Below are 57,671 nucleotides of genomic sequence, written 5' to 3'. Positions count from 1 at the left end.
AGTTCTTTGACCGGATGCCACAGGCTAAGATACTCGGGATGACAGCCACGCCTTATAGATTATCAACAGGAGCGGAAGGCGCAGAATTGAAATTCCTTACAAGGACTTATCCAAGGGTGTTTACCAATGTCAGCTATTATGTACAGACAGAAACGCTGTTCAATGAAGGGCACCTGGCCAAGCTTGAATATTTCTCTATAAAGGCCTATGACAGGAATTTGCTTACCCTGAATAGTTCGGGAACTGATTTTACGGAAGCATCCATTCGTGAAATGCAAAAGAAAGTCAACATGTCCGGCCTGACTGTTAAATATGCCAATTGGCTGTTGAGTAAAAGAAAGAACCTGCTTGTATTCTGTACGCTTATAAGTGAGGCAAACAAAGTGGCAAAAGGCATACCCGGTTCTGTAGTTATTACCGGTGAAACAGAAGGAGGAGAGAGGTCCCGCATATTAAAAGACTTCAAGTCAGGTAAGATAAGGTGTGTTATAAACGTCGGAGTGCTTACTACAGGATTTGATTATCCGGAATTGGAAGCGGTGCTTATGGCAAGGTCTACAATGTCACTGGCATTATACTATCAGATTATCGGCAGGATAATGAGGCCACATAAAGATAAGAATTCAGGCTGGTTCGTGGATTTGGGAGGCAACATAGAACTATTTGGAAAAATTGAAACAATGTTGATTAAGGAGGATAGAAAAGGACAATTATACATTGCCAATCAGGGCAAACAACTAACAGACGTACCGTTTAAAAAAGCAGCATAGATGACACCGACAATACCATATGACCAATTCCTGAAAAACAAGGTAAGACTTGCCGCTTCCAATGGCTTTTCAATTGGAGTAGACGAAATAAACCCAAGGTTAAAGCCACATAACAAGCTAATGGTAAAATGGCTGGTAGAGAATGGGAGGGCTGCGTGTTTTGCAAATTTCGGATTGCATAAGACGGTTACACAGCTTGAAACAGTTCTTTGTACGCTTCGCGAATTAGGAAAGGCCGGCAGGCTTACAAGTGGGAAGGGATTGATTGTTTGCCCATTGGGTGTCAGGGCTGAATTTATAAATGACGCCAGAGACATCCTTGGATGGAACAAACTTCCAAAATTCATCAGGTGCTTATCAGAAATTGAAGATGATAACGATATCTACCTGACTAACTATGAGACGATACGTGATGGCAAGATAGACCCAAGATATTTTGATGTGGTATCTCTTGATGAAGCGTCCATTCTTCGGGGATTTGGAGGATCGAAAACTTTCCGTGAATTCATGAGATTGTTTACAGGTGATGCAGGGCCTAATGGTAATAGGCGTGGTGTACAATGCGTGATGTATAGATTTGTTGCTACCGCTACACCGTCACCAAACGATTATATAGAGCTATTGGCATACGCAGATTTCCTTGGGGTAATGGATGTTAGCCAGGCAAAAACAAGGTTCTTCAAAAGGGATAGCACAAAAGCAGATAACCTGACATTATTGGAGAGCAAAGAGGAGGAATTCTGGCTGTGGGTTGCATCATGGGCTTTATTTGTCACGAAGCCATCAGACCTTACCGGTAATCCCGCAGATGATGAAGGATATATATTACCTGAACTTGATTTAAGGTGGCATGAGCTTACAAGTAACCATGAAGATACCGGTACCGAAAAGAGTGGCCAAGGCCTTTTATTCCGTAGTCTGGCACTTGGTCTACAGGGAGCATCAAAAGAAAAAAGGGAAAGCCTGCCTGCAAGAATCAAAAAAGTACTTGAATTACGCCTGGAGGATTTATCCGCACATCGTGTTATCTGGCATGACCTTGAATCTGAGCGGGAGTCATTGGAAAAATCAATCCCTTCCATCAAAACAGTTTTTGGTAACCAACCACTTGAATTGAGAGAACAAATTGTTTCTGATTTCTCAAACGGTTTAATTCCTGAAATCGGGGGGAAACCTTCCATGCTTGGTTCCGGTACCAACCTTCAAAAATATTGTTCATGGGCAATCTACATGGGTATTGGTTTTAAGTTCAATGAATTCATTCAAAGCATACACAGGTTACTACGTTTCCTGCAAAAAAATCAGGTAAGGGTAGATCTTATTTATACAGAGGCAGAAAGAGAGGTCCGCAGGACTCTTGAGCGCAAATGGAAACAACACAATAAACTGGTTCAAAAGATGATAGATATCGTAAAGAAATTTGGGCTTTCACAAGCGGCAATGGCCCAGCAGCTCACGCGTAAAATGGGCATAGAGCGCAAAGAAATACGTACCGACAAATTTGCCATATTCCAAAATGATAATGTTCCGGAAACGAAGAATATAGAAACTAACAGCGTCGGTTTAATACTTACCTCATGGCCATTTTCCAATCAATATGAGTATTCCCCTAACTACGCGGATTTTGGCCATTCGGAAAGCAATGCAGAATTCTTTAGGCAAATGGACTATCTGACTCCTGATACATTTAGGGTGCTGAAACCAGGTCGTATATATGCCCTGCATGTCAAAGACAGGATAATACCGGCTGGCATTACAGGCTTAGGGTTCCAGACAACTTATCCTTTTCACATTGATTGCATTCAGCATATGGTTAAACATGGCTTCGCCTATATGGGCATGAAAACTATTGTTACCGACGTAGTAAGGGAAAATAATCAAACATACCGTTTAGGATGGTCAGAGCAATGTAAGGATGGCAGCAAGATGGGAGTCGGTATGCCCGAATACCTTCTGCTTTTCCGTAAGCCGCCGACAGATACTAGTAATGCATACGCCGATGAACCGGTACTGAAAAGGAAGCCCGTAATGGTTACTCCTGAAGGAAACCTGATACCTTATGACAGGGATCTTAAATTTCCAATCAAACTTGAAAGTGGTTACAGTATTGCGAAATGGCAGGTGGATGCCCATGGCTTCACGCGAAGTTCAGGCGACAGGCTCATTGATCCTGAAGATTTATGGTCCCTAAAAGCGGATGAGGTTTTCAAGCTTTATAAAAAACACAGCCTTGAAGAAGTTTACAATTTTGAACATCATGTAAGGGTTGGTGAACTGTTGGAGCAAAAAGGGAAATTACCCCCTTCTTTTATGCTCCTCCAACCCCAGAGCTGGAGCGACGAAGTATGGACAGATATAACGCGGATGCTTACCCTTAACGGTAAGCAATGGAGCAAAGGAAAGGAAATGCACTTGTGCCCGATGCAATTTGATATTGTAAAAAGGGTAATTACCCAGATGAGCAATGAAGGTGATATCGTGTATGACCCTTTCGGTGGGCTGATGACTGTTCCATACTGGTCCATTCTTTTGAAACGATTTGGAATGGCCTGCGAACTTAACCCTTCTTACTTTTTAGATGGTGCCTCTCATTGTCAGGCAGCAACGCAACAAGTGGGTATTCCCTCATTATTTGATTTATTAGAAAATAGAGCATGACACCAACATTTTTAGTAGTCGATTTGTTTTGTGGCGCAGGCGGGACGACTCAAGGTTTTTCTATGACTGATGGAAAGGCGAAGGTAATCGCATGTGTTAACCATGATCCTATTGCAATAAAAAGCCATTGGGCAAACCACCCGGAAGTTGCACACTTTGAGGAAGATATAAGGACATTACATCTTGCCGGATTAAAACATATTGTCAGGCATTACCGGCGGAAATACCCAAAAGCAAAACTTATCCTTTGGGCATCCCTTGAGTGTACCAATTTCAGCAAGGCTAAAGGTGGTCAACCGCGTGATGCAGATAGTAGGACGCTCGCTGATTTCCTGGACCGTTACATCCTTGCTATAAAGCCTGATTACGTTCAGATTGAGAATGTGGTCGAGTTTATGAGTTGGGGGCCATTAGATGCCAAAGGGAAACCAGTCAGCAGAAAGAACGGTACCGATTGGAACAGGTGGCGTAACCGATTATGTTCTTATGGATATCGTGACGAGTGGAAACAAATGAATAGTGCTGATTTTGGGGCTTACACCAGCCGAAACAGGCTATTTGGATGCTTTGCTAAAGAAGGATTACCGATTGTTTGGCCTGAACCAACCCATTCAAAGAAAGTTTCAGAATCAACTGAGTTGTTTGACACTCCTTTAAAAAAGTGGATGCCGGTGAAAGACGTTCTGGATTTTTCAGATGAGGGTAAAAGCATTTTCAGAAGAAAAAAGGAACTTTCTCCAAAAACATTCGATCGCATTTATGCCGGACTGATTAAACATATTGCAGGGGGTAAAGAAAACTTTATTTTAAAATACAATTCGACTACCTCTGCCGGAGTACACCATCCACCATCAACAGACGCTCCTTGTCCGACAATAGCCTGTCAAAACAGATTAGGTGTAGCATTCATTTCCAAGTATTTTTCTGGTGATCCTGATGGTAAAAACATTTCAGTTGAGGGCCCTGCCGGAACAATTAAATGTATTGACAGCCAGGCATTGGTACAGGCCTCCTTTATATCCCAAAGAAATAGCGGTGATCCTGAAAGCAAGATTGTGGATATTGAAGGACCCGCAAGAACGCTAACATCTACCGGTGGAAATCAGGATTTAATTCAGGCTGCTTTCTTACACGCTTATTATGGAAATGGAGATAACAATTCAAGCGTCAATGAACCGGCGCCGACCATACCTACAAAAGACAGATGTGCATTGGTCCACCCAAATTATCTGGTGAATTATCATCACAGCTCCAGTACCAATGATATAAACGACCCTTGTCCAACGCTTACCTGTAAGGACAAACTGAGTATCATTCATCCTCAGTTTCTGGATAAGCAATATGGAGGGGCAGACAATCATCAGTCCCTGGAGCAGCCTGCAGGCAGTATTCTTGCAAACGATAAGCATTGTCTTGTCAGCACACAGCATTTTATTGACCGTAACTTTTCAGGAGGCGGGCAGCATCAAAGCGTAGAACAACCTGCAGGGGCATTAATGACTGTCCCGAAGATGAACATTGTAACCGCATTTGTAATGAACACCAATTACGCTAATACTCCTACTTCTATTGAACAGCCTGCACCAACAATTACGGCTAACAGAAAGTGGGCATATTTAGTGAACCCTTCATGGGGCGGTGCTAATGGCAGCATTGATAAGCCCTGTCCAGTTATTGTCGCAAGACAGGATAAGGCGCCACTTTATCTTATAAATGCTGAAACCGGCCAGATAGCAATTCAGGTTTATGATGATGATTTGCCGATTGTGGTAAAAATTAAAGAATTCATGGCTTTGTACGGCATTGTTGATATTAAAATGCGCATGCTCAAAGTTGTTGAGCTTCTTAAAATTCAGGGTTTCCCTGCCGACTATAAATTGCATGGCAACCAAACAGACCAGAAGAAATTTATTGGTAATAGTGTCGTGCCGCATGTTGTAATGGCATGGACAAACAGGATGACACTGGCCATTAATGAATTGTCATTACAAAGAAGTAATATTAAAAAAGTTGCCTGATGACACCGGCACAATTCATATTACTTGTTTTCGAAGTCAGGCAGCTTCAGAAGAAGTATGAATTGACCCGTGATGGTAATGTTAGAAAGCGGATGAAAAAATATGAAGCAATCCTGGACAACGTAATAAAACAGGAAATGAAACCAAGGAACCCGCAACAAGAATTATTTGAAGCAAGTTAAAAATATGAAATGGCAAAGGACAAATTTTACTTTTCTCACGATAGTAATGCGCGGGGAGATGATAAGACGGTGGCTTTAAGGATGAAGTTAGGGTGGGAGGGCTATGGGCTTTTTTGGGCAATTATTGAAAAATTAAGAGAGTGCGAGAACTATACGAGTGTCTGTGATTATAATGTTATAGCCTATGACCTTCGTTCCGATTCCGCCAAAATAAAATCCATTATTAATGATTTCGGGTTATTCTCCTTTACCGAATGTGGTAAGTGTTTCTACTCCGAAAGTCTTAAAAGAAGGATGGATATTAAAGAAGAAATATCTCAAAAAAGAAGCCAGGCAGCCCACGAGAGATGGAATAAATCAAAAGAAGAAAGCAATTCCAATGCAAATGCATTACAAAAGCAAACCAAAAGCAATGCAATAAATGGAAAGAAAAGTAAAGTAAAGGAAAGTAAAGAAAAAGAAGAGATTGTTTCTGACGAAACTCAGACACAGCCAATTCTTTCCGATGATTCTTTTATAAAATTTCAGGCATGGCTATTGGATAAGGCGCCGGCTGTTACCAAAATGAAAGAGCCATTTACGCAGGAGCAATTTCTAAAACTGAAAGAAAAATGTACATCGGAGGAAATAATGTCGCTTTGTTTAAAAATGCACAATTGGAAATTACTGAATCAAAAGAATAATTCGGCCTATTACACTTTTACAAACTGGTATAACCGTGGAAACAATTAAATTAAATAAATTGATCAATAGCCAAAAGAAACCTGTTATTCAGCCAATGTACGGCAAAATTCCCCCTCAAAACAAAGAGGCGGAATCTGCAGTACTGAGTCAGCTGATTAACGGTTCCGGAAGATTGATAGAGGTAATGGAAATCCTTAAATCCGGTGAATGCTTTTATCTCGATGCTCATCAGAGGATTTATGATGCAATCCTCACCATGAACGGTAAGGGCCAGAAAGTTGATCTTGTTGGTGTAACTACGGAGCTTTCAAATTCAGGTAACCTTGAATTGATTGGCGGTGGTTATTTCCTTACAAAATTATCAGACAAGACAGTATTTGATCACACAATCCTCTCCCATGCTGAAGATATTCTGGAATGTTATAAGAGACGTGAATCGATAAAGGTTGCCGGCGAATTAATGGCATTGTCTTATGAAAATGGTGAATCATTAAACGATATAGTGCATGCCGCAGATCAAGAACTAATCAGGATTATTTCGGAAGGTGATATATCGGAAGCTAAACCCATCAGGGATTTGATTATTCCCTTCATGGAAAATCTTCAGGCTGCAAAAGAAAACAAGAAAGACATTACCGGAGTAAATACAGGTTATTCATGGCTCAATGATAAAACCGGTGGCTGGCAAAATACGGATTTAATTATTCTTGCTGCAAGGCCTTCCGTTGGAAAGACTGCTTTTGCTTTAAACCTTGCCTTGAATGCTACCGTCGGTGAAGACCCTGTACCGGTAGCAATATTCAGCCTTGAGATGGGAGCTGATCAACTTATGAAAAGAGTTGTTTCCGCTTTGTCTCTGATAGAGCTGGAAAAAATAACAAAAGGGCAGCTCTCTGATATCGAAACATCACATATTGACCAGACTTTAAACATCATAGCAAGCAAGAATATTCACATAGATGAAACATTTGGGGTTTCGATTACCCAACTCCGCGCCCGCGCCAAGAGGTTAAAAAGGAAACACAATATCGGATTGCTGATTATCGACTATCTGCAGCTGATGGCCGGCGAAACAAAGGGAGGCAACCGTGAACAGGAAATAAGCAAGATATCGCGTGGGCTGAAAGGTATTGCCAAAGAATTGGATATACCGGTAATAGCGCTTTCACAGATGAGCCGTGATGTTGAAAAAAGAAGTGATAAGGAGCCTATGCTTTCCGATTTAAGAGAATCCGGTGCCATAGAACAGGATGCTGATATAGTAATGTTTATCCACCATCCCAAAGATGCCGAAAGCGGCCAGATAAAAAATGTCATAAAAATAGCAAAACATAGGAATGGCAGTTTAGGGGATATGGAGGAATGCAAGTTTTTTGGAAATATACAGAAGTGGATGAACCCCTCGGAAGCAAATGCCTACATGGGGCGCAATACAACTTTTAAGCCATTTGCCGGTATGCCAACCTCCTCACCAGATGAAAGGATAGAGGGTAAGAAGATGCAGGCGTTTGACGATGCACCATTTTAAATGAGAATCGAAATACACCATCCCAACGGCCATGTTACCAATGTCCCTATTTCCCTTTCCGACAATCCAAATGTGATAGAACGTTTGGAAGAGGATGAGTTGGTGTTATTGAAAATAATGGACGGTATTGGCCCACATTTGATGGAAGGGACGAAAGTTTATTTAATAATTAAATCAAAATCAGACAATGAATACTAAATCAATAGAAAACTATAATCGTTTACGTGACTTGCTTACCGCACAGTTTGGTTTCACGCTTCCGGAGCATACAAAGTCACGTTCGGGGAGGGTTATGAGATATCTGGAGCAGGTGGCTGAAAGTGAAACGGCAAATTCTAAGAAACAATTTGAAAGGGCAGTAATTGAATCTGCAAACAAAAGTGAATCAGGTCCCATCATTAAGGCGATATCGGAGGTTATTAAGGATTACCATAGTAAACCTATCGCACATGTTGTACGGCAATTGAAAACCATTCATGATATGGCAAAGGTCAGCTAATGGATATGAAAACCTTGATAATAGGAATTGATCCTGATGTTGATGCTTCAGGTGTAGCAACAATAAATCAGGTCACCAACGAACTTGAATTAACCTGCCTTAAATTCTTTGAATTGTATAAATACTTAACAGAACACAAGGATAACATAAAACTCGTCGTAATAGAGGCCGGATGGCTTAATAAAGGCAACTGGCATAAGATTCGGGGAACTGCAAATATCAATGCCAAAATAGGGGAGAGGACAGGAGCAAACTTTGAAGTGGCTAAAAAAATATCTGAAATGTGTGATCATCTGAAAGTTCCGTTCAAGGAAATAAAACCGTTGTTGAAGGTCTGGAAGGGACCAGACAGGAAAATAACAGCTCAAGAATTTGAAAAGCAAACAGGATTGAAAGGTCGGACGAATCAGGAAATGAGAGATGCAGGATTGATTGCTTTAGCTTATCGTAAAATGAAATAGAATTATTACTGCCCTAAAATCCAAAGTGGCTCCCGAAGGAGCCAAATTATTGCGGAGGCGACAGGATTCGAACCTGCGGACCTTTTACAGCCACTCGTTTCTAAGGCGAGCACGATAAACCACTCTGACACACCGAAGGAACCTTGGTCACTTCGGAGAGTAGAGTAACTCAAAGGTACAAAATTAAATTATATAAACTATTATATAGGATGGGGACAACAAGAGAAGGCCGGATTAAGCAATTCTGTAAAAAGGAAGGTATGAACTTAGACTTTTATAACCAGCAAGTAAGCAATGGGTTAAAGTGGTGCTTTAAATGTAGAAAATGGATATCAAAAGCACTATTCAATATTGACAATTCAAGGTGGGATAGATTAGTATCTAAGTGCAGATTCTGTCAAAGAGTAAAAGTGAAGGTCGTTACAAAAGGACGTGTATCAACTTTTAAAGGCAAACTACATACTGAAGATTCTAAACAAAAAATGAGAATTATAAATAAAGGACCTGGAAATCCAAACTGGAAAGGCGGCATTAGTTCACTCATTCTACAAATAAGGAATACCGAAAGATATAAAAAATGGAGAAGAGATGTTTATAGAAAGGATCAGTTTACATGTACACATTGCAATGTGAAAAAAGCTGGAAATAATATAACGATTGATGCAGATCATATTATTCCATTAGCAAAGATTGTGTTTGAAGATAATATCAAAACAATAGAAGAAGCATTGTTAAATGAAAGAATTTTTGAAGTTGAAAACGGTAGATGCCTATGCCGTAAATGTCATAAAAATACACCCACTTGGGGAGTTAATATCAATAAAAAAATAAGAAATGGGAAAAGAAAGTAGTATAGCCTGGACAGATCACACTTGGAATATAGCCCGTGGCTGCAGCAAGGTTGATGCTGATTGTAAGTTCTGTTACATGTACCGGCAGAGCCTTAATAATACCAGATATGACCCAGCCCAGGTTATCAGGACAAAGACAGTATTTAATCTGCCATTGACAATAAAGGAACCAAGCAGAATATTTACATGTTCCCTTACAGACTTCTTTCACCCTGACATTGATAGTTACCGACATGAAGCCTGGGATATTATCCGCAGATGCCCGCAGCATACTTTCCAGATACTTACCAAAAGGCCGGAACGCATACCAGAATGTCTGCCAGCTGATTGGGGTGAAGGTTGGGATAATGTGTGGCTGGGAACCAGCATAGGAAGTCAGGGGGCAATAGAAAGAATGGTATCGCTGGTTACCGAGATAGATGCTAAAGTGAAGTTTTTAAGCCTAGAACCCCTGCATGGTGAAATCGACTTATCAAAAGCGATGAAGTATTATGAGCAATTAAAAGAATCGTTTCATGTATTGCCTGGAATTGATTGGGTTATTGTCGGAGGTGAATCAGGAAATGAAAACGGTAAATACCGGTACCGGCCATGCGAATTGGAATGGATTAGAAAGATTATTAATGACTGCAAACGAGAACACATTTCCGTATTCGTGAAGCAACTTGGAACGCATCTATCAAAGCAATTAAAATTAAAAGACCGGCATGGTGGTGATATGGATGAATGGCCGGAAGATTTAAGGATAAGGGATTTTCCAAAATACAATTTCTAACAATAATTATTAATAATTATGCCAATACTAAACTACACAACCTCCATTGATGCTTACAAAACCATCACAGAAATTCAGCAAATCCTTGCAAAGAGAGGCGCAAGGAAAGTTGTGATGGATAATGATAAGGATGGCAATCCGATTGCACTTACATTTTCTGTTAACTGGAACAATCGTGATATGGCTTTTTCAATGCCCTGCAATTTCGAAGGTGTGATGAAGGCCATGCAGAAAAACAAAAAGGTACCACGCAATAAATGTAATAAGGAACAGGCGCTACGTGTTGGCTGGCGAATTATTAAAGATTGGGTTGAGGCTCAGATGGCAATCATAGAAGCTGAATTGGCCGATATGGCACAGGTATTCCTGCCCTACGCTGTTACTAAGAATGGAAATACCCTGTACCAGGAGTTACAAACTAATAATCAAATTCTTTTATAATGGAATCACTTTTGAGGATCATAGAAAATGTAGGCCCTATTAAGTTTTTGGGGGCATGCGCACTCTTGCTGTTTTTCATCTGTTGGGTGATCAGGACCTGCTATGAAATATTACGTGGAAAATTCTAAATACAATTTTCTTCAAAATTTATTACAACAATCACTTCAAATTATATAATAAATGGAACAACCGGTTAAAGTATCAGTTTGCCCAAAGTGTAACAATTGGGTTCGGGCCGCTCACTCAGACTTGCTCAACAAAAATGTGAAGGCAAGAAACGAATTTAAAAATGAGGTATTCAAATACAACTTAAGTGTTCAGGAAATGCCCTTGCAGGAATTCAATGACAAAAAATGGACCATTTGTAATTGTAAATAACAACAATATTCTTTTACTCAACTAAACACCGGCTCCGGATGGGCATTGCATTATGAAAACAGGGATTGAACTTATTGCCCAAGAAAGGCAAGAACAAATCGAAAAACATGGCAGAACAGTAAAGTCTGATTTTGAAGAAAACTCAAAAGGCCAATTAATAAGGGCAGCTATTACACTTTTAACCGGAAGTGGAACCTTGCCTGCCAACTGGAATTTTAATTACTGTACACGTCTTATGCAAAAAAGCGAGAGATCACGGAAAATTGTTGCCGGAGCTTTAATTGCTGCCGACTTGGATAGAGAGCAATACGAAGAGCATCCAGAAGGATTTATTCCGAAGAACATGCCGAATACACATCAAATGCGTGAAAAACATCCCGAGATGGTAAGGGGATGGGAGAACCTTTCCAAAGAAGATTTACTGGAAGCAATGTGTGGAGAAGTACTTGATCTTTTTTCAATGATGGAGCGAGTGTCCATTTTCATGGAAGAATGTACCAATATGTCTAAAGTAACCTATACCCCAGAGGTTATTAAAGAAATGATTAAAAAGAAAAAAGAAGAAGATATAAATGACTTCTGTTTTCTTGAATGTGAAGAATCAGAAGATGAGGATATATTGTCAGAAATAAAGGAAAGGGCGAAAAAATCGACATTAAACTAAAACCGGTCCGAATGGGCAATTATAAAAATGAAACAAAAATCTATCAAAGCGCATGAAATGCGAAACTTAAATGGTGCTGAAGTACTATCGATCAAGAGATTGATAGTAAAAGGCGATTCTGATAGCGAAATTGCAGAAAGGCACTCCATTGATCAACAAAGAGTACATTATTTCCGAAAGCTTCATCAGGAAGGGAAATTTGAAGTAAACGAAAAGGAGGTTTCCAATGATTAAGGAAATACCAATCCTATTCAGCACAATAATGGTGCAAGCCTTAATAGAAGGTAGGAAAACACAGACAAGGCGTATAATTAAGAATCACGCTGCTCAAAATTGGGACAAAGTAGAAATGGATGGTATCCATCACGCTTACAAAGAATGGTTTAATGAAGATGATGGCAAAATGGAACCGGCTGAATGGTTATTGCTAAATGAAGATGGAGATGTTGAGGATATCTTAGGTCAATGTCCCTACGGGAAGCCTGGTGATTTCCTTTGGGTGAGGGAAAGCTGGCAAATTAACTCATGGGATTTCGAAGATGGCACATGCGATATCAAGTACGCTACTGGCGAAGTATTGGAATGGAATTTGAAAGACGCATTTGATAATAGTGCTTTTACGGCAGAATGGCTGCAGTTCCAATTAGATGCCATGGCGGAGAAAGGAATTTTTAAAATAGTGGATAAAAATGATAATGAAACCTCGGAAGATGATGAAATATTTTACAAGCGAACCGGAAAGGCTCAGCCATTCAAACCATCTATCCACATGCCTAAAGAAGCAGCGAGGATTTGGCTTAAGGTTAAAAATATCAGAGTAGAGAGGCTAATGGACATTTCGGAAGATGATGCTGTTGCGGAAGGAATTCAAAGATATCTAAGTGATATTGATGGTCGAATGAGGTACAAGGACTATCTGGCTGATACGAAAGGATATGGCCATCCGAATGATGACTATCCAACCGTAGGGTTAGCTGTAACATCGTTCTGCACTCTTTGGGATAAAATAAATGGTTCTGATTCCCGTTACGCGAATCCTTGGCTTTTCGTAGTAGAGTTTGAAGTATTGTCAACTACCGGTAAGCCGGAATTCTTAAATTAAAGCACGATAAATTACATTATCTATGAAGGCATACTTCCAAAAAAACTATGCAATCATTAATGAAATCAAAGATTTAGACCCACTTGAAGTAAATCTATTGATCATTCAGTTGCTTGAAGCCAAAGTCATAGATTTTACTACAATAGTTCAATCGTATGTTTCTGTGTTATCAAAAGAAAACGAGACTAAAGATAAACTCTTAAATACACTTGCGTTGAACTTGTCCTCTTATTGTATTTATGACAAAACAGAACGAGGGAAGAATTTACGAAAATACATTTACGAATCTGGTGTTTTCCTTGGATTTGAAGGAAGCCCATTCTGGGACAAACTAAGTATAGAATTTGGAAATGAAAAATAATATCCCCTAACTAATCAGGGTCCAGCCTATTTGCATTCTGAACAAAACATCAATATAAATGAGCTTATATACAACAGTCATTCGGGCAATAAGCCCGATTGATGGTGAATTAAAAACATTTTTAGGGCCTAATGTTCCTGGGATATCCATTTCTGATGCACAAAATTATTGTGAGAAAAATGAACTTGGTTATTGCAAGGTTGACGGAAAACTAATTGCGGAGATACCCTGCAGGCCTGGCACCCACGAAGCGGATTGGAAAAAAATGGTAGACTATGAAGACCCAGAGTTAAATTAAACAGCATGATAAAAACAACTCAGGTATATGTTGCTGTCTGTGACAACTGCAAGGAAGTATTCGAAAGTCGTGAAGGTTATGGAACATTTCCTGAAATGAATGACTTGGAAGACAGGCTGATTGATCACGGTTGGCACGAAATAGAAGGAAATAATTATTGTAAAAAATGTATTCTTGAAAACAACAAAACAGATGCTTCAAGGTTTAACTCACAAAAGGACCCTTTTTATGAGAACAGTAAGCTTTTTATTGAACAAAATCTTTAATTAAAACCCTTCCGGAGAACGGTCAACCGGTATAAAATGGAAAACAATTTAAAATACAGAGACGAAGTAATTTTTGCAAATGAAACGCTCCCTTATCAAGTAATGGCAATCTCTAAAAGATACGCCATTGTAACACGAAAAATTGACAAAAAGGAAGATGAAGGACTTATCAGGCGAGAAGTAAATAATGGTGATTATGACACTTTCGAAGAAGCTTTCGAGGCAAATAAAAACAACACTGTCTATTACTTAATTGATTTTGTGGCTGAAACACGGGCTCCAAATGACCGCGTTTTCAATCCTTACAATTATGATAGCCTGGAAAGCATCAATCAATGTGTTACTGATTTGGAAGCGGAAACAGTTCGCCTTTCGGAAAGGAACAGCTGCAAACTGGAAATTAAGACCATCGTTCCAAGTGGAGTACTGGAAAAGTCTTCTTTGAATAGTAGTAACGTAAAAAAGTTGTTTTATTTCCCGCTAAAGAGAATTCTTGAGGTTGCGTTTAAAATAGGATTTTACCAATATACCAATGTACCGAATGAAATCTGGGAACAGCTCTGTAATGCCGAATCAATTGGTTCTTTTATTGCCAAAAACCTAAAAGGGAAATTTGACACCATAAAGCTTAAATAAAACTCAAGCTAACTACTTGTAAAAAGGTAAAGATTGAAAAGATTGACATCTTATAATTATGAAGTTACTTTAAAAGGTATATATTATCTATTTAAGTAACTTTGCTTCATTATAAATCGGCGTAGAAGTAAAATGAAGAATAAGAATACAATAAAGTCAAGGATAATTAGAACGGAAAACATTAACTGGAAACAATTGAAATTTATACAACAGGATGGTTTCAAGGAGCATACAGCAGTCAATAAATCCAAATTGAAAGAATCGTTGGTTGCGAATGGATTCGCCGATGCATTCAATGTGTGGCAGGATGAAAATAATGACATTTGGTGCTTGGATGGATATCATCGTAAGCATGACCTGGAAGAATTAGAGTGTGAAGGAATAAGTGTTCCTGAAAAGTTGCCCGCTTTATTCATTGACTGTAATGACAAAGCTGAAGCAGCTGCACTTGTTCTTGTTTTCTCGTCACGATATGCCAAAATCACATTGGAAGGCATGCAGGCGTTCATGAATATTTATGACCTGCAGATAAACAGCGAAATTTTTAATTCAATTAATCTTTCCGAGATTGAACAATTTGAAATGCTTCAGACGCTACCTATTCCGGAAGAACTTACAGCTGTAGGAAAGGAGAAGCCAGCAACAATTAAAATAACTTTCAGCAACCCCAGGCAATTAGAAGCAGCGATGCCTATGATATCCAGTTTGTTAGAAGAATTCCCAGAATCTTTTTATTCTGTTTCTTGCGGAGAAATATGAAACTTGAAATAGCATCATATCAAGCTGTTAAATATTCATGCTTTAACTTTCATTACGCTAAAGCTATGCCTATGACACTATGTTCCTTTTCTGTTTTTAATGATAAGGGTGAGTGGTGCGGTTGTATTGTTTATTCCTCCGGTGCTAACCAGCACCAAGGCAAAAAATATGGATTGGTACAAGGTCAAGTCTGTGAACTAGTGAGGGTAGCTCTAAATGGAAAACAGGAGAATACATCTAAGGCTCTTTCAATCTCACTAAAGTTGCTGCAGAAAATGAATCCGTTATTGAGGCTTGTTGTTTCATACGCTGATTGTGACCAGGAACATGCAGGAACAATTTATCAAGCGACGAACTGGATATATGAAGGCCTTACTGAACTAAACGGCGGTACACCGAAGTTTAAGATTCGAGGAAAAGTAATACATGGCAGGTCAATTGCTAAAAAAGGGTGGAAACAAAGTATTGAATGAATTAGGACGTATATTGATCCGGATGCAGAACTGGTTTATACGAAAGGCAAGCACAGGTATATATTCCCTTTGGTGAAACAACTAAAAGATAAATGCCGGAAATCGGCAAAACCATACCCAAAGAAACATGCGGCAATAGCTTAACTGGTATAGCGCCTGATTAACCAATCAGGAGATGGCGTTCGAATCGACCTTGCCGCTCTAATAAGCGACACCCATTGGCGTAGTGATATTGCAATTTTGCAACCCGAAAATCGAAACCAATGAGTGAAACAGAAAAAATATTACTTATGGCAGCCACAATAAAGCCAATAATCGAACTCCTGCAGAAAAGGATGAATAACCGTATCGATGCATTAACGGCAATATCATCTTCTTCTTTAGAAAATATACCCGAATCGGTTCAGCAAAAGAGGGAAGATGAGGCTTCTAAAATCCGCGCAATAATACAGGAGCAAAAAGACCTTATTGAAATCATAAACATGTTATACCCTTCGTCTTGATGAAAGCGCCACCAAGGTCTACTAAGGTTGAATTTGAAAGAAGGCTCTTGGCTGTCCAGGCATGGCTGATAGAGGGTAATACCCATGCTATGGTTTTGAAAAATATTATTGACCAAAAATGGAGTAATTCAAAACGCCATGCTGAAAAAATGATCCAGTTGGCAAGGGAAAGATGGATTGATTTTGAAGATGAATCGCTGGATAAAAAAAGGAAATTCAAGATTCAGGAATTAAAGCACATGAAGCGTTCACTTGCGCAGGAATACAGGACAACACCTGAAGGTATTAAGGCATTGCTTTCTATTGAAAAGGAAATTATAAAACTTGAGGGACTTTCAATAAAGAAAATAGAGATTTCAGGCGATGAAGAGAAACCGCTGCAGGTAAAACATATTCCTTCAGATGTAGATTATACAAAATTATCAAATGAAGTTCTCGAGAAAATAGTTTTAGCCCGCAAACCAAGGGAGGACGAATAACATGAAAGCTGCAAGACCTCGCACAGCCTTAAGGGAACAAGCCAGAGAAATTCAAAAGGAAGAAAGACAATTATTACTTAGCCCAGATCTTGCCGCCGCGGAACTCAGCCGTAGGCGGTTGTCTTTTTTCGTTAAAGAGATGTGGTCTATTATTGTCGAGGATGAATTGGTATGGAATTGGCACCTTGATGTGTTGTGTGATGAAATTCAACAGGCTTATGAACGTGTTATAGGAATAATGGTGCCTGATCCTAATAATCCAAAGCGTAAAATCAGGAAGCGCCTCCCAAAAGACAAAGATGTAATTATAAACATTCCTCCAGGTACATCAAAATCTACTATTGCTACCATCATGGCGCCGGCATGGAGTTGGACGCGTGATCCTTCTCTAAGGCATATTACAGCAAGCTATTCAATGTCATTGTCTACAGAGCATGCAATGGCATCAAGGAACATCATCAGGAGTGACAAATACCGAACGTACTTTCCAGAAGTTGAGATTAGATCAGATCAGGATAATAAAACAAACTATCGTACAACCAAAAACGGCCAGCGATATGTAACTTCTATCGGTGGTACTGTCACCGGTGTGCATGCTCATATAATTACCATTGATGACCCGCTAAACCCGAAACAGGCCGCTTCTATTGATCAGGTAAATAATGCTAATGCCTGGTTTGATTCGACAATACCAATGCGTAAGGTAGATAAGGCAGTTACTGTAACGATCCTTATAATGCAACGTTTGGCAACAAACGATCCAACTGGCCATTTGCTTGAAAAGAAAAAGAATTCAATACATCATGTGCGATTACCTGCAACAGATTCTATAAATGTTTCGCCTTTACAATATCGTCAATATTATACCAAAGGCTATTTAGATCTTGTTAGATTAGGCCCCAAAGCAGTGAGTGAGGCAAGATTAGATTTGGGTTCAGCAGGCTTCGCAGGCCAAATGGATCAAATGCCGGCACCAGCTGGTGGGTTGATATGGAAAAAGTGGTTTAAAGAAATTCCTGATCATCTTTTCCCGGCTAAACACCTAATGAGCAAATATGGTAAGGATTGGGATTTGGCTTATACTGATAAGGATGAAAATGCGGCCAGTGCATTTATTGCTGCAGGAAAGATTGGACACAATATTTATATTGATGATGTTCAATGGGAATGGTATGAGTTTCCAAAGCTCATAGGATGGATGAAAAAGATTGGAGGTCCTCACTATATTGAAGCAAAGGCTTCCGGTAAGAGCGCCAAGCAATCACTTACTAAAATGGGAATTGTGGCAATTGAAGTGGAAGTTGCGGGTGGTGATAAAGTAGCCAGGGCAAACATGGCAACACCTCCAGCTGAAGCCGGTATGGTATTTATAAGAAAGAGTATTGCCGATAAATTGTATAATGACAGCAAACAAGGCATTCTCCTCTTCCCTAAAAGTCCTTGGAAAGATGTGGCCGATGTATTAGCTCAAGCTATTCAACGCCTCCATGGAAATGGAAAAATTGTTGTCAGCAACGATGACACCTCAACTTTAGATAATGAAGATTTGGAATGGATTGAATCAGATCTGTAGTCATTCTCTATGTATGTGCAAATAATGTGAGTCATTAAATACTAATAAAGTTAAATAATACCTTTTTTAGTAACTTTGGCAAAACATTAATACGATGAATCCACATAACAAAGTAATCCAAGAATCAGCAGCTATTTTAAATGCTGCAAAACATTCCATCAAAGAGACATTAGAGACAGAACCGGACCTAAAGAACCTTTCTGAAACAATCTTTAATCAGATTGGAATCATCGAGAAGCGGTTTTACTCTTTGTCTGGACTTCCTGAAAAAGAGTTAGAAAATACAGGAAACGAATTCAAACCTATTACCAAGATAATGGGGATTCAGGTTGATCAGCGCAAACCCATTACTGAAGAAACTACTACGCCCACACAAACAGAGAAAGAAAAACTTATTGACAGGATAAAAGAATTCTATGAAAGAATCCCGAAGATGTCAAATGAAAAAATTTTGGAAGTAACCAGAGAGCCGAAAGGCGTTTCAATATTACGAGGTGCAGCCAAACTTGCAAATGTAGAAAACTGGCGTGATGCTGAATTGGATATCCTATTTATAGAAGATATAAAAGCTGGGATTAAAGGATCAGAAACATTAAATACAGCAATAGATGCTGCACATTCCCAATCAGATTCAGGACAACAAACTTCTGACGAGGTTAAAAGCCCATGGCAAAAAGATCTTCCTGAGTCTCAAACTACAGTTCATGCCAGCTCGGAAATTAATTCCCTTCAACAATCTGAACAATCTCCAAAATTGAACGAACTGAAAGACATCGTTAAGTCTGATTATCAGAAGAATGAGGAATCGAAAGGCTCTAATGATGATTCAATCAAGAAAGAAGCTGGAACGAGTGATGGTTCAGGCCAATCAGATGAAACAAATACCAGCAATGAAGGCGCAGATACTGAATTGACTAAAGCTCAGGCAGTAATTGAAGCTAAACGTTTGAAAGAAGAAGGTTTAACAGTTAAAGAGATTGCTGAAAAATTAGGTAAAAGCACCGGCACCATCAGTAATTACCTAAATGACAAATGATCAATCTTCCTGAATTCATTACTCTTGGCCAGGCAATTGATTTCCATAATCAATATGGAGAACTAATTGAACTGCGATTAAAGGAAATAGAAGAAATGGACAATGATATTGCTAAGGATTTCGAATTGATCGATTTTGAAATTAGCAATGCGTTTTGGTTAATTTCTTACTTAACAGGAAAAGTTGTTGATGAGCTCCAATCTGAAATCACAATTAACGAGGCACTGGATCTATACCGGCATAAGATATCACCATTATTTAATCCGGAAAGAGAATATTCTAAAACCGTAGCCTGGAATGAAAATATATGGTATCTGCCAGCACAAGGTTTGAGGCCAGATAGCATGATGACTTTCGGAGAATTTATAGACTCAAAGGTAATGGCTCAAAATGTCATAGAAGAAAAAGGTAGCAAGTGGGAAATAATTTATTACATAGCAGCTATATTCCTTCGTCAAGAGGAAGAGTTCTATTCACCTGGATTTCTTTATGAAAATAGTATAAGACTTGAATTGTTTAGATCCTTACCGCTTGAAATTGCAGTTTTAGTTGCACAATGGTATGAATCATTCACTGAATATCTGCAGGAGTATTTTCCTGTATTCAGTGAATCACAAATCAAATCCGGAAATCATATCAAAAGCCATCTTAATCAATGGGGATGGGTTAATTTCTTGAAATCCGTAGCAGCTACAAAAGTGTTTGATATTGCAAATAGTGGAATGAATTCAATTGATTGTGCCCGGGCCGCTAAGGCTTATGATGTCCTTGTTTCTGCAAGTGAAGAAAAGCAATATAACGAAGCTGTTGCGTTAGATACAGAAGCAGCTTATAAAAAATAGAATATGAACAAATCCAAGAGGAGGAATTTACGCAATTATAACATTCCGCCAATCATTAGCATCAAACCAAAAAATATTGATAAGAGTGAAGCCAATTTAATATTAGAAGCAATGAAATGGCCAAAGGGTATTATAACGTTTGCTTCCGATGTTCAACCTTCTGTTTCCCTGTTGAAATCACCAAAACGAAACCGGTTTATTAAGTTTCACTTAAAGTCAAAATAACTATGCTTTCATATCCCTACATCGAATCTTTATTTCAATCTGTCCTTAATCAATCTAAGGCTATTAAAGGCCATTTTCATATTTGCCCGCAATTTGGCCATGAACTAAACACGGATAACCTGGAAGAAGTCCTGAAATTCAGTTTTGGCGACCAATATAAAGAAAAGCAGTATCCGCTTGCCTTAATGATGCCACCACAATCTTCAGGCGATTACATGGAGGATTATTTTAAGGATGAATATGAGGTCACAATGATGTTTTTAAATGCTTCATTCCAACTGCCTGGCAACCAAATTGCCTCATTGAACCCGAATACAAATACAAGCCAGCACCGTTTGCTTTTCGATTGGCATGATATGAAGCGATGCGCAGTAATGTTTATAAAGACCTTGCAGAAAGTATTCAATAGTACTTTTCATATAAAGCAAAACAGCAACCCTCTTATCGAACCAGTAACAATGATAGGCAATGATGGTGTGAGTGGAGTGATTTTATATTTTACTCTTGTACTCAACGAGTCCTGTACTGAAGACGATTATCCATCAGATTTTGAAACAACATTCCAATTACCCGAATCAGTCGATTCACATCCGGAACATTTATAAATATGCAAACAGATGCACAAATAGCAGAAACGCTTAAAAGATTTGGACTTGCTTGTCCTTCATTGTTGAATTTACCTGTACAACCTTGTGTTCAATCGGACGATAAACCTAAAATGGCCGTGGTCAATGCAAAAACCGGTGAAGTGTTTGAAGTGGTAACTGAATTGTCACCTGGTGAAGAAAAGCAGCGAAATCTTTTGATGAACAAAATGAAGAACTATGCAATCAGATATCGCGCAAAGCATCCGAATGTTACCCCGGAAAAATTAAAAAGAATCGTATCCAAAAAATTCAACGTCCAACTTACCTAATATGACACTGAACGAAATGGCAATGGCTATTCCGAAGGAATACCGTAATCAGATACTGGAGGAAAATATGATTTACAAATCTATTGCATCTGCAAGCGACCGGCACATGCGTATCCTGTTTACTCTCTGGACGCAATATGTTGACCCTCATGGTGAAAATGACCTGGATTGTCCAATGTGTGTTACAAATATATTCAACAACTTCAAGCAACTGGAGCCTGCATTAATAGAAATCCGTAAACAAGAAAAAATACTGGAGGAATTATGAACATAAACTACATGGACCGTCAATATTCCATACCAAACTCCCTGCATTCAATCACACTTGAACAGTGGATAAAGTGGAAAGAGAACTATGGCAATGCTTTAGATGCCAAGAAAAAAGAAATTGACTTAATGCCTGATTCATCCGATAAAGATGTAGAGGCATTTTTACTTTTATCTGATGCAGCCTGTAAATTCTTTTCCTTTTATACCGGCATTGAACTTGAAGAGATGAGGACAAATTTTGATGTAAACCAATTGATAAATGTTTACACATCCTCAACCTCAATTATGACTGATGAACAGTTTGAACTAGATATTGAGCCGGAATATATAGTTAATAATTCAATTTGGAACATCATTCCTCCAATAGATTTTGTACCGGAAGATGGATTGATGTATGATTCATTTCTGGAGCTTAAGAAGATGGTAATTCAATTGAAAGCATTTTCAGAAGGAGACTGGAATAAGCTGCCGGCTCTATGCGCAATGTATTTGAGAAAAAAGGGCGAGACCGCGGCTGATATTAATAACTATCTGGAGGAAAGGCATAGCTTAATGCAGCAGCTTCCGCTGAATATAGCATTCTCAATAGCCAAATATTTAGAAGTTACACTTAAAGTTTATACAGACACTCTAAATACTAAAACCGAATAAACAGAATCCGTATGAGTATCAGATCAGTTATGCAAGCTGCAGCTAACAAAATAAAGCCTGCCATAAAAAAGGAATTAAAGAATCAAGGGCACTACTTAACCGGCAATCTTGAAAGGTCATTATCCGATAATGTAACATCAGGACCTGATGGTACGAGAATCACGGGTACTGCATTGGGATATGCAAGATATGTGAATGATGGTTTTCAGGCAGGTTCTGCAAGCTGGGCTCAACTGCCTTATGTCATTAAATACTTCATAAAACGGGGCCTTTCGACAAAAGAGGCAAAGAAAGCTGCAGGTGCAACTATAATGACATGGATGAAAGAAGGGATGCCAACTGATAATTCAAGAAGGTTCAGCAAAACCAATAACCGGTTGAAGTTCCTTAAGGTAGTAAATGATGCCATAAACCGGGATATTGACAAGCAAATACTTGCCGGCATTGATGCTGAAATTTCAAAAACATTTAATAAGACCAAGTCTGAAACTATTTAAGCCATGCCCATAACAAGTTTTCAAAGTAATGTACGGCCAACTGCTTCAAGCCTGAATGCGGCATACCGGCCTATTATTTTTCAGCCTAAATTTGATTCAACACTTATAGGCACATTCCCGCCTGTTGTTTATTGTGATATTTACTTTAATGGTACTTACTATAAGACACAGACATCAACCACCTATTACCAGATTAATGCCTTCAATGCACCATATTGGATATTTGATATTCAAACAGTCGTTCAGGAATACCTGAAATCAAATTTGCCTTTGTTGAATTTGCTTTCTATAGCACCGACAACAACGGATTTTATAGGAGTTAATGGCTCATCGTCTGCCTGTTATTGCAAGTTCAGGGTAAGTTCAACGGATTCAAATGGGTTTATAGTTCCGGAAGGTTCACCTGGTAGCGGAGGATATGCGTCCCCGACTTTTTATGTTTTGAACTCCGTGCTTCAGCATGAAGACAACCAGGATTTAAAGACTCATCTTAATTTCTATAAAGTGCCGCTTGGTTTCCCTCCTGCAGCAGGATATGAATTTATGCCATTAAGCCACCGGCCCAATGGCTACATCATATCAAAATACGATTATGATTCTTTCCCGCTGTTTTCAATCAAGTTGCCTTCAGGTGAATCAAATTATTCATTAGCCATCAGTTATAAGAGAGATGGCGATATGTCATTTACTAATGCATATACACAGTATGTGTATTCCGGACAAAATAATATAGCAATTAGCATCCCGACAGGTATCATTCAATTAAAGCCCCTAACCTGGTATTCAAATTTGTTGCCAATAACTCCTACAACAGTTCCCTTTGATGATATAACTGAATATACTTTATCGCTTGTTTATGATTTATCAATTGTGCCACCCAGTGTATTGAATGCAAGTTTTAAGACGCCACTTTTTAAAACTTATGGATGCAATTGCAATAAGCAACGTTTACATGTACGGTTCCTGAATTATCTGGGCTTTTATGATGCGGTGAACTTCTCCGAAATCAATGGCAGCATTATTACTACTTCTGACGAATGGCAAAAGGCGTTGAAATTTCCTTTAGTGAAATCGGATGGAGGCGCTAAGAAGCTAACTGTCATAAGCAATGAGCAATTTACCGTAAGTACCTGTGAATATGGTGAAGATATGCAGCAGTGGCTGAAAGAGTTATTTGATTCACCTGAAGTATATATTGAGTGGCCGGGTGGTCAGGGGCAGGATGCTGCCAATATTCCGATTTTAGTAAAAGATGGAGAATTTGTTTTAAGGAAGAGCCAGGACAGGTATGAATATGTTACCCAGATTCAATTCACCATGTCCAATGAAAACATACGTCAAAGAAATTAATAATGTCAGAAACAAAATATTTGAACTTCAGGATTAACGACCGGCCGGTGGATGTTGAAAGTGTCGAAGCCGTACCGATATCCATTGATTACGAACTGGAAAATGAAGATAACTTTTCTGAAAAGAAGAGTTCTGTTTCATTGGATATATCTGTGCCGGCCACACTGGAGAATGATACGACATTTGGCACCTACCATGATGCAAATATTGAAAATGATGCCGTAAAGAATGCTATGGATTGCCTGATTGAAGCAAATGGTATTCAACTATTTAAAGGAAAGGCATTGGTAAAATCAACTGTCAGCCAGAACGGTAATCCAAAAGCCTATAAGCTCAACTTTTACGGTAATAATGGTGACTGGATGCTGCCGTTACAGGATAGCACTTTGCACGATTTTTTAAGCAGTCATACCCATATCTTCAATCAATCGGTGGTATTCAACACCTGGTATAACTTTAATGGATTAAGTGAAACGCTTGATTATTTCTATTGCCCGGTCAGGTACTCGAAAGGCCTTACAGATGGTGGGATGACAACGCTTGATTTGCGTCCATCTATCTCCGTTTACTGGATTATATGGCGTGCGTTCAAGTCTTTGGGTTATAAAATTCAAAGTAGCTTTCTGGATAGTGCTTATTTCAGGGGGCTGGTACTTCCCTGGACATGGGGAGATTTCCTTCTGATGGATAGCTCAAAATTGGATCCTTTGAAGTTTAAAGCTACCGGTACGCCAACTAATATGTCAAATTACAATGGAGATAGCTATTGGTCATTCTTTGGAGATAATACTGATGCGGATTATCTAATCGGGGACGGCGCTGCGTCAGGAAACGTAACCAATGATACTTTTGAACTATCATATACAAGCAGCCCTTTAGGATATGATAATGGTGGAAATTATTCCTACAATACATCTTCCGGAGTAATGCAGTATGTCTTTAATGGCACTCAAGCATCGTTATTAGGTGTAACAGATATTGAATTTACTATTTCTGTGCCTGCCTCTTTTGATGGTGGAGAATGTTCCCTTTGGATAGACTGGACTGTTATCGGAGGTGGTATTTCAGATCAGGCAATGATTTATGATAATTCATCTATTGATGATGGAATAATTCAGGATACGCCATTTGTTTTTACCGTGAAGAACGTTTCACCTGGTGCGACAATACAAATGATATTATTTGCAAGAATAAATGTTGGAGCTGTAAGTTCTGCGGCTGTGAGAGTTTATGGGAGATATTTTTTTGCAGGAGGAGGTGGTCCGACTATTCAAATTCTTGCAACCACATTAGAGGTGACAGGTTTTAAAAAAGTTGTCGGTTCAATTGTTGATTTGAAAATTTATGACGAGTTAAAGAACTACAATTTTCTTGATTTATTGAGAGGCCTTATAGATTTGTTTGACCTTCAGTTTCAATCAGACCCGATAAACAAAATTGTAGTTATCGAACCTACCTATCCGTATTATACCGGCAGTAACCCACTAAGCAAAATCACAGGATATTTCGGATTGGGGAAAATCGACTGGAGCCAGAAAATGGACTTAGCAAAGGAGTCCGAATTAGAATTATACTCAGACATCGAGCAGGAATTCAATATGCTTTTTAAGGACGATTCTTCCGATGGTGCGGCCAAACGATTTGTAGACCGGAACAGCACTTTACCAGGTTCATCAAAGTACATATTCCCAAATCGTTTCAAAACCGGAAAGAAAGACAATGAGAATCGTTTTTTTACGCCTGTAATGCATATCAGGATGGATGAGTGGAAAACTTTGTCTGATGATCAGGTGTCCCCGCAACTTATAGCGATGATTCCGGAGAATATTTCCAACACATCGGCAAGCACTTCACAGTATAAATTTGGCCCTAAGATTGCTTTTGCCCGCAGGGTTAACCTTTCAGACCCTGTATTTAAAAATGGCAGGATAAAGTTTGAGAATGCTTCTTACGGTTGCCCTGAAATGTTTGCTGTGAATTATAATAAAGGAGGGGAGAATGACCCTGTTTTGACATATAGCGACCAGAATGTCGATAGCGCAACCAACCCAAAGGGTGCGGTTGTTCATGGGCTAATGAGAAGGTTTTTCCTGCAGCGGTTATCTATAATGCGTTACGGGAAAAGACACAAAGCATGGTACAACCTTTCAACATCAGATATCACTAATTTTTATCATCGTGAGGCAATAATCCAGGATAATGCCATTTATCACCTGTTCAATATTTATGGATATAAACCATTGGCAAGTGAATCAACGCAATGCTATCTGTGGAAATGGTTTCCGATGTCTCAGGCCGATAGTGACAGCTGCTTCCCATCATTGAGCAGTGTAACGAACGGTGTTTTAATATCCGGGGGAAAGGATACTGTTTATCAGAGGTTGCTTGCGCTTCCTTCAGACCTTATCGGATAATTCATTTAAACTTTAGGTACTTAAATAAGATAATAAATAACTATAATAATCATGGCCGGAGAAAAAATTACCAAAATATACGACTTGCAGGAGTTGGGTGGCGAACATGTTATCGCAACTTTGGAGCAAATAAACCTTGAATTCGCTCAAATAAAGCGGTCAAAGCAGGCATTAAACAAAGAGACGATTAAGGCCTCTTTTGATGGAGACACAGAGGCTGTTAATAAGCTGAAGGGTCAATTCGAGGAATTACGGGTTCAAGAACTGCAGCTAAAAGTACAACGTCAGGAACTTATTAACCAGGGAAAGCAGGCTCAGCTAATCCGCCAGCAGGAACTGTCTCAGCAAAAGCAAATTACAAATGGCAATGCAGCTGTTTCTGGTAGTTATTATGAAATATCGCAGCGGTATCGTGAGCTTTCGCAGATCGCCAAAAGTGTCATTCCGTTAAATGATAAGCTTCAGGTTACGCAGGCGCAAAATGAATTAAGGGTATTGAAAACCCAGCTTGACAATTTCAACAGGTCACTTTCTCCGGACGGTACGCTTGTTGGGGAATACAAGACCGGCATTTTAAATGCTTTCCGTGATGCCGGGCTTACTGACCTAATCCAAAACCAGTTAACCCAGGCAAAAACCAAGGCAAGGGATCTTAATACTGAGTTTGAAAAATTAAGGACAGAATTAAGGGCTGTTCAATCGACCGGGCAAGGTTCATTAGATACGCTTGAAAGGCAACTGCTGGAAAACAGAGCTGCTGCAGGCCAACTTAATACTCAGATAGTTTCGCTGGAACAAGGTATCAGGGGCACCGGTGTTGGAACACAAATTGTCGATGGGCTCAAGGCAAGCTTTAGGGACCTTGGGAAACAAGTGGCGCAGGTTGCTATAGGATATATAGGAATACAGGCAGCATTAAGCGGTATCAGGAAAGAAACGGGGATTGCTAAAGAGTTATCAGATCAAACAACAAATCTTGAAATAGAGTTAGGCAAAGTCAAGGGTGGGGCAGATGAACTGGTAAAAAGTCTGGCAGATATTGATACCAGAACAAAGCTCACAGGGTTAGAAGAGATAGCAAATATTGCAGCCAAGGCAGGGGTATCAGAAGAGAATCTTGCAGGGGTAGCGGAATCCATCGATAAAATAAAGATAGCTTTTGGTAAGGATTTCGGTGATGTTGAAAAGGGTACGGAAGACCTTGTAAAGCTTATAAATGTATTTCTTGGTACCGAGGCTGTGAATGGTGATAATTTGCTTCGTACCGGTAATGCAGTAAGGACACTTGCAAATGAAAGTATTGCATCCGTTCCTTTCTTAAATGATTTCGCTACAAGAATGGCTGGTCTTCGGGGCATAAGTGACATAACCCTGCCGTCAGTACTGGGACTTGCGTCCGGATTTGAGCAATTTGGCCAGAGCGCAGAAGTTTCTTCCACGGCTTTGGTAAAGATCATACCTAAACTTGCAACTGACACTAAAAAATATGGTGAGATAGCCGGTTTAACACAAAAGCAGTTTTCAACATTGTTAAACAGCCGTCCGGAGGAAGCATTATTAAAAGTTGCAGAAGGTTTAACGAAGGGTAAAACTGGTATTGAGGAAATATCACAAGCATTTGCAGATAGTGAGCTTGGGAAAGGAAGAGTGACATCGGTTCTTGGAGTGCTAAGTAAAAATGCTGATGCATTCAGGAAAAGCATAGACACTGCTAATGTGTCATTTCAGAATACAAGTAATATTGAAGATGCATTTGCAGCCAAAAACAATAATCTGTCTGCTTCTTTAGACAAATTGTCTAAAGCCTTTGCAGATGCAGCCAACAGTAAAGCATTTCAACTAACATTGCTTGCTATTTCTAGCCTGGTCCTGTTATTTATAAATAATCTGCCAACTGTGATTTCGCTGGTTACTTTGTGGGCCGCTGGATGGGCTGTAGCAAACAAGGAGTTAGTTTTACAATATAGCCGGCTGGCTCTCTTAAATGCCCAACTTTTAATTTCACGAATTGCACTCGGTGCTTTGACTATCGCACAAACTGCATATACTGCAGTAATGGGTTTTTTCTCCGGAGCTACAAACATAGCAACAACAGCAACAAATTTGTTCAGGGCAGCCTTGGTCTCTCTTCCGTTTGGATGGATATTGGCAATTATAGGTGCTGTTACAGCCGGGTTTGTGGCACTGGGAACTGCTGTATTTGCATCTACCAATAAATTAAAAGATAATTATAGAGCGTCGCAGTTAAATGGAGAAATCCAGACTGAGGTTGCTCAGGCTACTGCCGGCACTACTGCAAAAATAAATGCCTTAACTTCTGTTATTAAGGACAACAATATTTCTCTTGCAGCAAGAAAAATTGCTCTTCAACAATTAATTGCAATAGCTCCAGAATACTTGGGAAACCTTAAACTGGAAAATATAAAAACAGCCGAAGGAATAAAGGTTATAAATGATTATGTAAAAGCCTTGGAAAACAAAGCAAAAGCTCAGGCTATAGATAATGGATTGACTAAGTCTCGCGAAAAATTATTGGATGCCCAAAAGAATGAAGCTCGTGCAGCCACTGATCCTGATTTTGCAAAAGAAGAGTATAGGAAGCAAGCAAGTAATCCATTTTTTTCCTCTGTAATTGATGCAGTTAAATTTGGAACATTAAATTCAGAGCAGGCATATATAAAATACTATTATCAACAACTACAGAAGGAAGCCCAGAAAGATATTGATTTTTTCACAAAAGCAATAGGAGGTCAGATTGTAGATAGTGCCAAGAAAATTTCAGATGATTCTAAAAACGGTGCTAAACAAACTGTTGGTGAACTAGAAAATGAACTTAAGGATTTAATTAAAAGTCTCGAAGATTCCTATGCCCTTATAGCTTTGACCGATAAAAATGCACAAGATAGTAATATAAAGCAGCGACAAATTTATCAGAAGGAATTAGATGACCTCAACGCGAAGAAAAACGGTAAGCCCGAGAAAGAAAAAACCTATAATGGTGCAAAGCTTACTGGGGAAACTAAAGATAGCTTAAAAGAAATTGAAACGGAAACTGACCTACTTAAAGCTGAACTCGAAAAACGAAAAACTCTGGGAACTATTTCTGAATTTGATTACTATACTGAATTAAATAAAATCACTCAAGATGGTATTACCAAGAAACTTGCGATTATTAAAGAAGGAAATGCTGAAGAAAAGAAACAAAGAGCTGAATTAATGCTTCAGGCTGTTCTCGCTGAAAAAGATAAAAACCAGAAGCTATATGATCTTGGTGAAAAATCAGCTCAGCAAACTCTTCAATCTGCTAATCGAAATGCCGATAACAAATTAAAGTTAGTAACCGAAAGTGTAAATAGTACAGAGCTGCAAAAATCAGAAGCACAATTACAATATGATAATGATGCCTTAAAAGCACAAATAGATTTCAATGTTTCCTTGAACACATTAGAGGCAAAATATGGTGTAAAATCTTTAGAAAATGCTCAGAAAAGATGGGATGAACTGAAAAAGCTAGAAACGAAAATCTTAAATGATAGGCTGGAAAATAACAAAAAAATTTATGACACAACATTTGAGGCCATTGATAAAGGTACTACCTCATCTGCAAATCAAGAAGATACCAGCTTTGCTAATGCTAAAACAGAACTATTCAATCAGCAATTTGCAACCGAAGAGGCAAGAAAGGAAGCATTTGAAGATCTTGAAAGAAAACATCAAGCAAAAATACTTCAAATTCAACGCGCTTCTATTTATTCGAAATTAATCGAGACAGAAAAGCTGCATACTGCAGGAGTAATCAACGAAAAAGATTACAACAGTCAAGTAGAAGGATTAAATAAAGAATTAGCTGAAAATTCAGCAGCTATTTCTCAAAATAACTTAGACACCATTCTCGATGGCTGGGATGATTTCAGGAATGCTCTTGGTAAAATAACCTCCGCAATAGAAGCTGCCAATCAATCAATTTTAAAGCCACTTTTCGATTTGCAAAAACAAAAGATTGAAAACGCTCAGGAACAAACCAACAAAGAGCAAGATGCCCAAAAAGAACAGGAATTAAACCTGGCTACTTCTGAACAGCAAAAGGAAGAAATCGAGAAAAAGTACGATGCTAAACGAGCGGCATCTGATAAGAAGTATAGTGAAGAAAAGAAAAAGATTGCATTAAAAGAATTGGCAGTCGATTCAGCATTAGCTGCCGTAAGATCATTGCTATCTCTACCGAATTATGCACAAGTGGCTATTAATCTAGGGTTGGTCGCTGCTTCTTATGCTTTACAGCGTGCTAAAATTGAATCTACTAAATTTGAAAAGGGTGGTAAGCTAAAATCTACACTCAGTTACGGTGGAATATTCGATGGTCCCTCTCACGTGAATGGCGGCATACCGATATCGAATAAAGAAGTAGAAGGCAAGGAAGGTTATGTTATCAATAAAAATAGCATGTCCAGTGGTAAAAGAATGACAGTAACCGGTACGCCGGCACAAATATCTTCAGCTGCGAATGTTGCAGGGGGCGGTGTTGATTTTGCACCTGGTGCAACAAGATTCATGTATGATTATGGCGGCAGTTTGGGAATGAACCTTAAAGCGCCGGTGATTATGCCAAGGCAATATCTTAATACCGCTGCCGCACAGGATAACTCCGAAGTGCTGGCTACCTTAAAAGCCCAGGCAGATGCTATAACCGCAATGAGCAGTCAAATATTAACCCTACAGGTTCAATTAAACCCTAACGCAGTAACAAATTACCAGGATAAAAAATCTAAGGCCGTTAAACTCGCAACACTATGAGAAGGAAAGTAACAGTTACTACAATAACATTCCCTGACTTGAAAGAACAGCTCCGGGAACTCGCATTGCTTGATATGGACAAGTTCTTAAAGCTCACCGGCGTGGATATGGTTCAGGTTGTAGTGTGTTCTGAGCGAGCAAAGAAAAAATCATTACAACAGATTGCAAATAAAGTAAAGCTATCGAAGAGCACAGTACAGAGCCGGTGTAGGAAATGTGGAGAACAATTAAAAAAATGACAAAAAACATTAGTAGGTTTAACAATATAGAAAATACATATTTTTGTAATAAATCTAAATTCTCCATTTTAATCTAAAACAATGTCTACAGATAACAGTAACCAAATTACCCAAGCTGAACTTGATGAATTTGAAGCAAGAGTAAGTAAGTTAGTCGAAGAGTTGTCTAAGCATAATTATAAGTGGCATTTTAATACCCTTCCAGAATACATAAAAGGTAGAAATGGTCCTTATAAAATACAATTTGGAGGATTATTCAATGAAGATATATTTCAAATTAATTCTAAATCTTCAGAAACAACAATTAAAACTACAGATGAAAAATATGTAAAAGAATTTTATGAAAGACTCAATGATTTTACTCGAGTAAATAATATAAATACGGATAGTATCTTAGAAAAGGATATTCAAAATGAAGCAATTAAGGAAGTGCTTAAAAAAGTAGATTTGTTGAAGGAATCTGTTGAAGAGTTACAAGTTGAAAATGGTGAATTGAAGGAAATTGTATTTAATATTGTTTCAAATCCTGATAACAATCTTGAATTTGGCATTCAAAGAATTCCAGTTAATATTTACTTGGATACAGATAATTCAACGGATATATTCAATACGTATACTTCTATTTTAGATTTTCTTGATTTCATCGGATTTCAAAAATCAATAGAATTTCAGGCTATACATGGATCATGGATTAAAAGATTAATTGCCAACTCAAAAAAGGCACTAACTAGTAGCGAAGTAACAGACAGGATTAAAGAAGTTGAATATGGCGTCGAAGTTAATACAATTTTAAAACCACAGTCAGAGATTGATAAGAATAACTCTGAAGCTTTGCTAAATATATTAAAATCAGTCGAGAATATACCTAACGCAGCAATTAGAATTGGATCCCTAATTGTTGTAAAGGTGACAAATACAGATGGAGAAGTTAATGTTCAAGTAAGAACACTTTCTATTAAAGAATTGCATTTGCTAAATAAGCGTCCTGATTTACTTTCTAAACCTTCGGAAATACTTATCGCATTAGGGAAAGAAATAAATGATTCTGAATCTGGTAATATTGAATTGTAAAGTGATTTCTTAAATAAGTATTTGACAAATCGAACCGAAATATTAATTATTTTTTAAAAATCTATGTATCGCCATATTCTAGCGTTGCATTATTAGAAAGCATTTCTTCAAATGATAATTGTAAATCATCATCATTTAATCCATTTAAAATTTCCTCAGTTGTAGGTTTCATTTTAATAATTTTGAGAAAGTTACATTTTTCGTACGTATAAACCGAACACTTACAACCAAAATTCACTTTTAGTAGCTACATCCTATCTGACCTTTGCTATCAAGATGGCAAAGCAAAACTTCAAAGTAGCAATTCGTAATTCAGTTGGTGATAATTCCACACTGGAGCTGTTTTTCCTCGATGACATTTTCAATGAATACGACTGGTGGACCGGCGACACAACCAACATGGTTAATGACGTTGTAAAGCAAGTGAAAAATTACAATCCCAAAACTGTAATCCTCACGATTGATAGCCAGGGTGGTGATGCCTCAATTGGTCTTGCTATTTACAATTTCCTGAAGCATTACGGTGTAAAAGTCGAAACCGATATAATCGGTATGGCCGGCTCCATTGCTTCCGTTATGGCAATGGCAGCAAACAAGGGTAAATTAAAAATCGCACGAAACGGTTTTATGGTTATCCACAAAGCCTGGGGAGGCGCCATCGGCAACAGCGATGATTTAAGGAACGCTGCCGATGTTGTGGATATGTACACCCGCCAGATAGTTGACATCTATGCTCAACGTACCGGTAAGTCTGTCAACGAAATTAATGCGCTCATCGAGAAAGGTGATTATTGGATGACAGGTTCTGAAGCGGTGGCCCAAGGCTTCGCAGATGAAACCTACAACGATAACGAACAGTTCCAGATTGCGGCAAGAGTAAAAACGCTTGCACCGGACTATCGCAATATCCCCCAAAACTTAATTACTGACGAAGACTCTGAAGAAGAAGCAGAGCCAGAAGATTTTCAATCATTCAAAACAAATTTTATGAAGTTCAAAGACAAAGTAAACGCCTTTATTGACGCTATTACAGGTAAGAAAATTGAAAAAACGACTCCTGAAACATTATCTGTTGATGTGGCCAACTTAATCGGAGAGCCCATGAAAACCATGATAGAGGGTTTGCAGACAGATGTATCAGAGGAAATCAAACCTATCCAGGATAAGATTGCAGATTTTGAAAAAGCTGATGGTGCGTTCCAAACCGGTATCGTTAATTCTGTTACCAATGCAGTTTTTGAAAAATACGAACAGCGTATCAAGGATTTGGAAGCTGCCAATGCAAAACTTGAAAAGGAAAATGGTGATTTGAAAACTGAAATCCAGGATAAGCTTGGCAAAGAATCCCATGATGGCCCTGAGAAAGCCCCCAAAGCAAAAGTAATAGGTTCATTCGGCAAGGCAACGGCTGAAGCTGAGTAACCGGTACCAAGAAACAATATTTACTAATCAATTCTTAACTCATTTTAGCGATGATAGCTATAGATAATTCAAACCTCATTAACTACTGTAGAAATTGCAATTGCAGTGGTTTTACTCCTGTCCTGACTTATGCCTATAATGCGGGTGCAAAGACAGTAACTGTTACCAGCGCAAGCACTGTTTCCTCACCAGATGGCTGGAAGATTGGTCGCATTGCCGTCCATGACCAATTCGGCGGTACAGCATTTGGCCACATAGACACTGTTAATGGAAATGTAGTGGTAAGTACTGCATCCTTAAACGCCTCTAAACCTTATTCTGTAACTGCTACAATTATAACAAACGGTGGCTGTACTGCTGATGGTTCTGCAAGTCAAATCGGTGCTGCCGGTAGCCTCGGCGGCTGGGATAAGAAATTTTCAGAGGCTTCGGCACAGACACCTCTAGACCCGGCACCTGAACCAAATCCTATTGATGTTGACAAAACAGCGTTACAAGCCAAATTAAATGCCGTTGCCTTATTGGATGAAGATGCCTACACTGCTCCTACCTGGACTGCATTTGTTACTTCTAAAACTGCTGCCCTCGCTGTTATTAATGACGAAGATGCTACGCAAGAAGATGTTGATGATGCATTGGCTGATTTGATTGCAAAACAAACTGCCTTAGTAGCTGCATAGCCAAACAACATTTCTGAAGGATAAAATTATTAACGCAATCAATTTTTAATAAAATGACAATTCTACAACCATTTTCTATATCAAGTCTTCAGTTTCATGAATCAATTATCATTCCTGCATTCCAGGATTTGGTTCCGGAAACCATGCCATTTACCGGCACACTTGGAGAATTCACTCTGATGGACAATGTAATCTCAAAAAGAGATATCATTGAAATCAGAAGAATGAAAAACATTCTTCAACGCCGCGACGCTTCCTGTGATCTGAATTATAAGAAGGTTGCAGGTACCACCAATCGTCGCATTACGGTTGATGAACTATATGCTGCAGCAAAGCATTGTAAAAACGAGTTTTACACCGGCTGTTTAAAAGACTGGAGAAATCAGGATCCATTATTCGGTAATAAAATCCTTCCTTGGTTCAGACAAGCAGTCATGACTGATGTTGCATCAAATGCCTACTTCGGTGACATTGAAAGGATTGATAGCCCGTCTGAGTGGTCAACAAATAAGTACGATGGTATCTTTAAATGGATTGCCGCGTATTATGCTGCAGGAGCAATTCCAGAAAACCAGGGTTTCTCAATCCCAGTAAGGGATTTAAGGACAAGCCCTCAAACAGCGGTAAATGTACTACAGAACCTTTATGACAACCAGCATCCATTAATGCGTTCATTGCCACCTGCAGAGAAATACTTTACGGTTACGCAATCCGTTTTGGACGGTTACCGTAAATGGTTAAAGAATACCGGTCAGGCAGATACCATCATTGCCAATTATGCAAATGGAGTAAGCATTTCAACATTTGAAGGTATTCCAATTCTTGTAGAACCATTATGGGAGCCAATTATGGCTGAAGTATATGGCGGCCCTAACCGTAATGCGGCAATCCTTACAGTTAGAGGGAACTTTGTTTACGGTACTGATAAAACATATGGTGAGATGGATGGGGAAACAGGCAATGGCCCTGATTCAACCTCACTGATGGTTTGGTATGAAAAGAAAGACCTTTCCTGGTATTTCCAAATGTTCCTGAAAGCCGGTACACAGATTGCGCTTCCGGAATATGTTTCTTTTGCTGTGCCTGAACAGTAATTAAATAAGTTCAATAATATTTATTTACGTAACTTTTAAAATATCTTTGTATGTCACTTTGTGTCAAATTAAAACCATATAACAGGACATGTTCAGCAACAACAGGCGGGATTGCCCGTGTTTGGATCTTTGATGGTGAAGATTTCGATTTCACTCAGGCAGCTCCGGCAGTAGATGGAACAGTTGCACCTTATACTGTTATAGCTCTTAGTGAGGATGCTGTTGCAGCCGACGGCGCATTGATGTATCCAATCCGCTTCGATAAAAAGACCGCTGAATATACTTATACACAGTCACGCAATGGTTGCTCTGTAAAGTATGCACATAAACTTGAATTCCAACTTGCAGAATTGTCACAATTGATTGCAAACTGGAACATTGCTGTTGACAAAGCTGGTTGCTGCTGTGGGGTTGGGCTTGTCATCCAGATGAATAGCGGAAAAATTCTGATTGCCGGAGAGAAATATGTTAATGGCGCTGCCATTAGCATTCCTCTTGAAATGCAACAGGATGGTTCTACCGGTACTTCAGGCAAGTTGATGGATGATCCGAATTCACAGACCGCAATTATGGTTGGTGATTACAACAGGCCATTGTTTGAGTATACCGGCACGGTACAGTCAATAATTGACCTGGAAACTGCTTAGTATTTCATAACTGATAAAAGGTGGCAGTTTAAAATTGCCACCTTTTTATTAAAAACACAATTATGCAAATCTCAATCAAGAAAAAATATCTGGAAACTAAAGTGGGCTTCGGCAGTAATGCAAAACCGTTAGGACAAAGAACGCTTCAGGAACTTCAGGAGCTGGCCTTGTATGCAAGGCAAAGCAACAGTAAATCGCTTTCAAACTACTTCGAACAATTGCCGACACTTCAGGAACTACAGTCCGGTAAGACTAGTCAGGTTATTGCAGATATTAAAAGCAATACAGACGCTGTCAAGACTGAAAAACCTGCTGATTCAAATCAGGTTCCGGGTTCAGAAAAGAAGTAAACCGTTAATTCAATTATTGTAAATGCCACCAGGTGCCAAAAAGCGAATAGTATCCGGGAAAAAAACATCCATCCACGTTTCTAACGAGGTGGTACTGGATGCTAAGAATCCTATACCCTTTGAGTTTACTGGTGCGTCCTATAATGTTGATAGTGGCAACGCTTACATACCATTCCTTTTTCCTAACGATAATTTCTTTGGCACTCTTTTAGAGGCAAGAATTCAAAGCCCGACACAGAATGCCTGTATAACCACCAAAACAGATTATACAATAGGTGATGGCCTTTCTATTAAAGATGTAGATCCTGAAAAATGGCCTGCAGGTTTTCTGGAAATTTTCCAAAAGGCAAACAGGAAAAAGGAAACATTAAATACCGTTCTGAAAAAGGCAATTGAGAATTTTTATACAACCGGTAATGCACCAATTGAGATACTTAGAGGCACTGTAGCAGGAAAAAAGTTTGTATATGTGTATTCACACAATTTCCTTGACTGCAGGCTTGGGGTGCCTGATGCTTCCGGAGATATTGTAAACATGATATACTCCCGGCAATTCAGGAAGAAAGGAGTTGTTACAGACGCTGAAAAATTCAAATCAATTCCACTTTATGACCGGGGTTTTAATAAAAATAAAAGCTGGTCAAAAGATACAAAAACGGGTGTTGAAAGAACAGCTATCTGGCTGCAGAACGCATTTGCCGGTTATGATGATTACGGTATGCCTTCATCAGTTCCGAGCATTTTACATCAATGTTTGGAATACCAGGGTGCAAGATACAATCTTGATAACCTGGAAAACAATATGGTAGTAGGCGGTGCAATTGTACTTGCCGGCAATGTATCACAGGCAGAAGCTGATAAGCTTGGAAGAAAGATTTTAAATCAACATACCGGCAGCGGCAAAAGGGGTAGGGTAGCAGTGTTTGCTTCAGAAGCAGGTATTGAACAAAGCAAGTTCATGCCTTTTGATACTCGTAAAGAAGGAAGTTTCAAAGAACAGAATGCTGAAGCAAGAGATGTGATTATCCTTTCAAATCAATGGGATGCGGTCCTTGCGGGTTTACAAAGTGAAAGTGCATTGGGAAAAGGTGCCGGTTATCTGCAGGAAATCTATGAACAGAAGCTGAATACGGTTATCAATCCTATTGTAAACTTCTTTATTGAAAATTTAATCAAGCCAATAGCAGAGATAGCTCAGGACTGGTTGGGGGAAAAGTGGTCTGACCCTGTATTTACGATAACGCCTAAAGCACTTAAAAGTAAGGGTAATCGTGATTTGATGAATTCTGCCGATGGCATCCGGATAACACTGGAAATTATTAAAGCAATAGCCGAAGGCTGGTATTCAGTAGAGGCTGCAGTTGAACTATTAATCAACCGCCTTGGGTGCACCAGAGAACAAGCAATTGCAGAAATAGGAACCGTTTCAAAAATACCGTATGTACCAAAGAAATCTAATAAGCCGTAAAGTTCTGATAACCCCACAGGAAGTTATCAGCAAAACTTCTTCATCCAATACAATCGATGCAGGAAAATACTTATCGGCTATTGAAATTGCTGAAGAAAGATTTATCAGATGGGCAATAGGTTCTGACTATTATGACCACCTGATTGATTCCAAAAATGTGCTAGTTGACAGCATCAATAAGGCAGATCTACAGGCTAAGATTAATGTTTCATATCGTCTAGCTGCAGACAGTACAAATCCTGATTCGCAAATTAATATCGGTGATGTAATTAATGCTTCTGAGAACCTTTCAGCAACTGATAAAAAGTTATGGGACACATATCTCTGGAAGCTGACAGCTGAGTGTGTTCGGTTTGTAGCATTACCCGAAAACTATGCCCAGTTTGCTTCTCAGGGCATTATGAAGAACAATCCCGAAACAGCGCTGATTGGCGATAAGGCAAGTATGTCAGTAGGCATTGATTTGAAGGATGCAAAATGGCTGATGGATAAATGGCTGGAAGACAGGATAAACCCATTGATTGCTTCAATGCATATATGGCTTTGTAAAAATAAGGCAGATTATCCTAAATATACTAAGAAATGCGAATGTGAGGAAGATGGTATTGCTACAGAAGGAAAGACAAGCTGGGTAACCAGTATTTATGATGATGACAATTATGGAGGTTGCGGATGTTAAAAAAAATGGTTCAAATAATTATTGGCTGGAGTAAAAAATATAAAATAATTGATACTACAGCCGCAGAACAAAAGCTTAGTGAATTGAGGATGCAACAATGCAAAACCTGTAATGAAGCTAAGGTCTCGAAAATGTTGGTTATTCTCAACGGAGACGGAAGGCATGAAGAAGTGTTGAAATGCGGTATTTGTAAATGCCCATGTGTCCAGGTCACACTAGTAGTTGATAAGCAATGCCCACTCTGTAAATGGTAAGAATATGTATTCAAAGAAATATTCTCAATGTGGATTTCCTTTAAGTGGCTGGGGGCTGAACTTATCAAAAGGCTCAAACCCATACACCAGGCTGCCTAAGAATAATATTTACTTGGTGAGCATTACACTCGGAGAAACAACATTTGAAGTTAATGATGGCTTTGAAACTATTGGTGAATTGTTTCAATATATGGAAGAAACATTTGTACCGGCTAACGATTTACAAGGTTACTTTTTTACAAGTCAATATCAGGAATTTATTTATTCTAACATAGAAGGTTTCTCTTCAGGCTCATTTGTTTTAAGCTCTTTTGAAGATGCAGATTCTGAATATGATTTAGATGAATACTATGCCGGTGGCTATGATTAATAAAATGCTATACCATGATTACAAGAGACGATTTAAATCAATCTAATAACACGAAGATTCTTGGGGCCGGAAAGGTTACTAAAGTCCGCCATAGTAGCCACAATAATAAAATGGCTGATTATATAGACCAGGAGGTTTTGGCAGTTAAGAACCTGATTCAAGGCAAGCATTTCTTTGCAACCTCAACCGATACTAATCCATCAAAATTCGTTTTTGATAATCTGAATGGTCAGATAGTAGCAAAAATAGAAGGCCCTGGCGAACCGCTTATCAGGACTCTCGGCTTTACTCAAAGTGATGTTGACGGTATTACGACAATCACTCCAAATTTAAATTCGATAATCCCAAACACAGAATATCTAATTACACTGTTATAATTATGAAAAAGCTAATCTACTTTTTTCTTCTATTAATTTCAGCAACCTCCTTTGCACAGCCTTACGCATCACGACCAGGCAATGCTCAACAATTAATAATCCGGGATGATGGGTGGCAGTTCCCAAATTATTTTGGCCTGCCTGTAAGGGATTCCGCCAACTGGTATCCGGGATACTCCAACACTTTATGGATTAAAAAAGGAGATACAACCTTAAAATTTACTGACCCTAAAACCGGGTTGACATCTACCTTACCAGATTCTGCTAAAGTCGCTCAAACCAGAGACAGCGCAAAGCGATATACTGACTTTGTAACTGTAGGAATAGCATCCGGATTCAAAGGTTCTGTTACTCCTGTAGATTCTCCAACATTAAACGGTATTTATACACCATCTGTTAATGGTACTTATACAAAGATGGGTGGATATGTCATAACATTGGATAGTGGTTATGTTTACATTACAAAGAATGGAAGCATTTATACTAAGACGGTTATTCCTATTAACCTTTCCGGTTACGCGCTTAATGGTGGTTCTACAAAAACACTTAAGCAGGTTGATGATAGCTTAAAAGCCGTGTATGGATATAAATCTTCAATCCGGCAGCTGAATATTTTTGATAAATCAATTGCAGTTGATGGAAGAGTGCTTCAGGCAGGTACAGGGGCCAACGTTCCTAATACTGGTGGTCAATGGAGCTCTTTCCAGACATTGGATGCAACGAAAACCTATATTGCAAACTTAAGTTATACAGGCACGGCCACACCGAGGATATGGTATTATGATGCAAGGAAAACTGCAATATCATTTCAGGACTTTACATCGTCAGGAAGTAAGGTATTAGTTATTCCTGATCAGGCAATGTTCTGGGCCATAACAACCAAGGCAAGCAGCGTTGTTTGGCAGAATAAGGATTCTTTATTAATCGAAGAATATGGTAGTCCAACCGGAACATATCCATCTTCGTATTCTGCCTTTAATACAACTGGTACAGGTAAAGTGTTGTATGCCGGTGATGAAGTGCTGAAAAAGGACCAAACACCGCCAGTTCAATATGTTGCATCTAAAGACGTGGGAGGGGTTGCTTATGTTTATGATACTACAGCTCCTGTTTTTACGACACGCCAGCTCAATATTTTTGACAAAAGTAAGGAGGTGACCGGTTTTTATATTGATGCCGTAACAGGTGGCGCGATTGCAAACGCGACAGGTTCATGGTCAGGATTTCAGTTAATTCCAGATACTACAGTTCCATATTATTTTTCCGGACTTTCATTCTCTGTTGTAAACAATATCAAGATTTGGTATTACAACTATAAAAAAGTACCGATAGGTTCGCAGACTTTCATTTCAGGCGATGTGCCGAAAATGATAATTCCGTCCAAAGCGGCATACTTTGCATTTACGTTGAGCCGTGACGCTGCCACATGGCAGGATAAGAATGTTTTAATGATTGAGCAATGGGGAACGACAGACGGACATTACCCGACATCGTCTTATTCTTCATTCGGCACAATTGGAAATGGAAAAAGAGATAAACGATTAAGTAATTATTTTGATTACAGATATGATAATTTGGCTGATCGTTTACCACCAATACCGCCAAATCCATCAGGTACCGTTTCCATTGACATCAGTCCGAACCAGTTCTCAGGTACCGACATCCAAAAAATAAGACAGGCTGTTGCCCTTGCTTCCATTTCATCAAACTCACAGAGAAGGGTTGTAATAGGGTATAATGATTCCTTAAATCGTCCCTTGTGGTTAATTGATTCAGCAATTTTAGTACCTGCAAATGTTACCATCATTGTAAGAGATACAAAAATTAAGAATTCTGACATAAGCCGGGATAATTGGTTTAGAAGCGCTAACGTAGGATTGGGAAAATTTAATCCGGTTACACCACAGGCGAATGTAAAGATACTTGGTGAGGGTATGGCCGTTTTGGAAGGCGCAGATAATCCGAGGTCAACAGGCGACTACGCTAAAACCATATCGTTAAGTCCTACAGGAAACCAAACTTACGGAAGTGATGCTGGCGTATCAGGCCAGACACAAACCGGAGACTGGCGGAATATTGGCATTTTGATGGGGAATGTCAATAATGTAGAAATCGCAGGCTTAACTATAGTTGAGCCGCATTGTTGGGGCATGTCATTTGAATACTGTACAGGTATAAAAGTACATGATATTACTATTAAAACTTCTGGTACGATATCTGTTGGCGGTGTTTCAAAAAGAACAAGAAACAAAGATGGAATTGATTTAAGGGCTGGGTGCCAAAACTACGAAGTGTATAACATCAATGCTACCACAGATGATGATATAGTGGCACAAACTGGTATAATTGACGGTGCTTTTACTGGTGGAGCCTATGGCTATACTTTGGTTATGGGCGGCGTGGCAAGAGGTTCCGGATTGGATGACATAGCCTATGGAAATGTTCATGACATAAAAGGAACATCCGCAGAAAACATGGTACGTTTTCTTAACGGAACCGGCGTAAACTCACATGATCATCAGGTGAGAAATATACTCGACAATAGCCCGAAAGGTGCAGCAAAAAGAGCTGCTGCCGCAGTTGTTGTTGGTAGTACATCAGTATCAAATACACTTGGGAGCACATACAATTTCATAATTGATAATGTGATTTCTCGGGCTGGAGATACAACAACTACCGGAGGAACTATAGACATTATAGGTACGCTCTCTGAAGCTATTATAAATAACGTAATAAGGACAGATAATCCAGGATGTACAGGTTGCCCCAATGGTGGTGTTATCTCATACCCAACAAATCCGGCACTGTATCGAAATATCAACACAACAAATATTTACAATTATACAGCTCCATAGTCCACATTAATCAAAAACAATATAAATATAAATCAATGAAAAAGTGGTTTCAATCAAAAACAATCTGGGCAAACCTGCTCGCAGCGGTATTGGCAATGCTTGCCTTAGTTGACAGTAATCTTTTGACTGCAATAGGTATCGAGGATAAAACAAAATACCTGGCAATTGTTGGAACTGTAACGACAGCAGTAAACATTCTGTTACGTGTTGTAACGAATAAAGCAATTGACACGACTGCATCCAAGTAAGTGACCAAATTAAATCTAAAATGAAATCCAATGAACTTGAAAATGTGGCAATGGTGGCTAAAGCAAAGTCGGACCAATCAATTAATAATAGTCATTGCTTTTGTCGCATTTTCTTCATCGGCTTTTTTGGTACGGGAAGGGAAAAGAAAAGATGGTAAGATATCAGAACAGGATATTACCATTGGAAATCTTACAAAAGCAAATATTGAGTGCGAACAGAGAAACGGTCAGCAAGCAAAGGAAATATTGGAAAGCCAGCTGAAAGATGAGAAAGAACGGAGCAGGAAATCAGATTCTATGTATTACGCAATAACGGCAGCTAAAGTTGCCGTAAAAAAAGCAAGTAAAAAATGAAAAACACAAACTCCCCCGATATAAAAGGTAAGCCGATGTTTGGCATTGTAGGCTTAATTGTAGGGTTCTTTATTCTATGGCCTCAGCCCCGTTCATCTTCTCAAACTGATATGAAGACAATTGCGCCAGCGCAAAGCACAATAGATTCGTTGGAGTATTTACGTCAACTTAACGACCGCAAAGAGGATAGAAATTTAACCGAAGCACATGAGCTCATAATTATGACTAAACAGCTCAGTAATAAAGCGCCTCGGATAGTGAGCAATTCAATCAAAGTGCTAAAGCCAACCGTAGCCATCCGATACAATGGTGAAATATTTGAACCGCCTGCTGAATATTACAAAGGGTATGTGATTGTGGATATTGATAATTTCCTTGAAGACATGAACACATCTGTAGAAACACCTGTCCCGAATGAGTTTATTGATACTGCTTTCTATGTTCCTAAACCTAAAAGGCATTGGTGGAAATTTTGGAAGCGGTAACTGTCAAAAATTACTTTATAACAATTAATATAAAAATAAATATCATGAGTTTAGGAACATTTTTAAAAAAGATTTGGGAAGGCATCAAGGATTTATTCGATGGCCTTTTGCCGGAATTGAAGCAAGCAATACATATTGGCGTTACAGTTGTAGAAAACATAAAAAACGTTATTGACAACCCTGTCGTCGATATATTAACTGCTATCATTCCAACTGATATTGATGATAAAGTTAAAGAATGGCTTCGTGCTGAGCTGCCAAATATCCTTAAAAAGTTAAAGCTTGTTGAAGCGTGTAGTGATGAAACCGATCCGAATAGGATTTTGCAATGTGCTTTGAAAACTTTAGAGGAATTGGATGGGGACTTTAAGTCTGCATTTCTGCATGATTTGTCAATTCTAATAGCTCAGGTTGCGGCTGATGGTAAACTCGACTGGAAGGACGCAACGTATCTGCTACAGTGGTATTACGACCATAAGGCTACAATCAAATAATCTCATGGCGTAAAATACCGCCGTCAAAATAAGTATTATGGAAAACATTAAAGGCGAGTTGGCTTTAGGGCTAATTCAAATTACATTAGACCAGCTAAAAAAGATTTGCCCTTTCGCTCCGAGAGGTTTTGATGCATACGTTCCTTATTTAAACAAGTTCATGCCAATGTATGGCATTGATACTATTGACAAGGTTAGAGCCTTTATAGCACAAGTAGCACACGAATCAGGGTCTTTTCGATACACATCAGAGCTGGCATCAGGGAAGGATTATGAAGGCAGGAAAGATTTAGGGAATATTCACCCTGGCGATGGCGTAAAATTCAAAGGACATGGTTTGATACAAATAACTGGCAGATCAAACCACCTTGAATGTGGAAAGGCTTTAGGTATTGATCTAATCAATACTCCATTATTATTGACGACACCTAAATATGCCGTTCAATCAGCATGTTGGTTCTGGCAAAAAAGAAAGCTTAATGAAATAGCCGAAAGAAATAAAGATGGATGGTTTATTGATATCACCAAGAAAATCAATGGTGGTCTAAATGGGTTGAGGGACCGCCAGGAGTTCTGGGAAAGGGCGATGAAGGCGATTGTTTAACCAGAACTGTATGGTTATATCAAATCAAATGAATTAAAGTAATATTTTGTGGAATTACTTATTCCCTATCGTTACAAATGGGATAGGGGAATAAGTTGAGTCTTTAATTGTTAGCAAAAGATTTGTCCTCTCCATTATTTCATTATCAGAAGATACCCCATCAATCCATTCGTCTACAGCTGCACATATTTCAAGGCAAAAATTTGACACATTGAGATTAAGGATCTCATCAGTTTTAATCCTATGAATGCCTAGCGTTGTAAACTGAAACCTTTTCAAAGTATCACTTGCTCTTTGGTGTTCAATGTCATCTTTGGCTTCATGTAAGAAGCTGCACCGCAAAGCATAGCAATCACCAGCTGTCATAAACACCACATGTTTTTCCATTATTTCACATTCATAATTTTTGCGCATGTATTTGTCAAACCAATTTTTTGATCTTGCTTCGCTTCCTAATTTTGGAAACTCCATCTTACCGCAAATGTCGGGCATGGTTAGAGCGAGTGCCAAAGCGCTATAGTAGTTTTCTTGTTGTAACGAAAGCCTAATAGCTTCATTGAGTTTTGCTATTGTCATCATTAAATACATTTACTTTTAAAATCATAAAACACTTCAGTCAAATGTAAAACTGAATATTACTATTCAAACTGTTCAATTTCATTACCAATATAGTTAATTAATTCATTGAGAGGTAACAAAGGTCCGAAATAAGCTGCGGCATATAAGTATAAAATGGAAGAGAGAGCCCTATGACATAAGTTTAAGGAAAGCTTATGAAAAGTATTCAATTGCTTAGTCTACTTTTGTTTTTCGATTAACCAATCTAATGAAAAAGAAAGCACACTCTCCATCCGGGTGTGTTTTCTCATTTAATGAACTAAATATGACCACATTGCAACAATCTCTTTAACTGTCTATTGTTTGTAATCAATAAATCTCTTTTTGAAATGACATCTGAAAGGTATGATATTTCATCGTTGGTTAGGATTGTAAAGGAATTGCCATTTAGCAAATTGTAGCTTAATAGCTGATTACCTTTAAGGAATAAGACATAAGATTCTAGCATATACCGAAATTTATTTGTAGGAATACAGGTTTAAATATAAAAAAGGTAGCGACATGCAATCGCTACCTTTCTGAACAATAACACAAATCAAATGAATTAGGAGAAACATTTAATTATCTAACACAACATGGAAAGGCAGTAATAGTTCAGTAGCAAGTTTAATAAACTGTTGTGATAAACAGTTATAGAATTAGAATACTTTTGTGTTACTCTGGTTAAGTCGATTCTACCCAGATTAAAAGCACACTTTACTCCCATTCGGTGTGCTTTTGTTATTCTCTCTTCCCATTGGCATGTTAATAACAGTTAAATAATAGTAGTTATGTTTTAATTATAACTACCTTGTCTTACATTGTAAAATACATTAAAATGGAAGATAATAATTTACCTGGTATGATTCCCGAAAGTTCAATCAATGCGTTTAGTGTAAAAAGGATGCCAGGAGATGATAGTATTTACAAAAACTACTCAGTTAATATTGGGGAAAACACGTTCTCGGTTCGAAAGAATGGCAATCACATGTGGGTATCCGGAGATAGTGTCACAAAGCATGGAGATGATATGTTGAATTGCATAGGATGTTACATTGATGATAATTCAATTTAGAATATTAGATAAGACTCAGAATCACATTTGATAATATACACCTTTACTTTTTGTCGTTATCCTTTCCAATCAGATATTTTTGCCAAAACTCTTTATACTGTCTGCCTATAGGTATTTTATAATCCAATATCATTACTTCTTTTGTTGCATGTGAGGTTATAAATTCGGTATTTATTGCGAAACATTTATGGACTCTTACCAAATTAATTTGAATAGTTTCTTTTAGGAAATTAACCAATGAAATCCTGAGTAATCGTTTCCCGTCCTTAAAAATGAGACCAATGTATTTCCCCTCTGTCTTAACAAACATTAAGTCTGCGATATTCAATTTTTCATATCGAATTCCAGTTTTTATAAATAGATAGGAATTGTTTGTTTCTTCCGAAATAGGTTCTCCGGTGATTTTGCTTTTACTATTCATTTTCTTTGATGGATTAGGTAATCCGCTAGAAGATTCAAAGCATTAGCTCAACCCTGAATAAATAACAGAAGATGAAGATAAGGTTAAGTTTGGAATAATTATTTTTTATAAATTATTACTTTCCACAAAGTAATTAGTGATTCGGTAAATTGAGATGAACAAAACGCAGTTCGTAATGTAGTATGTCAGTCATAATTATTATGACGCGGTTAATGCCGCCACATTCTTGGGCCGGCTTAAGCTCTTGTAGCTTATAATTAACTGAAAAAAATGCACAAGAAAATGGCATTTAAATTAATCTAAAAAATTCCTGTCCTGCACTTTGCTTTTCAACTCAATCGTTAATTAAATGTATTTATAATGATTAAGCACGGCTAAAAAAGAAAAGCATACCGGGAGGCATACTTTTCAATTTCACTAAACAATTATATAGGATAATCGTTAACCGCATTGATAACGAAATATCGGTTTAATAGTTCAAAAAAAGCATGCAGCTTTAAAACTGCATGCTTAAACAAATGTATTTCTAGCCATAGAAAATACCGTTGCAAAAGTAAAAAATAAAACAAAAAAAAGAATTTGTAAGACAACAGAATTTACACGATTAGATTATGGATACATATTTTCAACCACTGTAATTTTACATCAGTTTCAAGATTAATAAGACTGTGATAGCTCCAATACACAATGTTATGATAACTCTTTTTTTCATTGATTCTATATTAGAATCCAACAACAGAAACGCGGAGGTAAAGTTGCGATAGTATCATTAATAATTGAATATTGTGATAGAATTACAATAAGCTGCTCGGAATATTATTCTGGCCTGTTTGATGTTTAATTATATTTCCGTCTAGTATAGCCATTAATTATCCGAAAGTCAATCCTCGCATCACTCAATAGAATGGCCAGCTGCTGCCGTCCATTTTCGGTTTTCGGATATCTCTCAATAAAAGCCTCAAATTTTACATAGGATTCAGGCTCTTTAAAGCTTTCTTTCAAAACAGCCAGTAACCTTTTGCGGAATAGCCATTCCTGAAATAAGGTGAAAATGGGAGCGCCAATAATGATACGTTCGATAGACGAAAGGTCTTGTATACCTTTGCCTTGACTACATAAATCCTGATACTTCATTTATACCTGAAAGGATGTTGGAATTTTTTGCATAATAATAAAATTTTATAATGCAAAGTAACTGACGACATGAGGGCATTCCTATACCTAATGGTAGGTAATTATAGATACTTAAAATTCAAAAATATATTTAATTTCGTTTATTAAACTCAAATTACCCATATGGAATACCTCGGACTTATTATCACATTATTACTTTTGACAATTGGCATTTTACTGTTCGTCAGTATAAGGGATGACAGAAAAAGGGCAAAACAGACCCATGCAAATGCAAGAATTGATGAAGCTAAATATTATGAAGTAAAGTACAGGATGCAATACATAACAGCAGTTTTTCCCCTCATAATTGCTGTCGTTGCTTTAATTGGTAGGAAGGAATTGTCTTCAATATCTGATTCGATTTCCTCTACTATTCATGGTAAACTGGATCCCGAATTAAAGAATGCTCAGGATTCTATAAATGTATTAAGGGATAGTCAAGATTTAATGGCTACAAGATTTATTGATATACAAACGAAATATCAACAGTTAGACGGGAAATACAATGATTTAATTAATAAAGATAAAAACACTTCTACTATAGTTGAAAATACTGGAAGCTCAGCAGATAACCTTTCAAGAAAAGTTAATCAACTGGCGGAAGTGATTAATAGCATTAGTGACAAGGATATTGTCAAAAGTGGAGTGTATGTAATTAGAAATGTACCTTTTAATAAAAAACAAGGCGGTGATATGGTCAAATATTATTTTAAGGACATTAAAAGAAGTAATGGGGAAGGGTTACCAACATTTCCAAATCCGCCGATTGTATACATAGAAACTGTGAATTACGATGAGTATAAGCTTATGGAGGTAACAAATGAATATTTCACAGTATGGATGTTTCAATCTGGAGAATCTGGAATGGGGACAACTTTTAATATGGTTATAATAGAGTGATCAAATTTATATTTCAAATTGTTCAATTTCAGCACCAATATAATCAATTAATTCTTGCGAAAATGCCAGGCCGAAGCCTTTTGCCGTCCATGCATGAATGCCTGTATTTTCAAAAGTAGTTTTAAGCCCGTCAACAGTTACTGGATACACCATTCTATTGTTTTGCTCGAAAGGAGCAAATATTTCAATCATTTTTACATCAGGCAGCTGATTGATAAGTGTGAGGCGAGGATATTCCATGATTATAATTCGTGAAATTCGACAAGCTCACCTATGTAAACACTCATTTCTTCAGATAGCCCTTCAACCCTCCAGAATCCCTCAGCGTTCATTCTTAGAGTGTAATCCTTTTGATTAACCTTAATAGGATAAAGGGAATTATCATCTTCGATCACAGCTTCATATATTTCTATTGATTTGATACCGGGCAACGAGTTCTCTTCTTTGTAAATTGGTTCCATAGGAGACATGTAAAATAAAATTGCAGCAATTTATTTGCTGCAATTTTATTTCGTTTTTAAATTAATCTTGAAGACCTTCACTCTCACCGCTCTCGTCATCATCTTGTTTAGTGAAATTTATTGGTGGAAGCAATATTTTTTTCATTCCAGCCTTGACACAATTTGTTGCAATGTGCTCTCGTAAAAAAGGGAATAGCATAGCGGGCCCATTTATTCTTTTAAATGTTTCCATTTCCAATTCACCTTCACCTATCTTTTCGAAAATGCCAACAATAACAACTTTAGCAGAAAATACTGACTTCTCTCCTTGTTTACCCTCAATGTTTGCTTCTGTTATTATCCAGAAATTATTATTGTCTGGATCTTTTTCTGAAGAGTTTTTTAGGCTTATGTGATTTTTTATTGATCCATCGTCATCGTTAATGGATAAATCTCTTTTAAAGTTGCTCTCAATGATAATTACATCTTCAATTCTATAAGATGCGGTATGGATTTTTGTGGTCATGGTGTAATTTTAAGCCGCCATTGCATATTGAGTACTGCCAATAAGTTTATTATTCACTCCACTCTCACTCTTATTTTTCATTCCTGTGAGTAACTTTATTCCTGGCAAATAGTTGGTCTCTTTTTGAATTGAACTATTGATTGTCTCGTAAACTATTTGAGTTGATTCTATGGTATCAGAAATAATGTCATAGGAGCTTTCAATCATCGGAGAGAAGTTATCAAATATTAAGTCAAATGAGGCTGAGTCAAAAATCATGCTATACTCAGGCTGTAAAACAAATTCAGGTGATTTAATTTTTAAAATAGAATCGTCTGTTATAAAAGAAATTTCTTCATTAGGGAAACGCTTCATAAAATCCATAGCAATATTTAACCAAGATTCATCAAGTCGATCATTTGAATGATATTCCGTATCTGGAGTTATTTCAACAATATGGACTTCAATAGCTATATTAAAGGCATACTTTATTTTAATGTTACAAAATTGCTTTTGTAATTTTGTCAATTCTTCTAGGAGGAAAGATTTTATTTGGCTTTTCATAGCTTCAATGTTTTAATTAATATATTTCTAAGAGAATCTGAAATAGATAGGGCATCATTTGATTCATCTTTAGATATTGGCAAATTTTTATAATCTGATTTTTCTCTTAAGGCTTTTAAAACCTGTATTTTATCCTGAAAATACTTATAATCACCACGATCGCATTTCGTAATTAAATCTAAACCAGTTAAATAAATTGCATGTGCGTGAGAGCCGTGTCGAGAGGTAGTTCGTGATTCATAAAATGTTTTATCATTGAATCCCTTTTTATCATATAAATAGTGTAGCATTATTTGTACACATCTGTAGTAGCTACATTTAATACTTGGCGCAAAAAGATTTTCATTGATAAGGTTTTTGGCAGCCAAATAGTTATATTCTGCTTTTTGAATGAATTCACTCATTAACTTAATTCATATGGTGGTCAGGGCAAAATAAATTTTAAAAAATATTTTAAAATTTATTTTCTGATACAAATATATCCAGTTTGAGCAATAATCCAAATTATTTAGGAATAATTTGCCTTTCAAAATTACAAATAACTAAATCAATAACGACGTATTCACAATTTTGTTGTGTGGCAATTCTTTAAATGTCGTTAAAACAATAATCCTCTATCCTTGTTTTCTTCAGGCGCTTTTTCTTGTACTTCAGGTATATTAAAATCTTGCTTGCCGCTCGTTACACGGGCGGTAATTTTATGGCCTAACAGGTAATCATTTCCTGCAGGCTGCATGAAGGATTCAATCTCAGGCCTTGTTTTAGCGTGCAACCATCCCTCCCTATCCGATTCTGATATAACGAGAGGCATGCGTTTCTTTTCATTGTGTATCTCGGCCAGCAATTCGTTTGCGTGTGTGGTGATTACAGCAATGGTATGTGTCAATTCTCCGGTGTCTTTATTTATCCAGGGAGAATACACAATTCCTAATGTGAATATTTCATTGTTGGGCCGGTATAGGTAGTAATTCTCAGTTTCCTTTTTGCCTTCAACTTTATGCGGTTCGTAAAAACCGTCAATCCATAAAAGACCACGGAACTTTTGAATATAAGGCTTGTATGAAGCTTTATCAAAAATGCCGGTAGATTCAGCATTAAGCGTATTGGAGTATTTCTTTGCCCCTTCTTCATTGGCCACCCAATGCGGTATAAGTTTCCATTGGGCAGGTTGAATTACAGTAGGTTCAGTATTGATAGTCACCGGTAAGTATGGGCGGGCGAATCCGGAAACATGGTAGTATTGTTCAAACTCACCTTGGATAACCAGGTTCTCTTCTCTTGCTTTGGCTTCAAGTTTAGCTTTCTTTGGTGTTGATACGTGGTAACACATTATATTTTAACCTTTAGGATTTCATTTAAGTTGGTAGTGTACCTTGGGCTTATCATGTCTGCTCTTAACCTCCATTTCTTTGAATAGCCGGCAGCGCCATACCTGATAGTATCTTTTCCCATCCGCCCATTTATGCCGTCCAATGCTTTCATGATGGCTGCACCTTTTTCCCGGTTGGGGTTATTGCTAAACAGGGATTGCTGGATTTGGTTCGCGGGAACAATATCCTGGACAATAGCCCCGGACTTTTTATAGCTGTAGCCTTCTTTATATGCCCGTTCAAAAGCAATCATACCATAATGCAGGAGCTCGTCAGTCAGGTTTGTTGCTGTAAGCAACGGTATTGTAAGGGCACCGTAATACTGCGGCAAATCCCTGAACCGGTTTGTGTGTAGGAAAACATGGATTGCGCCGGCAGCTGTTCCCTGCTTCCGGAGTTTTTCGGCGCATCTGGTTATATGTGTGGCCACTGATTGGCGGATTTCATCCTTATCTGTCAGGTTATGGCTAAACGAACGGGAAGTACAGATTTCCTTTTTAGACGGTGGTACCTCTTCAATAGGTATGCAGGAAATGCCGTTAAGTTCATTTACAAGTCTTACACCAACCACACCCATTTTCTGCCTAATCCATTCTTTGTTGGCATTGGCCAATTCCCAGGCTGTATTGACATTGTTTGCCATAAGCCAAATTGCGTATTGCCTGCCTATGCCCCATACATCATCGACCGGCTGCCAGCGCAAAACCATTTCCCGCTTTTCTTCTGAGTCGATACAGAAAGAACCGTTCGCTGTCATTTTCTTGGCAAAGTGGTTTGCCGACTTGGAAAGGGTTTTGGATGGCGCCGCACCAACGCAGGTAGGGATACCGATATTATGAAGTACTGTATCCTTTATTTCCTGAGTATATAAATTCAGGTCAACGCCTGCCATGTTTGATAAGTCAAGGAAAGCTTCATCAATAGAATAAACTTCCATCGAAGGTGTGAACTCATTTAATGTTGCCATTACCCGCGAAGAAATATCGCCGTATAGTGTATAGTTGGAACTGAAAACCCTTACACCATTTTCTTTAAAGAGCACTTCGTTTTCGTAAGCCAATGCCCCCATCTTTATGCCCAAGGCCTTGCTTTCATTGCTGCGGGCTATAACACAGCCATCGTTATTGGATAACACAACAATAGGCACCTTTCGCAGTTTAGGCTGGAAAAGGCGCTCACATGAGGCATAGAAGTTATTGCAATCAACGAGGGCGAACATTTACTTTACGGGGGTTTATTAAAATCCAATCAACTACACCAAATACCTGAAATTCCATTCCGTCTAGAATTTCAACGGTTTTATATGCCTGGTTTGCCGGCACAAGCTTTACTTTATCACCTCGGCGGGTGTAATACTTTACGTTAAACTCACCGTTCAAATCTGCCAGAACAATATCATTGTTTCTCACCTGCAGGGACCTGTCAATTATCAGGTAAGCTGAACAAGGTATGACCGGCTCCATGCTGTCACCTTCACATTCGATTAAAAATGTACTGGAAGGATGTTGAATGAGCAGTTCCGTTATTTCAAACGGCTTTACAACATAGTCCTGGGCGGGCGAAGCAAAGCCCGCTTTTGCCCGGAACAAACCTATTTTCATTATCTCAGCCTTCTGCTCTACAGATATTGGATAGACCTTTATCTTGTCCTTTGGTGTAAACTCCATGGGCCAAAATTAGGGGTTAAAATCGTTGTTCTCCAGCATATCTTTCAACCTATCAATCATAGGCTTTAGCCAAAAATCAGGCATATTTGTTTTAATAACTGTAAAGTCCTCTTCCAGAACCGTTTCTTTATCTAAAGAAGTTATATGCCAAGCTTGATCATATTTATCTTTTTCAGAATAGCGGAAATCAAAATACTGGACGTTGCCATTTATCATTATTGGTATAGCTAAAAATTCCATACCCTGAAAACGTACAGAAATTAAGTTTTGTTTACTTGACAAACATAAAATAGAAGAGTGTCAAATAATGGCTTATATTATTAGATTTGTAAAAAAAGGCCATGAAACCCAAAAAAAACAATATTATATTTCAAGCTATCGGAATAGGCGTTTTATTTGCCATTGTTGTTTATACAATACCGGCCCTTATTTCATCCTTGCACATTGCATTTTTACCATCTTATAATAATGATAATTCAAGTAAAATAGGCGATTCAATTGGAGGTATGACAGCCCCAATTATTGGCATAATATCCTCACTTCTTGTATTTTATAGCTTCAGGGAGCAAGTAAAAGCAAATAAATTGGTTCAGGAACAAATAAATGAAGAATCAATAAGCAGAAACTCACAATTTTATTTCGATAAAATAAATCACTACAATAACATTATTACTCAGAAGACATATCCTTTATTTAATAAAGACACTAAAGGTAGTATAGATACTCTTTTAATAAATTTAGCAAGAACCAGAGAAAATATTTTAGGCCATTTAAAGAAAAACAAAGAAGACAATGTGCCCAAAACTGATGAAAAAATAATCAGCTATTATTATCATCCAGGCAAACCAAGCATAGACGATTTGGGAATATTAATTGGATTTGTTTTTCAATACTGTAAGTATTTAAACGAAACAGAATTAAGGATTGATAAGATGAATCCGTTAATAAGTTCTGTATCAGTTTTTAAGGAAGAACTTCAGATGTTTATATCTTCCAACATGCGTAGTATAGACGTGGTATTGGTAAATGTTGAGGAACAAACAGGTAGCGGCGAACTTGGCCAAATAGACCTGATTATTGAAAGGATTAAGTATATAAAATCGTTTTCACCTAAGCAATTGACTGCTTAGGTGCCGTAATTTGATTCCTAACTGCCTGTTCAAGCAGTAGTAAGCGCTTCAAAGGTGGATTAAATGGATGTTGTGGATTAAATGTTGCTGCAGCATTCAATTCCAGCTGTATGAACTTTGGTATATCCTTTACAACCATGCAGCCCTCCCTCCATTCTTTAATAAGTATCGGAGTTGTTTCAAAAAATTCTTTCAATCTGGCTACTTCTGATATCACTTCCGGATTTTGTGGAACTTGCTTTTGCATGTAGCAAAAATAATAAGTTCATTTATGAATTCAATAAGAAGTATTCTAAAAGAATATTTAATAACTAATTAGCTAACTTTGTGAAAAAAGAAAATGCAAAAGACAATTACATACGCAGAGCATGAAATCAAATTGAAAGTTGACTTAAATACCGGCACGAAGATTGTAAACGAGGAAAATGTTTTAACAAGTACATTGTCAGCTCAAATAGATGGGACTGATTTTGTAAGCAAATCTGACTTGTCCGATAATGAGGTTATAGCTGCCATTCCTGCTGTTCAAGCTCAGGCACAGGCAAGAATTGATATCATGGGTACGCCTAATGATTCTCCATTAGCAAACCAATTGATAGAAATGGGATTTGAATTTGAAATTTAAAAATGAGCGGCCTAACCTCAGGTCGCTCATTTTAACACATCATATTATGATTGTAAAATCAGGCAAATGCATTCTTCAGCTCTTTTACAGTTTCCGCCTTTCGTGCTTCAGCTCTTACATCATATACAGTGTCAACCATTTTTGTGGTTGTATGACTATTGTGTTCAGCTGCCTGGTGTTTATTAATCAGATCAACTACTTCGGTTGAGTGCGTATGTTTAAGACTGTAAAAATCTGCCTGCGGCCTTCCGAGTTTATCATTATCTTTAACTAACATCTTCCAAAGTTTATTTATTCTGTCTGTGTTAGCACGTTGTGTTCCAGGTGTAAACCCGAAAGAAAATAAGTAATCATTTTCCTTACACTTAGATATTAACTCATGCCAATAGGGTAGAGCGATGTCCTTTATGACTTTTTCTACAATTTTATTTTGTCCACCCTTTTTTATATTAGCTAAATAAGTCTGATTTTTTAAATCTACATCTTGTATTTTCAGGTTGAATAATTCTGAACTCCTGGCTCCTGAATGGAAGAAAATTTGCATATACCTCCAAAATGGATAATGGGCTTTATAAAGAAATTCGTTTATTTCTTTGCGTTGTGATAGGGTAAGTGTAACTCTTTTATTTTTCGGGCCGGTTTTTAAAATAGCAATATCGTTTACGGGATTTGTCTCAATTGTTTCCATTTGATTTAACTCCTTAAAAAGAGCCTGAATAAGGCTCCTGTATTTATTTGTTCTATCAGGAGACTTATTGCAATTCTGTAAGGCAATCCTAATATGTCTTCGTTTAATATCTTTTATTGCCATTGTATCATATCTCAATTCAATAATTGATTTAGAGAAGTACAGCATCATGCTTTTGTAATCAGCAATTGTGTGAGGTTCTAATTCTGCTTTTTTCTTTTCAAGTGCAGATGTCAACGCATCAAGAATTGGAGTGTCAGGATGAACTTCATAGTCGATTATCTCCTCAATTTCAATTTTCATGAATTGATCCGTGATTGGATTGTAGCCTTTTTCTTTTACTTTAAGCTTTGTAGCTTCAAACACGATCTGAACTGCCTCTTGGCGTTCCTTTAAGTTTTTGAAATAATTAAATCCTTTCTTAACTTGGACTGGCTTACCAGTTGGATATTTGTTGATGAACAAAGGATCGTGGAAAGTGTAATAAATATACCAGTCCTTTGCTGTAGAAGCATTTTTGTTCTTCCAATTTTTGGGATAAATTTTTAATTCGGTGCAGGTACACCCATTGGTTAGCTGTATCATTTTATGCGATTTACTATGCGAATTTTGATACTACCAATTACTAAAGAGAAAGAAAAAAGGTGGAAAGCCGTTGCTACACTTGCTTTCCACCTTGGGAGGATAATGGGTCTCGAACCCACGACCTTCGGAACCACAAACCGACGCTCTAACCAACTGAGCTATATCCTCCGTGTTGGGGTGCAAAGGTAATAACTTCCATTTGATTTTGCCAAAAAAAATGCAATTATTTTTGAGTTATTTTTGATTTCTTTTTCTAAACTATTTTACCACATGCGCAGTAGCACAGGGATTATTATTTCATTGGCAATCTTGGCAATCGTTGAATATTATGGCATCGTAACGCTGAATGTTGCTATGCGTAATCATAACCATATTTTCAGAGTTACGGTCTTTATTTTATATATTTTGCTTACGCTTCTGGCCTGGTTCAGCATCTTCAATTTCAGGACATGGGCCATGGAAACCTGGCATCCCTCGCTACGGGTTTTATTGCTGTCTTTTACATTGGGATTCTTGGCTGCAAAAGTTTTGATGGCGGTTTTTATGCTATTGGACGATTTGCGCAGGCTGATTACATGGATTGTAAGTTGTATCAGCAGCTTCTTTCCGCAAACGCCCAATGAACCGGTTGAAATGCCGAATGGCATTTCCCGCTCTTCCTTTATTGCGCGCATGGCTGTTCTTGCTGCCGGACTGCTTTTTACAGGATTTATTTACGGGCCTAAAAACAGATACCGCTATATTATCAAACGTTATAAAATTCCTCTGGATAAATTGCCGCCGGCCTTTAAAGGTTTAAAAATTGTTCAGATATCGGATATACATTCCGGAAGTTTTGATAATCACGAAGCCGTGAAACACGGGGTTGATATGATTATGCGTGAAA

The 57,671-nt window shown here is 38.1% G+C and carries 69 protein-coding genes and 2 tRNA genes (2 of these 71 running past the window's edge); 56 read left to right on the top strand and 15 right to left on the bottom strand.

Going from position 1 to position 57,671, the window contains the following annotated elements:
- The 52 genes from F0919_RS18070 to F0919_RS17820 all read left to right on the top strand — a co-directional run.
- Positions 1-770, top strand: the 3' portion of a protein-coding gene (locus tag F0919_RS18070) for a DEAD/DEAH box helicase (protein ID WP_216629449.1). It extends 391 nt beyond the left edge of the window; only the last 770 of its 1,161 coding nucleotides appear in the window; its start codon lies beyond the left edge, outside the window; its stop codon occupies positions 768-770.
- Complete coding sequence (locus F0919_RS18065; RefSeq protein ID WP_150034276.1) at positions 771-3,428, top strand: DNA methyltransferase; 2,658 nt, start codon at positions 771-773, stop codon at positions 3,426-3,428.
- Positions 3,425-5,446, top strand: coding sequence for a DNA cytosine methyltransferase (locus F0919_RS18060; protein ID WP_150034274.1), 2,022 nt, complete (start codon positions 3,425-3,427; stop codon positions 5,444-5,446). The genes F0919_RS18065 and F0919_RS18060 overlap by 4 nt, the downstream gene beginning before the upstream one ends.
- A complete protein-coding gene (locus F0919_RS18055; RefSeq protein ID WP_150034272.1) occupies positions 5,446-5,628 on the top strand; it encodes a hypothetical protein in 183 nt (60 codons plus the stop codon). Before F0919_RS18060 ends, F0919_RS18055 begins: the two co-directional genes overlap by 1 nt.
- Positions 5,629-5,637: 9 nt before the next feature.
- Positions 5,638-6,360 carry a Lin1244/Lin1753 domain-containing protein gene (locus F0919_RS18050; RefSeq protein ID WP_150034270.1) on the top strand — a complete coding sequence of 241 codons (723 nt, stop codon included), beginning with the start codon at positions 5,638-5,640 and terminating at the stop codon, positions 6,358-6,360.
- Positions 6,347-7,840 carry a replicative DNA helicase gene (gene dnaB, locus F0919_RS18045; protein ID WP_150034267.1) on the top strand — a complete coding sequence of 498 codons (1,494 nt, stop codon included), beginning with the start codon at positions 6,347-6,349 and terminating at the stop codon, positions 7,838-7,840. The genes F0919_RS18050 and dnaB overlap by 14 nt, the downstream gene beginning before the upstream one ends.
- Positions 7,841-8,038, top strand: coding sequence for a hypothetical protein (locus F0919_RS18040; protein ID WP_150034265.1), 198 nt, complete (start codon positions 7,841-7,843; stop codon positions 8,036-8,038).
- On the top strand, positions 8,028-8,339 hold the full coding sequence (locus F0919_RS18035) for a hypothetical protein (protein WP_150034263.1): 312 nt from the start codon (positions 8,028-8,030) through the stop codon (positions 8,337-8,339). The genes F0919_RS18040 and F0919_RS18035 overlap by 11 nt, the downstream gene beginning before the upstream one ends.
- On the top strand, positions 8,339-8,800 hold the full coding sequence (locus F0919_RS18030; protein WP_150034261.1) for a hypothetical protein: 462 nt from the start codon (positions 8,339-8,341) through the stop codon (positions 8,798-8,800). Before F0919_RS18035 ends, F0919_RS18030 begins: the two co-directional genes overlap by 1 nt.
- A gap of 260 nt (positions 8,801-9,060) precedes the next feature.
- Positions 9,061-9,651, top strand: a complete 591-nt coding sequence (locus F0919_RS18025) for an HNH endonuclease (protein WP_190277431.1) — start codon at positions 9,061-9,063, stop codon at positions 9,649-9,651.
- Positions 9,635-10,426, top strand: coding sequence for a DUF5131 family protein (locus tag F0919_RS18020; protein WP_150034257.1), 792 nt, complete (start codon positions 9,635-9,637; stop codon positions 10,424-10,426). Before F0919_RS18025 ends, F0919_RS18020 begins: the two co-directional genes overlap by 17 nt.
- An 18-nt stretch (positions 10,427-10,444) precedes the next feature.
- Positions 10,445-10,867: a hypothetical protein gene (locus F0919_RS18015; protein ID WP_150034255.1), complete on the top strand. Its 423-nt coding sequence runs from the start codon at positions 10,445-10,447 to the stop codon at positions 10,865-10,867.
- A gap of 430 nt (positions 10,868-11,297) precedes the next feature.
- The gene (locus F0919_RS18010; protein WP_150034253.1) at positions 11,298-11,909 is read left to right on the top strand and encodes a hypothetical protein; all 612 of its coding nucleotides are present in this window, start codon (positions 11,298-11,300) and stop codon (positions 11,907-11,909) included.
- Positions 11,910-11,966: 57 nt separating this feature from the next.
- Complete coding sequence (locus tag F0919_RS18500) at positions 11,967-12,143, top strand: hypothetical protein (protein WP_190277430.1); 177 nt, start codon at positions 11,967-11,969, stop codon at positions 12,141-12,143.
- A 28-nt stretch (positions 12,144-12,171) separates the two neighbouring features.
- A complete protein-coding gene (locus F0919_RS18005; protein ID WP_150034251.1) occupies positions 12,172-13,011 on the top strand; it encodes a hypothetical protein in 840 nt (279 codons plus the stop codon).
- A gap of 22 nt (positions 13,012-13,033) precedes the next feature.
- Positions 13,034-13,372, top strand: a complete 339-nt coding sequence (locus tag F0919_RS18000; protein WP_150034249.1) for a hypothetical protein — start codon at positions 13,034-13,036, stop codon at positions 13,370-13,372.
- Positions 13,373-13,430: 58 nt separating this feature from the next.
- Positions 13,431-13,670 carry a hypothetical protein gene (locus F0919_RS17995; protein ID WP_150034247.1) on the top strand — a complete coding sequence of 80 codons (240 nt, stop codon included), beginning with the start codon at positions 13,431-13,433 and terminating at the stop codon, positions 13,668-13,670.
- Positions 13,671-13,675: 5 nt separating this feature from the next.
- On the top strand, positions 13,676-13,936 hold the full coding sequence (locus tag F0919_RS17990) for a hypothetical protein (protein WP_150034245.1): 261 nt from the start codon (positions 13,676-13,678) through the stop codon (positions 13,934-13,936).
- Positions 13,937-13,972: 36 nt separating this feature from the next.
- Positions 13,973-14,572 (top strand): KTSC domain-containing protein, encoded by a 600-nt coding sequence (locus F0919_RS17985; RefSeq protein ID WP_150034243.1) that lies wholly within the window; start codon positions 13,973-13,975, stop codon positions 14,570-14,572.
- Between the two features lie 132 nt (positions 14,573-14,704).
- Positions 14,705-15,331, top strand: coding sequence for a hypothetical protein (locus F0919_RS17980; RefSeq protein ID WP_150034241.1), 627 nt, complete (start codon positions 14,705-14,707; stop codon positions 15,329-15,331).
- Positions 15,328-15,804: a Mom family adenine methylcarbamoylation protein gene (locus tag F0919_RS17975; protein WP_150034239.1), complete on the top strand. Its 477-nt coding sequence runs from the start codon at positions 15,328-15,330 to the stop codon at positions 15,802-15,804. The genes F0919_RS17980 and F0919_RS17975 overlap by 4 nt, the downstream gene beginning before the upstream one ends.
- Before the next feature lie 129 nt (positions 15,805-15,933).
- Positions 15,934-16,005 (top strand) — tRNA-Val (locus F0919_RS17970).
- Between the two features lie 89 nt (positions 16,006-16,094).
- On the top strand, positions 16,095-16,307 hold the full coding sequence (locus tag F0919_RS17965; RefSeq protein ID WP_190277429.1) for a hypothetical protein: 213 nt from the start codon (positions 16,095-16,097) through the stop codon (positions 16,305-16,307).
- Positions 16,304-16,786: a hypothetical protein gene (locus F0919_RS17960; RefSeq protein WP_150034235.1), complete on the top strand. Its 483-nt coding sequence runs from the start codon at positions 16,304-16,306 to the stop codon at positions 16,784-16,786. Before F0919_RS17965 ends, F0919_RS17960 begins: the two co-directional genes overlap by 4 nt.
- 1 nt (position 16,787) lies before the next feature.
- Positions 16,788-18,359: a hypothetical protein gene (locus F0919_RS17955; RefSeq protein WP_150034233.1), complete on the top strand. Its 1,572-nt coding sequence runs from the start codon at positions 16,788-16,790 to the stop codon at positions 18,357-18,359.
- Positions 18,360-18,453: 94 nt separating this feature from the next.
- Entirely contained in the window at positions 18,454-19,395 is a 942-nt protein-coding gene (locus tag F0919_RS17950; protein WP_150034231.1) for a helix-turn-helix domain-containing protein, read from the top strand.
- Complete coding sequence (locus F0919_RS17945) at positions 19,392-20,237, top strand: hypothetical protein (protein ID WP_150034229.1); 846 nt, start codon at positions 19,392-19,394, stop codon at positions 20,235-20,237. The genes F0919_RS17950 and F0919_RS17945 overlap by 4 nt, the downstream gene beginning before the upstream one ends.
- Before the next feature lie 227 nt (positions 20,238-20,464).
- Entirely contained in the window at positions 20,465-21,067 is a 603-nt protein-coding gene (locus F0919_RS17940) for a hypothetical protein (RefSeq protein ID WP_150034227.1), read from the top strand.
- A 2-nt stretch (positions 21,068-21,069) separates the two neighbouring features.
- Positions 21,070-21,378 (top strand): hypothetical protein, encoded by a 309-nt coding sequence (locus F0919_RS17935; RefSeq protein WP_150034225.1) that lies wholly within the window; start codon positions 21,070-21,072, stop codon positions 21,376-21,378.
- A 1-nt stretch (position 21,379) separates the two neighbouring features.
- A complete protein-coding gene (locus F0919_RS17930) occupies positions 21,380-21,646 on the top strand; it encodes a hypothetical protein (protein WP_150034223.1) in 267 nt (88 codons plus the stop codon).
- Positions 21,643-22,299, top strand: coding sequence for a hypothetical protein (locus F0919_RS17925; protein WP_150034221.1), 657 nt, complete (start codon positions 21,643-21,645; stop codon positions 22,297-22,299). Before F0919_RS17930 ends, F0919_RS17925 begins: the two co-directional genes overlap by 4 nt.
- A gap of 11 nt (positions 22,300-22,310) precedes the next feature.
- Positions 22,311-22,796, top strand: a complete 486-nt coding sequence (locus F0919_RS17920; RefSeq protein ID WP_150034219.1) for a hypothetical protein — start codon at positions 22,311-22,313, stop codon at positions 22,794-22,796.
- A gap of 3 nt (positions 22,797-22,799) precedes the next feature.
- Positions 22,800-24,146: a hypothetical protein gene (locus F0919_RS17915; RefSeq protein WP_150034217.1), complete on the top strand. Its 1,347-nt coding sequence runs from the start codon at positions 22,800-22,802 to the stop codon at positions 24,144-24,146.
- A gap of 2 nt (positions 24,147-24,148) precedes the next feature.
- On the top strand, positions 24,149-26,560 hold the full coding sequence (locus F0919_RS17910) for a hypothetical protein (RefSeq protein WP_150034215.1): 2,412 nt from the start codon (positions 24,149-24,151) through the stop codon (positions 26,558-26,560).
- Between the two features lie 51 nt (positions 26,561-26,611).
- Entirely contained in the window at positions 26,612-31,354 is a 4,743-nt protein-coding gene (locus F0919_RS17905; protein WP_150034213.1) for a phage tail tape measure protein, read from the top strand.
- Positions 31,351-31,593: a hypothetical protein gene (locus F0919_RS17900; protein WP_150034211.1), complete on the top strand. Its 243-nt coding sequence runs from the start codon at positions 31,351-31,353 to the stop codon at positions 31,591-31,593. The genes F0919_RS17905 and F0919_RS17900 overlap by 4 nt, the downstream gene beginning before the upstream one ends.
- Before the next feature lie 81 nt (positions 31,594-31,674).
- Positions 31,675-32,664: a hypothetical protein gene (locus F0919_RS17895; protein ID WP_150034209.1), complete on the top strand. Its 990-nt coding sequence runs from the start codon at positions 31,675-31,677 to the stop codon at positions 32,662-32,664.
- Positions 32,665-32,940: 276 nt separating this feature from the next.
- Positions 32,941-34,086 carry a head maturation protease, ClpP-related gene (locus tag F0919_RS17890; protein WP_150034207.1) on the top strand — a complete coding sequence of 382 codons (1,146 nt, stop codon included), beginning with the start codon at positions 32,941-32,943 and terminating at the stop codon, positions 34,084-34,086.
- Positions 34,087-34,136: 50 nt separating this feature from the next.
- Positions 34,137-34,766 (top strand): FIVAR domain-containing protein, encoded by a 630-nt coding sequence (locus tag F0919_RS17885; RefSeq protein WP_150034205.1) that lies wholly within the window; start codon positions 34,137-34,139, stop codon positions 34,764-34,766.
- 53 nt (positions 34,767-34,819) lie between these two features.
- Entirely contained in the window at positions 34,820-35,860 is a 1,041-nt protein-coding gene (locus tag F0919_RS17880; protein ID WP_150034203.1) for a hypothetical protein, read from the top strand.
- A gap of 50 nt (positions 35,861-35,910) precedes the next feature.
- On the top strand, positions 35,911-36,507 hold the full coding sequence (locus tag F0919_RS17875) for a hypothetical protein (protein WP_150034201.1): 597 nt from the start codon (positions 35,911-35,913) through the stop codon (positions 36,505-36,507).
- A 62-nt stretch (positions 36,508-36,569) separates the two neighbouring features.
- Positions 36,570-36,857, top strand: a complete 288-nt coding sequence (locus tag F0919_RS17870) for a hypothetical protein (RefSeq protein WP_150034199.1) — start codon at positions 36,570-36,572, stop codon at positions 36,855-36,857.
- Between the two features lie 22 nt (positions 36,858-36,879).
- Positions 36,880-38,325: a hypothetical protein gene (locus F0919_RS17865; RefSeq protein ID WP_150034197.1), complete on the top strand. Its 1,446-nt coding sequence runs from the start codon at positions 36,880-36,882 to the stop codon at positions 38,323-38,325.
- Positions 38,297-39,004 carry a hypothetical protein gene (locus F0919_RS17860; protein ID WP_150034195.1) on the top strand — a complete coding sequence of 236 codons (708 nt, stop codon included), beginning with the start codon at positions 38,297-38,299 and terminating at the stop codon, positions 39,002-39,004. The genes F0919_RS17865 and F0919_RS17860 overlap by 29 nt, the downstream gene beginning before the upstream one ends.
- A 258-nt stretch (positions 39,005-39,262) precedes the next feature.
- Entirely contained in the window at positions 39,263-39,628 is a 366-nt protein-coding gene (locus F0919_RS17855) for a hypothetical protein (RefSeq protein ID WP_150034193.1), read from the top strand.
- A gap of 14 nt (positions 39,629-39,642) precedes the next feature.
- Positions 39,643-40,005: a hypothetical protein gene (locus tag F0919_RS17850; protein WP_150034191.1), complete on the top strand. Its 363-nt coding sequence runs from the start codon at positions 39,643-39,645 to the stop codon at positions 40,003-40,005.
- 2 nt (positions 40,006-40,007) lie between these two features.
- Positions 40,008-42,860, top strand: a complete 2,853-nt coding sequence (locus F0919_RS17845; RefSeq protein WP_150034189.1) for a glycosyl hydrolase family 28 protein — start codon at positions 40,008-40,010, stop codon at positions 42,858-42,860.
- Positions 42,861-42,895: 35 nt separating this feature from the next.
- Positions 42,896-43,108 (top strand): hypothetical protein, encoded by a 213-nt coding sequence (locus tag F0919_RS17840; protein ID WP_150034187.1) that lies wholly within the window; start codon positions 42,896-42,898, stop codon positions 43,106-43,108.
- 30 nt (positions 43,109-43,138) lie between these two features.
- Positions 43,139-43,462 carry a hypothetical protein gene (locus tag F0919_RS17835; RefSeq protein ID WP_150034186.1) on the top strand — a complete coding sequence of 108 codons (324 nt, stop codon included), beginning with the start codon at positions 43,139-43,141 and terminating at the stop codon, positions 43,460-43,462.
- Positions 43,459-43,947 (top strand): hypothetical protein, encoded by a 489-nt coding sequence (locus tag F0919_RS17830; RefSeq protein WP_150034184.1) that lies wholly within the window; start codon positions 43,459-43,461, stop codon positions 43,945-43,947. Before F0919_RS17835 ends, F0919_RS17830 begins: the two co-directional genes overlap by 4 nt.
- A gap of 44 nt (positions 43,948-43,991) precedes the next feature.
- The gene (locus F0919_RS17825; RefSeq protein WP_150034182.1) at positions 43,992-44,441 is read left to right on the top strand and encodes a hypothetical protein; all 450 of its coding nucleotides are present in this window, start codon (positions 43,992-43,994) and stop codon (positions 44,439-44,441) included.
- A 37-nt stretch (positions 44,442-44,478) separates the two neighbouring features.
- A complete protein-coding gene (locus F0919_RS17820) occupies positions 44,479-45,045 on the top strand; it encodes a glycoside hydrolase family 19 protein (protein WP_216629448.1) in 567 nt (188 codons plus the stop codon).
- 54 nt (positions 45,046-45,099) lie between these two features.
- Here F0919_RS17820 and F0919_RS17815 read toward each other — a convergent pair whose 3' ends face one another.
- The 3 genes from F0919_RS17815 to F0919_RS17805 form a co-directional block, all read right to left on the bottom strand.
- The gene (locus F0919_RS17815; protein ID WP_150034180.1) at positions 45,100-45,624 is read right to left on the bottom strand and encodes a hypothetical protein; all 525 of its coding nucleotides are present in this window, start codon (positions 45,622-45,624) and stop codon (positions 45,100-45,102) included.
- A 1,136-nt stretch (positions 45,625-46,760) separates the two neighbouring features.
- Positions 46,761-47,138 carry a LytTR family DNA-binding domain-containing protein gene (locus F0919_RS17810; protein WP_150034178.1) on the bottom strand — a complete coding sequence of 126 codons (378 nt, stop codon included), beginning with the start codon at positions 47,136-47,138 and terminating at the stop codon, positions 46,761-46,763.
- 837 nt (positions 47,139-47,975) lie between these two features.
- Positions 47,976-48,272, bottom strand: a complete 297-nt coding sequence (locus tag F0919_RS17805) for a hypothetical protein (protein ID WP_150034176.1) — start codon at positions 48,270-48,272, stop codon at positions 47,976-47,978.
- Positions 48,273-48,434: 162 nt separating this feature from the next.
- On the opposite strand from F0919_RS17805, the gene F0919_RS17800 reads away from it, so the two are divergent.
- Entirely contained in the window at positions 48,435-49,211 is a 777-nt protein-coding gene (locus F0919_RS17800; RefSeq protein WP_150034174.1) for a hypothetical protein, read from the top strand.
- A gap of 6 nt (positions 49,212-49,217) precedes the next feature.
- Here F0919_RS17800 and F0919_RS17795 read toward each other — a convergent pair whose 3' ends face one another.
- From F0919_RS17795 to F0919_RS17755, 9 genes are all read right to left on the bottom strand, one after another.
- Positions 49,218-49,451 carry a hypothetical protein gene (locus F0919_RS17795; RefSeq protein WP_150034172.1) on the bottom strand — a complete coding sequence of 78 codons (234 nt, stop codon included), beginning with the start codon at positions 49,449-49,451 and terminating at the stop codon, positions 49,218-49,220.
- Positions 49,452-49,453: 2 nt separating this feature from the next.
- Positions 49,454-49,672 (bottom strand): hypothetical protein, encoded by a 219-nt coding sequence (locus tag F0919_RS17790; protein WP_150034170.1) that lies wholly within the window; start codon positions 49,670-49,672, stop codon positions 49,454-49,456.
- 61 nt (positions 49,673-49,733) lie between these two features.
- On the bottom strand, positions 49,734-50,177 hold the full coding sequence (locus F0919_RS17785; RefSeq protein ID WP_150034168.1) for a protein-export chaperone SecB: 444 nt from the start codon (positions 50,175-50,177) through the stop codon (positions 49,734-49,736).
- A 9-nt stretch (positions 50,178-50,186) separates the two neighbouring features.
- Complete coding sequence (locus tag F0919_RS17780; protein WP_150034166.1) at positions 50,187-50,720, bottom strand: hypothetical protein; 534 nt, start codon at positions 50,718-50,720, stop codon at positions 50,187-50,189.
- Positions 50,717-51,124, bottom strand: coding sequence for a hypothetical protein (locus tag F0919_RS17775; RefSeq protein WP_150034164.1), 408 nt, complete (start codon positions 51,122-51,124; stop codon positions 50,717-50,719). Before F0919_RS17775 ends, F0919_RS17780 begins: the two co-directional genes overlap by 4 nt.
- Positions 51,125-51,318: 194 nt before the next feature.
- Entirely contained in the window at positions 51,319-52,050 is a 732-nt protein-coding gene (locus tag F0919_RS17770; protein ID WP_150034162.1) for an SOS response-associated peptidase, read from the bottom strand.
- On the bottom strand, positions 52,050-53,309 hold the full coding sequence (locus F0919_RS17765; protein ID WP_150034160.1) for a Y-family DNA polymerase: 1,260 nt from the start codon (positions 53,307-53,309) through the stop codon (positions 52,050-52,052). The genes F0919_RS17770 and F0919_RS17765 overlap by 1 nt, the downstream gene beginning before the upstream one ends.
- Positions 53,293-53,757 (bottom strand): LexA family protein, encoded by a 465-nt coding sequence (locus F0919_RS17760; RefSeq protein ID WP_150034158.1) that lies wholly within the window; start codon positions 53,755-53,757, stop codon positions 53,293-53,295. The genes F0919_RS17765 and F0919_RS17760 overlap by 17 nt, the downstream gene beginning before the upstream one ends.
- A gap of 9 nt (positions 53,758-53,766) precedes the next feature.
- A complete protein-coding gene (locus F0919_RS17755; protein ID WP_150034156.1) occupies positions 53,767-54,039 on the bottom strand; it encodes a hypothetical protein in 273 nt (90 codons plus the stop codon).
- A gap of 59 nt (positions 54,040-54,098) precedes the next feature.
- Here F0919_RS17755 and F0919_RS17750 point away from each other — a divergent pair, with 59 nt between their 5' ends.
- Positions 54,099-54,887, top strand: a complete 789-nt coding sequence (locus tag F0919_RS17750) for a hypothetical protein (RefSeq protein WP_150034154.1) — start codon at positions 54,099-54,101, stop codon at positions 54,885-54,887.
- Here F0919_RS17750 and F0919_RS17745 read toward each other — a convergent pair.
- Positions 54,868-55,134: a DUF6965 family protein gene (locus F0919_RS17745; RefSeq protein ID WP_150034152.1), complete on the bottom strand. Its 267-nt coding sequence runs from the start codon at positions 55,132-55,134 to the stop codon at positions 54,868-54,870. The two genes, F0919_RS17750 and F0919_RS17745, sit on opposite strands and share 20 nt — an antisense overlap.
- 93 nt (positions 55,135-55,227) lie before the next feature.
- On the opposite strand from F0919_RS17745, the gene F0919_RS17740 reads away from it, so the two are divergent.
- A complete protein-coding gene (locus F0919_RS17740) occupies positions 55,228-55,512 on the top strand; it encodes a hypothetical protein (RefSeq protein WP_150034150.1) in 285 nt (94 codons plus the stop codon).
- Between the two features lie 58 nt (positions 55,513-55,570).
- Here the strand turns inward: F0919_RS17740 and F0919_RS17735 are convergent, their stop codons facing one another.
- Both F0919_RS17735 and F0919_RS17730 read right to left on the bottom strand, forming a co-directional pair.
- Positions 55,571-56,785, bottom strand: a complete 1,215-nt coding sequence (locus F0919_RS17735; RefSeq protein WP_150034148.1) for a tyrosine-type recombinase/integrase — start codon at positions 56,783-56,785, stop codon at positions 55,571-55,573.
- Positions 56,786-56,879: 94 nt separating this feature from the next.
- A tRNA-His gene (locus F0919_RS17730) sits at positions 56,880-56,953 on the bottom strand.
- 102 nt (positions 56,954-57,055) lie between these two features.
- Here F0919_RS17730 and F0919_RS17725 point away from each other — a divergent pair.
- Positions 57,056-57,671 carry the 5' end (the start) of a metallophosphoesterase gene (locus F0919_RS17725; protein WP_150034146.1) on the top strand. 647 nt of this gene lie beyond the right edge of the window, so 616 of the gene's 1,263 nt are visible here — the first part of the coding sequence; the start codon lies at positions 57,056-57,058; the stop codon falls past the right edge of the window.

It is taken from the genome of Taibaiella lutea, from assembly GCF_008629695.1.
GTDB lineage: Bacteria > Bacteroidota > Bacteroidia > Chitinophagales > Chitinophagaceae > Taibaiella > Taibaiella lutea.
Note: the sequence above shows the minus strand (reverse complement) of the source record. Positions and strands in the feature narration are given on the sequence as shown.

Coding starts and splice junctions, on each gene's coding strand:
- F0919_RS18065 (WP_150034276.1), top strand. CDS start 771: ATGACACCGACAATACCATATGACCAATTCCTGAAAAACAAGGTAAGA.
- F0919_RS18060 (WP_150034274.1), top strand. CDS start 3,425: ATGACACCAACATTTTTAGTAGTCGATTTGTTTTGTGGCGCAGGCGGG.
- F0919_RS18055 (WP_150034272.1), top strand. CDS start 5,446: ATGACACCGGCACAATTCATATTACTTGTTTTCGAAGTCAGGCAGCTT.
- F0919_RS18050 (WP_150034270.1), top strand. CDS start 5,638: ATGGCAAAGGACAAATTTTACTTTTCTCACGATAGTAATGCGCGGGGA.
- F0919_RS18040 (WP_150034265.1), top strand. CDS start 7,841: ATGAGAATCGAAATACACCATCCCAACGGCCATGTTACCAATGTCCCT.
- F0919_RS18035 (WP_150034263.1), top strand. CDS start 8,028: ATGAATACTAAATCAATAGAAAACTATAATCGTTTACGTGACTTGCTT.
- F0919_RS18030 (WP_150034261.1), top strand. CDS start 8,339: ATGGATATGAAAACCTTGATAATAGGAATTGATCCTGATGTTGATGCT.
- F0919_RS18025 (WP_190277431.1), top strand. CDS start 9,061: ATGAACTTAGACTTTTATAACCAGCAAGTAAGCAATGGGTTAAAGTGG.
- F0919_RS18020 (WP_150034257.1), top strand. CDS start 9,635: ATGGGAAAAGAAAGTAGTATAGCCTGGACAGATCACACTTGGAATATA.
- F0919_RS18015 (WP_150034255.1), top strand. CDS start 10,445: ATGCCAATACTAAACTACACAACCTCCATTGATGCTTACAAAACCATC.
- F0919_RS18010 (WP_150034253.1), top strand. CDS start 11,298: ATGAAAACAGGGATTGAACTTATTGCCCAAGAAAGGCAAGAACAAATC.
- F0919_RS18500 (WP_190277430.1), top strand. CDS start 11,967: ATGCGAAACTTAAATGGTGCTGAAGTACTATCGATCAAGAGATTGATA.
- F0919_RS18005 (WP_150034251.1), top strand. CDS start 12,172: ATGGTGCAAGCCTTAATAGAAGGTAGGAAAACACAGACAAGGCGTATA.
- F0919_RS18000 (WP_150034249.1), top strand. CDS start 13,034: ATGAAGGCATACTTCCAAAAAAACTATGCAATCATTAATGAAATCAAA.
- F0919_RS17995 (WP_150034247.1), top strand. CDS start 13,431: ATGAGCTTATATACAACAGTCATTCGGGCAATAAGCCCGATTGATGGT.
- F0919_RS17990 (WP_150034245.1), top strand. CDS start 13,676: ATGATAAAAACAACTCAGGTATATGTTGCTGTCTGTGACAACTGCAAG.
- F0919_RS17985 (WP_150034243.1), top strand. CDS start 13,973: ATGGAAAACAATTTAAAATACAGAGACGAAGTAATTTTTGCAAATGAA.
- F0919_RS17980 (WP_150034241.1), top strand. CDS start 14,705: ATGAAGAATAAGAATACAATAAAGTCAAGGATAATTAGAACGGAAAAC.
- F0919_RS17975 (WP_150034239.1), top strand. CDS start 15,328: ATGAAACTTGAAATAGCATCATATCAAGCTGTTAAATATTCATGCTTT.
- F0919_RS17965 (WP_190277429.1), top strand. CDS start 16,095: ATGGCAGCCACAATAAAGCCAATAATCGAACTCCTGCAGAAAAGGATG.
- F0919_RS17955 (WP_150034233.1), top strand. CDS start 16,788: ATGAAAGCTGCAAGACCTCGCACAGCCTTAAGGGAACAAGCCAGAGAA.
- F0919_RS17950 (WP_150034231.1), top strand. CDS start 18,454: ATGAATCCACATAACAAAGTAATCCAAGAATCAGCAGCTATTTTAAAT.
- F0919_RS17945 (WP_150034229.1), top strand. CDS start 19,392: ATGATCAATCTTCCTGAATTCATTACTCTTGGCCAGGCAATTGATTTC.
- F0919_RS17940 (WP_150034227.1), top strand. CDS start 20,465: ATGCTTTCATATCCCTACATCGAATCTTTATTTCAATCTGTCCTTAAT.
- F0919_RS17935 (WP_150034225.1), top strand. CDS start 21,070: ATGCAAACAGATGCACAAATAGCAGAAACGCTTAAAAGATTTGGACTT.
- F0919_RS17930 (WP_150034223.1), top strand. CDS start 21,380: ATGACACTGAACGAAATGGCAATGGCTATTCCGAAGGAATACCGTAAT.
- F0919_RS17925 (WP_150034221.1), top strand. CDS start 21,643: ATGAACATAAACTACATGGACCGTCAATATTCCATACCAAACTCCCTG.
- F0919_RS17920 (WP_150034219.1), top strand. CDS start 22,311: ATGAGTATCAGATCAGTTATGCAAGCTGCAGCTAACAAAATAAAGCCT.
- F0919_RS17915 (WP_150034217.1), top strand. CDS start 22,800: ATGCCCATAACAAGTTTTCAAAGTAATGTACGGCCAACTGCTTCAAGC.
- F0919_RS17910 (WP_150034215.1), top strand. CDS start 24,149: ATGTCAGAAACAAAATATTTGAACTTCAGGATTAACGACCGGCCGGTG.
- F0919_RS17905 (WP_150034213.1), top strand. CDS start 26,612: ATGGCCGGAGAAAAAATTACCAAAATATACGACTTGCAGGAGTTGGGT.
- F0919_RS17900 (WP_150034211.1), top strand. CDS start 31,351: ATGAGAAGGAAAGTAACAGTTACTACAATAACATTCCCTGACTTGAAA.
- F0919_RS17895 (WP_150034209.1), top strand. CDS start 31,675: ATGTCTACAGATAACAGTAACCAAATTACCCAAGCTGAACTTGATGAA.
- F0919_RS17890 (WP_150034207.1), top strand. CDS start 32,941: ATGGCAAAGCAAAACTTCAAAGTAGCAATTCGTAATTCAGTTGGTGAT.
- F0919_RS17885 (WP_150034205.1), top strand. CDS start 34,137: ATGATAGCTATAGATAATTCAAACCTCATTAACTACTGTAGAAATTGC.
- F0919_RS17880 (WP_150034203.1), top strand. CDS start 34,820: ATGACAATTCTACAACCATTTTCTATATCAAGTCTTCAGTTTCATGAA.
- F0919_RS17875 (WP_150034201.1), top strand. CDS start 35,911: ATGTCACTTTGTGTCAAATTAAAACCATATAACAGGACATGTTCAGCA.
- F0919_RS17870 (WP_150034199.1), top strand. CDS start 36,570: ATGCAAATCTCAATCAAGAAAAAATATCTGGAAACTAAAGTGGGCTTC.
- F0919_RS17865 (WP_150034197.1), top strand. CDS start 36,880: ATGCCACCAGGTGCCAAAAAGCGAATAGTATCCGGGAAAAAAACATCC.
- F0919_RS17860 (WP_150034195.1), top strand. CDS start 38,297: ATGTACCAAAGAAATCTAATAAGCCGTAAAGTTCTGATAACCCCACAG.
- F0919_RS17855 (WP_150034193.1), top strand. CDS start 39,263: ATGTATTCAAAGAAATATTCTCAATGTGGATTTCCTTTAAGTGGCTGG.
- F0919_RS17850 (WP_150034191.1), top strand. CDS start 39,643: ATGATTACAAGAGACGATTTAAATCAATCTAATAACACGAAGATTCTT.
- F0919_RS17845 (WP_150034189.1), top strand. CDS start 40,008: ATGAAAAAGCTAATCTACTTTTTTCTTCTATTAATTTCAGCAACCTCC.
- F0919_RS17840 (WP_150034187.1), top strand. CDS start 42,896: ATGAAAAAGTGGTTTCAATCAAAAACAATCTGGGCAAACCTGCTCGCA.
- F0919_RS17835 (WP_150034186.1), top strand. CDS start 43,139: ATGAACTTGAAAATGTGGCAATGGTGGCTAAAGCAAAGTCGGACCAAT.
- F0919_RS17830 (WP_150034184.1), top strand. CDS start 43,459: ATGAAAAACACAAACTCCCCCGATATAAAAGGTAAGCCGATGTTTGGC.
- F0919_RS17825 (WP_150034182.1), top strand. CDS start 43,992: ATGAGTTTAGGAACATTTTTAAAAAAGATTTGGGAAGGCATCAAGGAT.
- F0919_RS17820 (WP_216629448.1), top strand. CDS start 44,479: ATGGAAAACATTAAAGGCGAGTTGGCTTTAGGGCTAATTCAAATTACA.
- F0919_RS17815 (WP_150034180.1), bottom strand. CDS start 45,624: ATGATGACAATAGCAAAACTCAATGAAGCTATTAGGCTTTCGTTACAA.
- F0919_RS17810 (WP_150034178.1), bottom strand. CDS start 47,138: ATGAATAGTAAAAGCAAAATCACCGGAGAACCTATTTCGGAAGAAACA.
- F0919_RS17805 (WP_150034176.1), bottom strand. CDS start 48,272: ATGAAGTATCAGGATTTATGTAGTCAAGGCAAAGGTATACAAGACCTT.
- F0919_RS17800 (WP_150034174.1), top strand. CDS start 48,435: ATGGAATACCTCGGACTTATTATCACATTATTACTTTTGACAATTGGC.
- F0919_RS17795 (WP_150034172.1), bottom strand. CDS start 49,451: ATGGAATATCCTCGCCTCACACTTATCAATCAGCTGCCTGATGTAAAA.
- F0919_RS17790 (WP_150034170.1), bottom strand. CDS start 49,672: ATGGAACCAATTTACAAAGAAGAGAACTCGTTGCCCGGTATCAAATCA.
- F0919_RS17785 (WP_150034168.1), bottom strand. CDS start 50,177: ATGACCACAAAAATCCATACCGCATCTTATAGAATTGAAGATGTAATT.
- F0919_RS17780 (WP_150034166.1), bottom strand. CDS start 50,720: ATGAAAAGCCAAATAAAATCTTTCCTCCTAGAAGAATTGACAAAATTA.
- F0919_RS17775 (WP_150034164.1), bottom strand. CDS start 51,124: ATGAGTGAATTCATTCAAAAAGCAGAATATAACTATTTGGCTGCCAAA.
- F0919_RS17770 (WP_150034162.1), bottom strand. CDS start 52,050: ATGTGTTACCACGTATCAACACCAAAGAAAGCTAAACTTGAAGCCAAA.
- F0919_RS17765 (WP_150034160.1), bottom strand. CDS start 53,309: ATGTTCGCCCTCGTTGATTGCAATAACTTCTATGCCTCATGTGAGCGC.
- F0919_RS17760 (WP_150034158.1), bottom strand. CDS start 53,757: ATGGAGTTTACACCAAAGGACAAGATAAAGGTCTATCCAATATCTGTA.
- F0919_RS17750 (WP_150034154.1), top strand. CDS start 54,099: ATGAAACCCAAAAAAAACAATATTATATTTCAAGCTATCGGAATAGGC.
- F0919_RS17745 (WP_150034152.1), bottom strand. CDS start 55,134: ATGCAAAAGCAAGTTCCACAAAATCCGGAAGTGATATCAGAAGTAGCC.
- F0919_RS17740 (WP_150034150.1), top strand. CDS start 55,228: ATGCAAAAGACAATTACATACGCAGAGCATGAAATCAAATTGAAAGTT.
- F0919_RS17735 (WP_150034148.1), bottom strand. CDS start 56,785: ATGATACAGCTAACCAATGGGTGTACCTGCACCGAATTAAAAATTTAT.